Genomic DNA, 57,671 nt, shown 5'->3' with positions numbered 1-57,671 from the left:
TCTTCACGCCGGGCCGCTTTTCGATGGCGGCCGCATCAAAGCTCTTCACCTTGCCGCCGAATACCGGGCAGTCCTTGATGGCGGCGTTGAGCATGCCGGGCAGCTTCAGGTCCATGCCGTAGATCTGCGCGCCGGTGGTCTTGTCCACCGTGTCCAGCCGCGCCAGGCGCTTGCCGGCCAGCTTCCAGTCCTTGGGGTCTTTCAGTTTCACCTCGGCGGGGATGGCCAGCTTGCCCGCCGCTTCAGCCACCTTGCCGTAGCTGGTCTTGCGGCCACTGGCGGCGTGCGTGATCACGCTGTTCGCAGCGACGCATTCGGCCACAGGCACGCCCCACTCAGCAGCCGCTGCCTGCACCAGCATCATGCGCGCGGCGGCGCCGCCCTTGCGCACGTACTCGTGCGACTCGCGCACGCCCCGGCTGCCGCCGGTGGAGAAGCTGCCCCACACGCGCTTGCGCGCCAGGTTCTGGCCCGGCGTGGGGTATTCGGTGCTGACCTTGCTCCAGTCGGCGTCCAGTTCTTCGGCCACCAGCTGGGCCAGGCCGGTCAGCGTGCCCTGCCCCATTTCCGAACGGGCGATGCGGATGACGATGGTGTCGTCCGGCTTGACCACCACCCAGGCGTTGACCTCGGGCGGGATGCCGGCTTCCTGCGCGGCGGCGTCGAAAGGAATGGCGAAGGGCACCATCAGCCCGCCCAGGGCCAGCGAAGCGCCCTTCAGGAAGCTGCGGCGCGAGACCGACGCATTACGCATTTCGGCGCGGCTCATGCTTTGCTCCCGGCGTGGTCGCCCACATGCGTAATGGCCAGGCCTGCCGATTTGGGGTCCGCTCCCTTGGCCACCACCTTGATCGCCGCGCGCACGCGGTTGTAGGTGCCGCAGCGGCAGATATTGGTCATGGCCGCGTCGATGTCGGCGTCGGTGGCTTTCGGCTTTTGCTTGAGCAGCGCGGCTGCGGCCATGATCATGCCGGACTGGCAGAAGCCGCATTGCGGCACGTCCAGCGCGGCCCAGGCTTTCTGCACCGGATGCGAGCCGTCCTTGGACAGGCCTTCGATGGTGACGATTTTCTGTTTCGCGTTCAGCGCGGACACCGGCAGCACGCAGCTGCGCGTCGCTTCGCCGTCGATATGCACGGTGCAGGCGCCGCATTGCGCCACGCCGCAGCCGTATTTGGTGCCGGTCATGCCGAGCTGCTCGCGCAGCACCCACAGCAGCGGCGTATCGTCCTCCGCCTCGAAATCACGCGTGGTTCCATTGACGTTGAGCTGCGCCATGCTATCTCCCTGAGGGTGTGTTGACCGGAATCAAAGAGGGACATCTTACACCCGGAATTTCCGCCCTGCAGAGCACTGTTTTGTATCGCAAAGTAGCCCGGTAACCACAGCCATTTTTGACTTACATCAAGGTACTCATTGACGCGCGTCAATACACTGCGCTCATTACTTAACGATGAAGCAGAGAGGAAGTGTATGAAGCACGCAAGAGTAACGGCAGCAGCAATGATCATGAGTATCGCCACCCTGGCCATGGGCCATGCGGCGGCAGCGGAAGCCAGTCCCTGGCTGGTGCGCTTGCGCGCCGTGCACCTGGACCCGGCCGACAAATCCGACCCCGTGGGCGGCACCGGCGCGGCCAACCGTCTCACCATAGACAGCAAGACCATCCCCGAAGTCGACGTTTCCTACTTCTTCACGCCGCAGTTCGCGGCCGAGCTGGTGCTGACCTATCCGCAAAAACACGACGTGCTGCTGGACGGGAAAAGCATCGGCACCATGAAGCACCTGCCGCCCACGCTGCTGGCGCAGTACCACTTCCTGCCGGACGCGCAGTTCCGGCCGTATGTGGGCGCGGGCCTGAACTACACCACCATGTCCAAGGTGCATATCCTGAACGGCGCCGCCGGCCTGGAACACAAGAGCTTCGGCCTGGCGCTGCAGGCAGGCGCGGACTTCACGCTGGATAAAAACTGGTCGCTCAACGTGGACGTGAAGAAGGTGCAGATCCGCAGCGACGTCAATAGCGCCGGCGCCATCATCAGCAAAGTGAAAGTGGACCCTGTGCTGCTGGCGGTGGGCGTGGGCTACCGCTTCTGATTTAAAACCGTCCCGCCAGCAGCTCCATGCGCAGCTCGCTGGCAAAGGCCGTGCGCTGCGGGGCCAGCGCGTAGCGCCCCACCTCCAGCGTTACGCCGCCCGATTCCAGTGTAATGAGTTCCCCTGCGTGCTCCGGCATGCCGATGCGCGTGCGGCTGGGTACGAAGCGGGTCTGCGCTATTTTCCCGGCGTTGGCCCGCTCCACCACCAGGCAGCCGCTGGTGAGCACCACCTGTTCATAGTCTGACGCATGGCGCGCGTAGCACAGGAAGGCGGCCGTCACCGCAGCCAGTTCCACGCCGGTGAAGCACAGCACCTGCCATACGCCATGCAGCAGGAACACCGCCGCCACGGCCAGGGAAAGCACGCACAGCATGGCCCACGCCGCCACCGTCTGGCGCGGCGTCAGCGAACAATTGCGCCGCCATAGCCACTCGCGTCTATCAAGGTCACGCCGCATGCCGCCGCCTCCTTTTCTTGCTATTTTACGACTGCTCCGTTCGAGGTGAAACCTGGTCCTCGTTGTTTCCTAACGACAACAAATTACATAAGCGCCGGTCCGCGCATAATAATGCTCCGCCCTCCGCTTTTTTTGAGGAACAATAGCAGGCTATAACAATCAGCTCATTGGGGATGACATGCTACTTTCAAACATGAAGATAGGAGCCCGCCTGGGCGTGGGATTCGCGATTGTGCTGGCGCTGCTGACGGCGATGCTGGTGCTGGGCCTGAGCTCCTTGTCGCGCATCGGCAGCCGCACCAACGACATCGTGCACGACAAGAACGTGAAGATGGCCGCCGCCAACACCATGGTGGACAACGTGCGCAACATCTCCCTGGCGCTGACCACCATGATCGTGGTGCCGGGCACGCCGGAAATGAACGCCGAGCTGGAAAAGATCGCCGAGGCGCGCAAGAAGTACGGTGCCGCCAAGGAGACCATGCTCAAGCTGCTGGCCGACGACAAGGAGAAGCAGCTCATGGCAGCGGTTGACGATGCGCTGAAAGCCGGCGCCGCCAAGAACAACGAGCTGGTGAAGCTGCGCAAGGAAGGCGAGATCCAGGACGCGACCGCCTTCCTGATCAAGGAAACCGGCCCGTCGCTGAACGCGGTGCTGAAGGCGCTGGACGCTTTCGTGGCCTACGAGGCCAAGCTGGCCGCCGACGCCAGCACCGACGTGGAGCAGGTCTACGCCAGCTCGAAGACGCTGATGCTGGTGCTGGGCATCGCCGCCATCGTCATCGGTGCGGGCGTGGCGTGGTTCATCACCGGCTCCATCACCGGCCCGCTGAACAAGGCGGTGGACGTGGCCGAGACGGTGGCCTCGGGCGACCTGTCCTCGCATATCGAAAGCGGCGGCGGCGACGAGACCGGGCGCCTGCTGAACGCGCTCAAGGCCATGAACGACAGCCTGCTCAACGTGGTGAGCCAGGTGCGCACCGGCACCGACGCGATCAGCACCGCATCGAGCGAAATCGCGGCGGGCAATCTGGACCTGTCCTCGCGCACCGAGCAGCAGGCCAGCTCGCTGGAGGAAACCGCGTCGTCGATGGAGGAGCTGACTTCCACCGTGAAGCAGAATGCGGACAATGCGCGCCAGGCCAATACGCTGGCCAAGTCCGCGTCCGAAGTGGCGGTCAAGGGCGGCGACATCGTGGCGCAGGTGGTGGACACCATGGGCACCATCAATGATTCCTCGCGCAAGATCGTGGACATTATCGCTGTCATCGACGGCATCGCTTTCCAGACCAATATCCTGGCGCTGAACGCGGCGGTGGAAGCGGCGCGCGCGGGCGAGCAGGGACGCGGCTTCGCGGTGGTGGCGTCCGAGGTGCGCAACCTGGCGCAGCGTTCGGCGGCGGCGGCCAAGGAGATCAAGGAGCTGATCAACGCCTCCGTGGCCAATGTGGACACCGGCTCGCGCCTGGTGAACGACGCGGGCAGCACCATGGGCGACATCGTCAACAGCATCCAGCGCGTGACGGACATCATGGGCGAGATCACCTCCGCCAGCCAGGAGCAGACGCTGGGCATCGAACAGATCAACGCGGCCATCTCGCAGATGGACGAAGTGACGCAGCAGAACGCGGCGCTGGTGGAGCAGGCTGCGGCCGCGTCGCAGAGCATGCAGGAGCAGGCGGGCAATCTGGCCACCGTGGTGGGGTTCTTCAAGACGGGAACGCATACCGCAGCGGCGGCGCCGGCGCCACGGCGCAGCGCGCCTGCACCGGCCAAGGCTGCGGCGCAGGCGCGCGCCGTTGCCGTGCGCGCGCCTGCCAAACCTGCGCAGCGGCTGGCGCCGGGCAAGCCTGCCGAGAGCGATTGGGAAGAGTTCTAACCCGCCGTGCGCGGCAAGGTTAGCGTGAATGTGGAGCCGTCGCCGGGGGCGCTGCTGACGCTGAGCGTGCCCTGGTGGGCTTCCGCGAGCTGCTTCGATATGTAGAGGCCCAGCCCCAGGCCGGCGCTCACGCCCGTGTCCAGCCCGCGCTCGAAGGGCTCGAAGATGCGGGCCTGGGTTTCCTCGGCAATGCCTTTGCCGCCGTCCCGCACGGTGATGCGCGCGGCGCGCCAGTCCGCTTCCAGCTTCACTTCCACCGGTGTGCCGCAGCCGTAGCGCAGCGCGTTCGTCAGCAGGTTGACGATCACCTGCTCGATGCGGAATTCGTCCCAGTGGCCGCGCACTTCCTGCTCCGCTTTCAGGCTGATTTCGCAGCCGGTTTCGCGGGCCTGCCTCGACAGATCCGCCACCACCCTTTGCAAGAGCCCGGACAGCTCCGTCTCGGCGGGCCGTATCGACAGCTTGCCGCTGCGGATGCGCGACACGTCCAGCATGTCGTCGATCAGCCGTATCATGCTCTGGATCTGGCGGTCGTCGCGCGCCACCATCTTTTTCCACACCTCGGGATTGAAGCCCTCCTGCACCCCGCGTTCGATCTGCAGCTTGCGCAGCTGCGTTTCCAGCGACAGGGTGTTGAGCGGCGTGCGCAGCTCGTGCGCCACCAGCGACATGAACTCGTCGCGCGTGCGCAAGGCGCGCTGCAGTTCTTCCTGCGCCAGGTGCAGTGCTTGCAGCGTGGCCTCCTGCTCGGCGCGCGCCTTTTCCAGCGCCACCACCTGGCGCTGCGTTTCCTGCCGCTGCCGGTGCAGCGCCACGAACACATTCACCTTGCTCTTGACCATGTCGCCGTCCAGCGGCTTGTACAGGAAGTCGACCGCGCCCGCCTCGTAGCCTTTGAAAGCGTAATTCAGCTCCTTGCCGGCCGCGCTGACGAACACGATGGGGATGTGGCGCGTTTTCTCGGTGCCGCGCATCAGCTCCGCCAGTTCAAAGCCGTCCATGCCGGGCATCTGCACGTCCAGGATGGCCAGCGCGAAGTCGTGTTCGAGCAGCAGCGCCAGCGCCTCGTCGCCGGACGTGGCCTGGTACACGGTGCGTTCCTCGTCGCGCAGCAAGGCCTGGAGCGCGCGCAGGTTCTCCGGCAGGTCATCCACGATCAGCAGCTTGGTCCGTTCCAGCATCAGCGTTTCTCCAACGTTGTCTCCAGCGCCGCCAGCAGGTGGCGGATGTCCCGCAAGGGCAATATCAAATCCGGCGCGCGTTGCCGGATGGCTTCGCGCGGCATCACGCCCACTTGGGCCTCGCCGGGGTCCTGCACCACCGTCAGGCCGCCCGCCTCGCCTATCGCGGCCAGTCCCGCCGCGCCGTCGTGGTTGGCGCCGGTGAGCAGCACGCCAACCAGCGCGGGGCCGTACACGTCCGCCGCCGAGGCCATGACAAAGTCGATGGCGGGGCGCGAAAACAGGTGCGGCGGCTCGCAGCTCAGCGAGAAGCAGCGTTCCGATTCTACCGACAAGTGATAGCCGGACGGCGCAAAGTATACCGTGCCCGCTTCCAGCGGCTGCTTGTCTTGCGCTTCCACCACCGCCATCGCCATGCGCTGGGCGAAAACCTCGGCCAGGTGGCTGGGGCGGTTCGGCATCATGTGCACCACCACCACGATGGGCAGCGGCGCGTCCGCCGGCAAGCCGGGCAGGATCTCCAGCAGCGCCGCCACGCCGCCGGCCGACGCGCCTATCACCACCGCCTCGAAGGCGCGGCCTTCCAGCGCGGCCTGCTCGGGGCTGTAGGACGGCGCGTTCACGACAGCTTCCTGAACAGGCGCTCGCGCTTCACCACCGCCTCGAAGCGCGGGCCGTAGGCGGAAAAGTCGATGCTCTCCTTGCTGCCCAGGCCAAGGAAGCCGCGATGGCACAGCGACTCGTGGAACAGCCCAAACGCGCGCTCCTGCAGCTTCTTCTTGAAATAGATCATCACGTTGCGGCAGCTGATCAGATGCGTCTCGGCGAACACGCTGTCGGTGGCCAGGCTGTGGTCGGCGAAGGTCACGTTCTCCATCAGCGAGCGGTCGAACAAGGCCGCGTTGTAGGCCGCCGTGTAGTAGTCCGAGAACGCGCGCTTGCCGCCGGCGGCCTGGTAGCTGGCGGTGTAGTCGCGCATGCTCTCCAGCGGGAACACGCCCTTCTTGGCCTTTTCCAGCGACTGCGGGTTGATGTCCGTGGCGTAGATGATGCTGCGCTCCAGCAGGCCTTCCTCCTTGAGCAGGATGGCCAGCGAATAGACCTCTTCGCCGGTGCTGCAGCCGGCCACCCAGATCTTCAGCGACGGATAGGTGGACAGCACCGGCACCACGTGTTCGCGCAGCGCGGCGAAATAGGCCGGGTCGCGGAACATCTCCGTCACGGGGATGGTGAGGTATTGCAGCAGCTGCGTGAAGGCGGCGGGGTCGTGCAGCACGCGCGACTGCAGCTCGGAGATGGTGGTGCACTTCATCTCGCCCATGGCGTGCAGCACGCGGCGCTTTTGCGAGGCGCCGGTGTAGTCGCGGAAGTCGTAGCTGTACTTCAGGTAGATGGCCTCCATCAGCATGGCCAGTTCGATATCCGCGCTGCTGCGCTGTACTTGCTGAGTCATGGCGGCATCCTCAAGGCTGCATCCACACCCGCAGCAGTGAATACAGGCGCGACAGGTCGATGGGCTTGGCCAGGTAGTCGTTGGCGCCGGCGGCCAGGCATTGCTCCTGGTCGTCCTTCATGGCCTTGGCGGTGATGGCGATAATGGGCAGGCGCGCAAAGCGGCCCTGGGCGTCGGCGCGGATGCGGCGCGTGGCTTCCAGGCCGTCCATCACCGGCATCATCACATCCATCAGCACCAGGTCTATCTCCGGCAGGGCGTTCAGCTTGTCGATGGCTTCCACGCCGTTGCGGGCGATTTCCACTGCGGCGCCCTTCTGCTCCAGCGCGCTGGTGAGGGCGAAGATGTTGCGCACGTCGTCGTCCACCAGCAGGATGCGGCGGCCCTCGAACACGCGGTCGCGGCTGCGCACCGTTTTCAGCATGGTCTGGCGCTCGCTGGAAAGCTGCGATTCCACCTTGTGCAGGAATAGCGTCACCTCATCCAGCAGGCGCTCGGGCGAGCGCGCGCCCTTGATGATGATGGAGCGCGAATACTTGTGCAGGTCCGCTTCCTCGGCGCGCGTGAGGTTGCGGCCGGTGTACACGATCACCGGCGGGAAGGACGCGATCTCCTCCTGCGCCATGCGCTGCAGCAGTTCGTTGCCCTGCATGTCCGGCAGCTTCAGGTCGATGATCATGCAGTCGAAAATGGTGGTGCGCAGCAGCGCCAGCGCCGCCTCGCCGGATTCGACGGCGGTGATGTCGATGTCGTCGTCCGAAATCAGCGCCACCACGCTGTCGCGCTGGCGGGCGTCGTCCTCCACCAGCAGCAGGCGCTTGATCTTCTGCGTGAATTTGTTTTCCAGTTTTTGGAACACGTCCACCAGCTGCTGGCGCGTGGTGGGCTTGAGCGCGCAGCCGATGGCGCCCATGTGCAGCGCCGCCTCGCCGTTTTCGGACGCGGACACCACGTGCACGGGAATGTGGCGGGTGGCCGGATTGTCCTTGAGCAGCTGCAGCACGGACAGGCCGGAACGGTCCGGCAGGCGGATGTCGAGCAGGATGGCGTCCGGACGGTATTGTTCGGCCAGCTGCAGGCCCTCGTCGGCGGCGAAGGCCACCAGGCAGCGGTAGCCCATCTCGCGCGCCAGGTCGTACAGGATGCGGGCGAAGGCCGGTTCGTCCTCCACCACCAGCACCAGGCGGTCGGGCGGGGGCGGCAGGTTGCGGTCGTCGTCGAAGGCTCGCGGCGCGGCTGGCGGCGCCGGGGTGGCGGCGCTTGCGATGGCTGCGGCGGCGGGCACGGCAGGCACAAAGGCGGACGGCGCTTGCGTGGCAGGCGCCGGGGCAGGCGCAGCCCATTGCGCCGGCAGCGTGAGCGTGAAGGTGCTGCCCTTGCCCAGCTGGCTGCTCAGCGCGATGGCGCCGCCCAGCAGCCGCGCCAGGTCGCGCGAGATGGACAGCCCCAGGCCGGTGCCGCCGTAGCGGCGGCTGGTGGTGCCGTCGGCCTGCTGGAAGGCGGCGAAAATGGCTTCGTGCTGCTCGGGGCGGATGCCGATGCCGGAATCGCTGACGGCAAAGCTGAGCTGCCCCGCCGCGTCGGCCGACACGCGCAGCGCGATGCGGCCCGTTTCGGTAAACTTGATGGCGTTCGACAGCAGGTTTTTCAGTATCTGCTCCAGGCGCTGGCGGTCGGTGTAGACCGTCTCCGGCACGCCCGGCGCCAGCTCCACCACGAACTCCAGGCGCTTTTGCTGCGCCAGCGGCTGGAACACATGCTCAAGTCCACGCATGACCTGGCGCAGATTCAGCTCCTCCGGCGCCAGCTCCAGCTTGCCCGCCTCCACCTTGGCGATGTCGAGAATGTCGTTGATCAGGTTGAGCAGGTCGTTTCCGGCGCCGTAGATGGTCTGCGCGAAACGCACCTGCTCCTCGTTCAGGTTGCCCTGCGCGTTCTCGGACAGCAGCTTGGCCAGGATCAGCGAACTATTGAGCGGCGTGCGCAGCTCGTGCGACATATTGGCCAGGAACTGCGACTTGTACTGGCTGGCGCGCTCCAGGTCCAGCGCGCGTTCCTCCAGCTGCCGCCCGGCCTCGCCCAGCGCCTCGTTCTTCTGGTCCAGCGCCACAGCCTGCTCGGCCAGCTGCTCGTTGGTCTGCTCCAGCTCCGCCTTCTGGTTCTCCAGGCTGGCCTGCGACTCCTCCAGCACGCGCGACTGCTCTTCCAGTTCCTCGTTGGCGGTGCGCAGCTCCTCCTGCTGCACCTGCAGTTCCTCGTTCAGCTGCTGGGTCTCGGCCAGCACTTCGGCAATGCGCTGGCGCGCCAGCGTCGCTTCGATGGCGGTGCCGATATTGCCGCTCACCAGCTTGATGAAATCGAGCTGGCGTTCCGTCACCGGCTGCAAAAAGCCCAGCTCCAGCACACCGTTCACTTCGCCGTCGCTATCCACCGGCGCCAGCAGCAGGTGGCGCGGCGCGGCGGCGCCCATGCCGCTGCTGATCTTCACGTAGTTTTCCGGCACGTCGCCCAGCTGGATCACGCGGCGCTGCTGGAGGGCCTGCCACGGCAGCCCGTCGCCCGGCGCCAGTACTATGCCGTACTCCTCGTCCTCGCGGCTGTAGCCGTAGCAGGCCACGCGGCGCAGGCTGCCGTCCTGCTCGCGCACATACAGCGCGCCCACGGTTACGTCCATGTAGCGCGACAGGAATTGCAGCAGCGCTGCCGCCAACTGCGGCAGCGCCATCTGGCCTATGCCCTGCTGGGCGAGCTGGGTCTGGCCGGTGCGCAGCCAGGCCTGCTGCTGCAAACGCTCGGCATGCTCGGTCTGTTCCTGCAGGGCCCTGCCATAAGTATCGGACAGTTTGCGCATGTCGCGCCGGCCGAACAGGGCCAGCAGCCCGCTGACGATCAGGCTGATCAACAGGAAGGCCGTGACCGCGAATGCGGTGACGGCCTTGGCGTCGGAGCGCCGCTCGGCCAGCAGGCGCTGCTCGCTGGTGATAAAGGACTGGAACAGGCTGCGCACTTCGTCGAATTCCAGCTTGCCCCGGCCAGCCTTGATGGGCTCCAGGTAGTCGCCCTTGCTGCGCCGCAGGCTGATGACTTCCTGCGCGAAGACATCCCATTGCTTCTGCTGGGCGGCGATATTGTTCACCCGGCTCACCTGCACCGGATTGTCGGACACCAGTTCGCGCAGCGTGGTCAGCGCCGTGGCCATCTTGGGCTTGGACAGCTTGTAGGAGGCGAGAAAGGCTTCGTCCCCGGTGAGCGCAAAACCGCGCATGCCGGATTCCTGGTCCACCATGAGCCGGCCGATTTCGTTGGCGTTGCCGATGACGCGTTCGGTGTGCTCCACCCAGTTCAGTACATTCAGCAGATAGGCCAGGATGCCGATGAACACGCCCACATTGACCACGCCAGCGACCAGCGGCATGGTGATGTTGCGCGCAAGGATGCGGCGAAAACTGTTATCGTCGTGCGCAGAAGATCCCATCATGACTACACTACCCCGGTTGCATATGAATCACGAGTGTAGCCCATCGACACGGAAGTATGTTAGTTAAATACCAATAGTGCGGGGACGCATGCGCGCCGCTATAATGGTTTCACCCTATTCGAAAGAGACGCCATGCGCAAGATCCTCACCGTCCTGCCTCCCTTGCTGCTTCCCTTGCTGCTGACCGGCTGCGCGCGGGACAGCGCCACTTATTATGTGGAAGGTGCCAACAACAGCCATACGCTGTCGCTGCGGCGCGAGCAGGACTACTTCTGGAACGACAATGTGCGCCTGACCCTGGTTGCGACGCGCATGCCGGATTGCCAGCGCCAGATTCCCATGGGCGAAATGCTGCTGGACGAGGTGGACGTGGAGGTATTTTCCTCGCCCGACAATTTCTGGAGCCTGCGCTCCGGCGACCAGGTGTGGCAGGTGGAGACCCAGAATTGCGCCCTGGTGAGCGAGAATGGCCCGGCCACCGGCACCAAGGTGGGCGAATTCAAGGTGGTGGACAATAAACTGGTGTTCGAGCCGGCTGTCGCCGCACCGGCCCCGGCGCCGGCAGCGCCTGCGGCGCCGCAAGCTCCCGCTCCGGCGCCCGCCCCCGCCAACTAGACCACGTCGATCACCACTTTGCCGCGCGCCGTGCCGCCGGACAGCGCGGCATGGGCGGCATTGACTTCCGCCAGCGCGTAGCGCGCAGGATCGAGCTGCACACGCACCTTCCCTTCATCCACCAGCCGCGCGGCCTCGCGCAGGATCGCGCCATGCTGCGCCCGGCCCTTGCCGGACAACAGCGGCAGCAGGGTGAACACGCCCGAGTACGTGGCCGCCCTGAAGGACAGCGGCGCCAGCGCATGCGTGCCCCAGCCCAGGCAGCTCACCACATGGCCGCCGTACAGGCGCGCCGCAGCGAAGGACGCGTCCAGCGTGGCGCCGCCCACCGTGTCGTACACGATGTCGAAGCCCTCCCCGCCAGTGTACTGCTGCACGTAGTCCGCCACCGATTCGGTGCGGTAGTCGATAAAGGTGGCGCCGTAGCCTTCTATCACCGAGCGCTGGCCTGCACTGCCGGTGGCATACACCTCGGCGCCGAAAGCGCGCGCGATCTGCACCGCCACGTGGCCCACGCCGCCTGCGCCGCCATGCACCAGCACTTTCTGGCCAGCGCGTAGCCGCGCCCGGTCCACCAGCCCCTCCCAGGCGGTGATGAACACCAGCGGCAGCGCAGCCGCCTCGCGCAGCGTGGCCTGGCGCGGCTTGAGCGCCAGCAGGTCCGCATCCACCGCCGCGAATTGCGCCAGCGAGCCCTGCACGCCACCCACGCCGCCGGTCATGCCGAACACCTGGTCGCCCGGACGGAAAGCGGCGACGCCCTCGCCCACAGCCTGCACCACGCCCGCCATGTCGATGCCCAGCACCGCCGGCAAAGGCATGTGCGCATGCGCGGCCTGGCCGGCGGCGATCTTCAGGTCCAGCGGATTGACGCCGCTGGCGGCGATGCGTACCAGCACCTGGCCGGCGCCCGGCACCGGCATGGCGATGTCTTCCAGCGCCAGCGGCGCGCCTGCCTGTTTCGATATCATTGCTTGCATGGTGTTCTCCTGTGGTTGATGAAAGCAGTGTAGGGAAAGACGGGCGCGGGAAAAACCGGGCGGCGCTCCATGCAGTATTTCGAAATCGTGGACAATCGGGATAAACAGAGACCAAACGACAGGAGGGGACATGGACCGGCTGGATGCAATGAAGGTGTTTTGCACCGTGGTGGAAACCGGCGGTTTCAGCCGCGCGGCGGACAAGCTGGGCATCTCCACCTCCTCCGTCACCAACCAGGTGGCGGCGCTGGAGGCGCACTTCGGCGTGAAGCTGCTGAACCGCACCACGCGCAGCATGTCGCTCACCGGCGAGGGCCGGCAGTGCCACGCCTACGCGCTGCGCCTGCTGGCGGACATGGGCGAGCTGGAAGACAGCCTGCAGGAGTCCGCGCAGCAGCCGCGCGGCGTGCTGCGGGTGGACATGCCGGGCATCCTGGCACGGCGGTTCGTGGCGCCCGCGCTGCCCCGTTTCATGGCGCGCTACCCGGACATCACCCTGAAGATGACTGCCGGAGACCGCATGATAGACATGGTCGAGGAAGGCGTGGACGTGCTGCTGCGCATAGGCGAGCTGCCGGACTCGCAGCTGGTGGCGCGCACGCTATGCGGCACGCAGTACATCACCTGCGCTTCGCCGGGCTTTATCGAGCGGCACGGCATGCCGCAGGCGCCGGAGCAGCTGGGGGATTTCGCCTGCCTGAATTTCCTGTATCCGAAGTCGCGCCAGGTGCGCGCCTGGCGCTTCCAGCATGAGGGCGAGGCTTTCAGTTTCACGCCGCAGGGCAAGGTGGCGATGGACCATGTGGAGGCGCTGATCGCGGCCGCCGAAGCCGGCGCGGGCATCGTCCAGCATATGTCGGTGTCGCTGCGGGAGCCGCTGCGCAGCGGCGCGCTGGTGCCGCTGCTGCAGGACTGGCAGGCGGCGGGGCCGGACGTGTCGGTGCTGTACCAGCACAAGCACCAGCGCGCCGCCAAGGTGAAGGCGTTTGTGGACTTCGTGGCGGAGCTGTTTGCGGAGCATGGCGGGTTACGCGCGGCGCGCTAACCCGCCCTACGCGGCCACGAGACATTCTGTTATTTCGTAGGGCGGGTTAGCGCGTGAGCGCGTAACCCGCCATCTTTGGCACACCCGTTTCCTGCGCCGTGAGCCGGAAGCGGCACACCAGCGCCGCCAGGTTGGCCGCCTGCTCCTGCATGGCCCCCGCCGCCGCCGCTGCCTGCTCCACCAGCGCCGCGTTCTGCTGGGTCACCGAATCCATCTCGGTAATGGCCTGGTTCACATGGCCGATGCCGGTGCTCTGCTCGCCCGTGGCGGCCGTGATCGCGCCCATGATGTGGGTCACTTTGGCTACGCTGCCCACCACGTCGTCCATGGTGGCGCCGGCCTTGGCCACCAGCGCGCTGCCGGCCTCGATGCTGCCCACCGAATCGTTGATCAACTCCTTGATCTCCTTGGCGGCCGAGGCGGAGCGCTGCGCCAGGTTGCGCACCTCGCTCGCCACCACCGCGAACCCGCGTCCCTGCTCCCCGGCGCGCGCCGCTTCCACCGCCGCGTTCAGGGCCAGGATATTGGTCTGGAAGGCGATGCCGTCGATCACGCTGATGATGTCCACAATCCGCGTGGCCGAGCTGTTGATGGTGTCCATGGTCTGCACCACCTGCGACACCACGGCGCCGCCCTGCTGCGCCACCTGCGATGCGGCCTTGGCCAGCTTGTTCGCTTCGGCCGCGTTGTCGGCGTTGTGGCTGACGGTGGTGGTGAGCTGCTCCATGGAGGCGGCGGTTTCCTCCAGCGAACTGGCCTGCGACTCGGTGCGCGCCGACAAATCCATATTGCCGCTGGCGATTTCCGACGAGGCGGTGGCGATGGTGTCCGCGCTGCGGCGGATCTCGCCTATGGTGGAGGCCAGGCTGGCCTGCATCGCCTTCATGCCATGCAACACGCTGCTGCTGTCGTTCGGGCTGGTGTCGACGGTGACGCTCAGGTCGCCGTTGGCGATGCGCGCCGCCACTTCGGCCGCGTATTCCGGCTCGCCGCCTATGGTGTGGCGCAGGCTGCGGTTGATATAGCTGACGATGCCGGCCAGTATCAGGCACACCGCCAGCAGCACGCCGCCGGATTTGAGCAGATTGGCCTGGAAAGCATCGTCGATATCGTCCATGTAGACGCCGGTGATGAGGTTCCATTCCCACGGCTTGTAGCTGATGACGTGGCTCAGCTTGGGCACGGCTTCCTTGGCGCCGGGGCGCGGCCACCAGTATTTGACGAAGCCGGTGCCGGCCGGGCTGTTGGCCACGGCCACGATGTCGCGGTAGAGGTAGGTACCCTTGGGATCCTTGAAGTCCATCATGTTCTTGCCGTCGTTCTCAGGCTTGATGGGGTGCATGATGGTGACGCCGGCATTGCTGGTCAGGGACAGGTAGCCATCCTTGCCGTAGCGCAGGGTCTTGATGATGGCCATCGCCTGCTTCTGGGCGTCTTCCTTGCTCATGGCGCCGGACTGCGCCTTCTCGCCGTACAGCTTGAGCACGCTCATGCCCATGTCATCCAGATTGGCCAGGTCGGCCATGCGCTCCTCGATGCGGGTGTTGCGCAGCTGGACCGCGTCATGCAGGAATATGGCGGTGATACAGACGAGGCTGCAGATCAGGGGCACCCACAGCTTCTGGCGGAAAGAAAGATTCATCACTGCCGTCTCCACGAAATGTTCTTGTAAAACAAGAATACTCCGAATGCCGGCAGGAAAACTACTTAATTGATAGCGCGGCCCCGGCCTCGCAGGCCGGGGTGTTGCGCAAATCTGACCCGGCTGGATTATTGGGCGGCGGCGCTGCGTTTTGCCGAAGCAGTCAGGGTCTGGGCAGGGCGCTGCACGCGGCCGTCGAAGAACGATGGGTAGTTCACTTCGTTCAGGTCCAGCTCGCCGTTTGCGCGGGCGGCCAGCACGTCGGCCTTCACTTGTTCACGGGTCAGCGTGGAGCTGGTGTTGACCAGCGGCGGGTAGGTCACTTCGGTCAGCTCCAGTTCGCCGGCGTTGCGGGCGCGGATGACTTCAGCCTTGACCGCTTCGCGGCTGAGTTCGGTTTTCTGGGCGGCGTTCAGTTTTGGGAAGTTCAGTTCGGCTGGTTCGGCAAAGGCGGCGCCGGCGGCCAGCAGCAGGGAAACGGAAGCGATAAGTTGTTTGGCGTTCATGATGTTTCTCCTAGAGAGTTGCGTTTCGATGGAGTCATCTTATGATTTAATTTGACGATAAAAAAGCGCAATTATCTGTTCAAACCTATCCGCTTTTCCGATTTATGATAGTGCCGCCTCTGGAAAGTGATGCAATCGGACTTGTTATGACACAATGTCGGGATTAAGTTTTCCGCAACTGTCCTCATGAAAAAAATGTCCAGCCTGGCGTTCGCGCTGCTCTCCGGAACGGCCGCCGCCGCCCCGCAGCCAGCGCCGCAAGCACAGCCGCAACGCAAGATCGACGGCGCCAGCATGCTGCGCCACATCAAGGCGCTGGCGTCGGACGAGTTCGAAGGCCGCGCACCAGCCAGCAAGGGCGAAACCGCCACCCTTGCCTACCTGCAGGACGAGTTCAAGAAAATCGGCGTGGCGCCGGGCAACCCGGACGGCAGCTATCTGCAGAAAGTGCCGCTGGTGTATGTGCAGCCCTCGCCCACCCTGGTCTACACCGCCGCCGGCAAGCCGGCGCCGCTGAACTTCCCGGGCGACTACGTGGCCTGGACCGCGCGCACCGAGCGCAAGGTGAGCCTGGCCAATTCCGAGCTGGTGTTCGTCGGCTACGGCGTGCAGGCGCCGGAATACAAATGGGACGACTACAAGGGCATGGACCTGCACGGGAAAACGCTGGTCATGCTGATCAACGACCCGCCGCTGCCGGACCCGAAACGCCCGTCGCGGCTGGACCCGGCGCAGTTCGCCGGCGCCGTCACCAGCTACTACGGCCGCTGGAGCTACAAGTTTGAAACCGCCGAGCGCCTGGGCGCTGCCGGCGCGCTCATCGTGCACGAGACGCGCCAGGCCGGCTATCCCTACGACGTGGTACGCAACAGCTGGGGCCGGGGCAGCTACGGCCTCAAGCAAGCCAAGAACGGCCCGGCGGGCTACCCCGGCGTGGCCGGCTGGCTGCACCTGGACCGCGCCAAGGAGCTGTTCCAGGCCGCCGGGCAGGACTTCGACGCGCTGAAAAAAGCCGCGCTCTCGCGCGACTTCAAGCCGGTGCCGCTGGGCGCCACCATCAGCGCCACCGTACTCAACGCGTGGAACGAGATGCCGTCGAATAATGTGGTGGCGAAGATCGAAGGCTCGGACCCCAAGCTCAAGGACGAAGTGGTGGTCTACAGCGCGCACTGGGACCATTTCGGCGTCGACGAATCGCTGCCCGGGCCGCGCAGCAAGCAGATTTTCCACGGCGCGCAGGACAACGCATCCGGCGTGGCGGCGCTGCTGGAACTGGCGCGCGCCTTCAAGGCGCTGCCGCAGCCGCCCCGGCGCAGCATACTGTTCCTGCTGACCACGGGCGAGGAGCGCGGCCTGCTGGGCGCGCAGTACTACGCGCGCCATCCGCTGTATCCGGCCGCCAAGACTGTGCTGGACATCAATCTGGACGGCTTGAACCTGTGGGGCAAAACGCGCGACATCGAGCTGACCGGGCACGGCAAATCCACCGCGGACGACCTGGTGGCGGCCGTGGCCAAGTCGCAGGGGCGCGTGGTGCGGCCGGAGGGCAATCCTGAAATGGGGGCGTTCTACCGCAGCGACCAGCTGGAGTTTGCCAAGCTGGGCGTGCCGGTGGTCTACACGCACGGCGGGCGCGACTTCATCGGCAAGCCGCCCGGCTACGCCGCCGCCACGCTGGACGCCTACACGGCGCACGACTACCACAAGGTGACGGACGTGGTGCAGCCGGGCTGGGACATGAGCGGCGCGGTGCAGGACGCCGAGCTGCTGTTCGAGGTGGGCCTGCGCGCCGCGCAGGACCCGGCGCCGCCGCAATGGAAGCCGGGCGCGGAGTTCAAATCCGCGCGGGAGGCCGTGGCCAAATAATGCGTTCGCGGCGGCGCCGGCGGGTTACGCGGCGATGCCGCTAACCCGCCCTACGCAATACCAGCAATTCCAGCAATTCCAGCAATGCCGCAGGGCGGGTTAGCGCCCTGGCGCGTAACCCGCCGGAGCCGCCATCACAGATTGGCGGTGAGCAAACGCTGCAAGGCGCCCGCGTGCGGGCCGGGCACCGTCAGCATGGCCAGCTTGCCGGCCAGGCGCTGCAGCTGCGTGCGGTTGCGCTGCTGGTAGGCGTCGCTGGCAGCCGAGATGTCGCGCGCGATTCCTTGCGCGGCCGCTTCAATGCGCGGCTGGTCTTCCGGCGTCATGTCGATCACGCTCACCAGGTAGGTGGCGCCCCATTGCAGCCGGGTGGCGCTGCCCACGGCGGCATGCCACGCCTGCTCGTACCAGCCCAGCGTGCCGGGGATGTCATTGCGGCGGCGCGCCGCCGCAGCCAGGCTCAGCATGAAGTAGTAGGGCGAATGCGAACCGGCCAGCGTGGCCTGCAGCAGCGCTTCGGCCTCGGCGGCAAAACCGGCGTCGTTCAGCGCGCTCACGGCCGTGTTGACCAGGCTGTGGCGGGCATACGGCTCCGTCACTTCGGCCAGCGAGGCGGCCACCGTGCTGCGCACCAGCTCGGCCACGCCTTCGGACGGGCCGCCCAGGCGCACCAGGCGCATGCGCAGGCGCACGGCCACCAGGCGGTCGCCCAGCGGCAGCCAGTCGTCGGCGGCGAATTCGCGTGCGGCCTTGTCCAGCGCCTGCACCAGCTCGCCCTGCCTTGCGCCCGACCATTTCACCAGGTTCACGCCGTGGTTGACGATCAAATCCATATTGGCGCGCGCCAGGCGCGTGTCGCCCAGCACGCGCAGCAGGCGGTCGGCGGCGGCGGCGATCACCGCTGCGGCCTGCGCCGCGCTGGCGGCGGCGTTGCCGGCCTGCGTCTGGCCGGGAATGCGGCCGGCGGCGGCCACTTGCGCATGCAGGTGCAGGCGCGCGGCAGCGTCGCCCGCCGGGCAGGCTTCGGCCAGGCGCGCCAGCGCGGCAGGCTGCTCGGCGGCGGGCAGCAGCTGGCCTTCATCGGTGTCCCAGGAATACAGGCTGAGCAGCGCCCACTCCTGTTCCGCCAGCGGCCGCGTGCCGCCCAGGGCGGCCTGCAGCGATTCGGCGGCGGTGTGGCCGGCGTCCAGCGCCAGGTCCAGCGCGGAGATAAAGGTTTCGCCGTCCAGCTCGCACGGCAAACGGGTGATCTCGCGTCCGTCCGGCGCGTATAGCACCAGCGTGGGGTAGCTGCGCAGCTTGTATTGCGCGGCCAGCGCTTGCGCGCCGGGCGCGTCGCCGTCCAGCCAGAACGGCAGCAGGTTGCGCATGCGCTGCGCGAACTCGGGCAAGCTGAAAATGTCAGCCTTGACCCGGTTGCACGGCGGGCACCAGCCGGCACCCCAGTACAGGAACACAGGACGGCCCACCGAGGCCGCCAGCCCGAACGCAGCGCCCAGGTCGCCGCTTTGCCATTCGATCGCCGTCGCCATGATGGTCAGGGCTCGCGGGCCAGGGCCAGGAATTCGGTGCGCAGCGCCAGGTTGGGCTGCAGCTCGCCCAGCATGGACGAGGTGATGGTTTCCTCGCCCGGCGTGCGGATGCCGCGGCTTTCCATGCACAGGTGGCGGCAGCGCACCACCACGCCCACGGCCTTCGGCTCCAGCGCATCCATCAGCGCATTGGCGATCTGCTGCGTCAGGCGCTCCTGCACCTGCAGGCGCTTGGCGAAGCAGTCGACCAGGCGGGTCAGCTTGGACAGGCCGACGATCTTGCCGTTAGGCACGTAACCGATGGTGGCCTTGCCGAAGAACGGCGCCAGGTGGTGTTCGCAGTGGCTGTAGACCGGGATGCCGCGCACCACGATCAGCTCGTTGTACTGCTCGGCGCCGTCCTCGAACACCTTGAGCAGCTCGACCGGGTCCTGGGCGTAGCCGGAGGTCCAGTGTTTCCACGCCTTGGCGACGCGGTGCGGGGTTTCGTGCAGGCCGGGACGGTCGGGATCTTCGCCCAGGCTTTCCAGCAGGCGGCGCCAGTCGTTTTCGGAAAATGCTGCTTCTTTGGTCATGATGTAGCCATAAAAAATGCGATTGGCGTCAGTATATAGAAAACCCCGGCGGCCCACCTGACGCGGCCCGGCTTTTGCCCCCGCCGGCGGCTATTTTCCCGGCGGCCGGTGGGCGGCCAGCAACTCGGCCGCGATCGACACCGTGATGGGCCGCTCCGGCCAGTCGTCGTCCGGCCCGAACCAGCGCGCCTCGGCGATTTCCTCCGTGTCCACGCGGATCTCGCCGTCCAGGTAGTCCGCCGTGTAGGCCAGCATCAGCGAGTGCGGGAAGGGCCAGGACTGGCTGCCGAAGTAGCGCAGATTGTGCACCCGCAGGCCGACCTCCTCGTACACCTCGCGGTGGATGGCGTCCTCGACCGATTCGCCGGCCTCCAGGAAGCCGGCCAGCGCCGTGTAGCGCTTGTACGGCGACTGCACGTGCATGGCCAGCAGCACGCTGGCGCCCTTGCGTATCAGCACCATCATGGCGGGGGAAATGCGGGGGTAGGCTGTCATATTGCAAGCCGGGCAGCGGAAGCTGCGGTCATTGCTGGCCAGCTTCATCGGCGTTGCGCAGGCGCCGCAGTAGCGGTGGGTGCGCGCCCATTCGGCCAGCTGGCAGGCGCGCCCGGCCAGGCCCATGAATTCGTCGTCCAGCGTCCCAAACAGGCTGCGCAAGCCATGCCAGGTATAATTTTGTTGCGCTACAGCATCACTTTCAACCCAAGCTAGCTGATAATAGCGGTCATTCCACATGCCGAGCGGATGGATGCGCTCGGGCGGCAGGTGCAGGCCGGATTCAGCCAGCGCGGCGGCGTCCGGCAGGGCCAGGCTGCCGTCGGCCAGCAGGAGCGAGCCGCCCTGGAACACGAAGGTGAGCGGATCGGGATGGGTTTGCGGAATAATCGCGGGGGAAAATGCGGCGGGCGTTTTTATCATTATGGCTACGTTCCTGGGCTTTATTAAAAAATCATAATCCGGTGTCTATGAATTTTGTTAATAGATGCACGCTAAGTCATTGTTTCCAGACCAAGATTTAAACTACTTTTACCTACCAGTTCTCAAATACGGCGCAATTGCGGTTAAGATATATTGCTGCCAGGAGAGATTTTAAAATGCCCTCAATATTACTCGGTTTAAGCACCACCCAAGTTGCCTCGCTGTCGACGGCCCAGATCGCCTTGCTGGCGACGTCGGATATGCTCGTCCTCACCACGGAGCAACTGCAGGCGCTCAGCACCACGCAATTGAGGGCATTGACCGCCATCCAGCTGCGCGTCCTGCCCAACGCCACCATCAGCGCCATCAACACCGGGCAGCTGGGCGGCATCTCCACCCTGCAGATCCAGGCCTTCTCCAGCAGCCAGCTGGCCGGCCTGAGCACCACCCAGCTGGTGGACGGCCTGAACACGGCCCAGCTGGCCGCGCTGACCACGCAGCAGGTGGGCGCGCTCAGCGCAGCCCAGTTCTCCAGCCTGGAAACCGGCGACATCGCCGCGCTCAAAGGCCTGCAGATCGCGGTGCTGAACACGGCCCAGCTGGCCGCGCTCGACAGCAGCCAGTTCGCCGCCCTCACCACTGCCCAGGCCGCCGCCTTCACCACGCGCCAGCTGAACGCCTTCACCAGCACCCAGCTCAACGCGCTGGAAACGAACGACTTCGCGGCGCTGACCTCGCAGCAGCTCAATGCGCTCAACGCGCAGCAAGCCAATGCGCTGGACGACGCCCACCTGGCCGCGCTCTCCACCGCCCAGACCGCGGCGCTGTCGACCGCGCTGCTGTCGGCGCTGTCGACCAGCCGCATCGCCGCCCTGCAGACCACCGACGTGGCCGCACTCACCAGCGCGCAGCTGAACGCCTTCAGCAGCGCCCAGCTGGGCGCATTCAGCAGCACCCAGCTGGCCGCGCTGACCACCCTGCAGACCGGCTCCCTGTCCACCCAGCAAGTTGCCATACTCAATTCCGACCAGTTGGCCGCGCTCAGCACGGCCGGCTTCGGCGCGCTGAAAACCGCCCAGGTGGCGGTGCTGAACACGGCCGCCATCGACGCGCTCGACACGCGCCAGCTGGCGCAGCTGAACAGCCTGCAACTGGCGGCGCTGACCACCACCCAGGTGCGCGCGCTCAATAGCATGCAACTGGCCGCGCTGAGCACGGCGCAAGCGTCCTCGCTGGCCACGCGCCAGATCGCCGCGCTGCTGAGCACGCAATTGGCGGCATTCGAGACGGCGGACTTCGCCGCCCTGAAATCGACCCAGCTGGCAGCCCTGAGCACAGCCCAGGTGGCATCGCTGGACACCCAGCTGCTGGCCGCGCTGAAGACCGTGCAGCTGGGCGGGCTGGATACGCGCCAGTTGCTGGCCCTGAACAGCTGGCAGGCCGCCGCGCTGTCCACTTCCACCCTGGCCGCGCTGAAGACGCAGCAGCTGGCCGCCTTCAACACCGCCGCCATCGCCGCGCTGAGCGACGCCCAGCTGGCGGCGCTGGCCAGCGTGCAGGTGGCGGCGCTGAGCAGCACGCAGGTGCAGGCGCTGGGCACCGACCAGATCGTGGCGCTCAGCAGCATGCAGGCGCGCGGCCTGACCACGCGCCAGCTGGGCGCGCTCAGCACCGTGCAGCTGAACGCCCTGGAAACGCGCGACTGGACCCAGATGCACTCGCTGCAGATCGCCGCGTTCAATACCGTGCAGATTGCCGCCCTGTCGACCGACCTCATCATTGCGCTGAACAGCGCCCAGGCCGGCGCGCTGACCACCCAGCAGCTGCTGGCGCTGTCCTCGGACCAGCTGAATGCGCTGGAAACGTCGGACTGGCGCAGCCTGAAAACCAGCCAGATCGCGGCCCTGAACACGGCCCAGATCGCCGCGCTGGGCAGCACGCTGCTGTCCACGCTGACCACCTTGCAGGTCGGCGCGCTGACCTCGCTGCAGCTGGGCGCGCTCGACAGCGCCCAGCTGAGCGCCTTCAACAGCGCCGAGCTGGCCGCGCTGAAAACGCAGCAGATCGCCGCCCTGTCCACCGACAATATCGCCGCCATGGGCACGTCCCAGCTGGTGCTGATCAACTCCCTGCAGATAGGCGCGCTGACCAGCGCCCAGCTGAACGCGCTCGACAGCGTGCAGGTGGCCGCGCTGACCACCTTGCAGGCCGGCGCGCTGAGCACGCGCCAGCTGGCCGCGCTCGACACCGGCCACGTCAACGCGCTGGAAACGCGCGACTGGGCCGCCCTGAAAACCGCGCAGATCGCCGCCTTCACCACGGCCCAGATGGCCGCGCTGTCGACCGAGCTGATCGCCGCGCTGACCACCGCCCAGGCCGCCGCGCTGACCACGGCGCAGCTGCGCGCGCTCAGCACCACGCAGCTGGCCGCCATGGAAAGCGCCGACTTCGCCGCGCTGAAAACCCACCAGCTGGCCGCGCTCAACACCGGCGCCATCGGCAACCTGAACACCTCGCAGCTGGGCGCCATGAGCACCACCCAGATCGTCCAGCTGAGCGTGGCGCAAGTGCAGGCGCTGACCACCGACCAGGTGGCCGGCCTGCGCAGCCACCAGGCCGCCGCGCTGACCACGCAGCAAGTCGCCGCCCTGCTGAGCACGCAACTGGCCGCGCTGTCCAGCGCCACGCTGGCGCTGATGAAAACCAGCCAGCTGGCCGCGCTCACCAGCACGCAAGTGGCCACGCTGGGCACGCACCAGATCGCCGGGCTGACCACGGCCCAGGCCGCCGGACTGGGCACGCAGCAGATCGCCACCCTCTCGACCGACCAGGCCGCAGCGCTGGAGAGCAGCGACCTGGCCGCGCTGAAAACCCAGCAGATCGCCAGCCTGTCCACCGCCGCGCTGGCCGCGCTCAACAATGTGCAATTGCAGGCCCTGGGCTCGCTGCAGCTGGGCGCGCTCACTTCGCAGCAGGTGCAGGCGCTGGGCAGCGACCAGATCGTGGCGCTGACCACCTTGCAGGCCTCCACCCTGGGCACCCGCCAGCTGGCGGCGCTCACCAGCGACCAGCTGAACGCGCTGGAAACGCAGGACCTGGCCAGCCTGAAAACCCAGCAGATCGCCGCCCTGGGCAGCGTCCAGCTGGCCGCGCTGAACACCGTCCTGATCGCCGCGCTGACCACGTTGCAGGCCGGCGCGCTGACCACCCAGCAAGTAGCCGCGCTGAGCACAGTGCAAGCGGCCGCGCTGGAAAGCAATGACCTGGCCGCGCTCAAGACCCATCAGATCGCCGCGCTGGGCAACGACAGCCTGGCCGTGCTGAACACCCAGCAAGTGCGCGCGCTGGGCACCCAGCAGCTGGCCGCCCTGAGCACGGCGCAGCTGGGCGCCTTCGACAGCAGGCAGATCGCCGCGCTGAGCACGCTGCAAGCGTCCAATCTGCGCAGCGCGCAAATCGCCGCCCTCGGCAGCGACCAGCTGGCCGCGCTGGAAACCGAAGATTTCGCCAGCCTGAAAACCGCCCAGCTGCTGGCCCTGACCACGGCCCAGGCCGCCCTGCTGAGCACCGACCAGATCGCCGCGCTGACCACCGTGCAGGCCGCCGCGCTGAGCACCGCGCAACTGGCGGCGCTGTCCACCGACCAGATCCTGGCGCTGGAAACCGGCGACCTGGCCGCGCTGCGCACCGCGCAGCTCGCCGGCCTGTCGACCACCCAGCTGGTGGCGCTGAGCAGCACCCAGCTGGCCGCGCTGACCTCGCTGCAACTGGCCGGCCTGAGCGGCGCCCAATTGGCCGCCCTCGGCTCGTCCCAGCTGGCCGGCCTGAACACCTCGCAGCTGGGCGCCTTCACCACGGCCCAGATCGCGGCGCTGACCACGGCCCAGATCGCCGCGCTGGCGACGGCCGACTTCGCGCGCCTGAAAGTGACCCAGATCGCCGCGCTGACCACCGAACAGATGGCCTCGCTCGACAGCGTCCACCTGGCCGCGCTGACCACCGCGCAAGCGTCCTCGCTGACCACGCGCCAGCTGGCTGCCCTGCTCACCAGCCAGATCGCCGCGCTGGAAAGCGAAGACCTGGGCGCGCTGAAGACCGTGCAGATCGCGGCCCTGTCCAGCGTGCAGATCGCCGCGCTCGACACGGTGCAGGTGCAGGCCCTGAAAGCGCCGCAAGTGGCGGCCCTGGGCAGCGAGCAGCTGGCCGGCCTGAACAGCGCGCACATCGTGGCGCTGACCACCTTGCAGGTCGGCAGCCTGACCACGCGCCAGATCCTGACCCTGAGCAGCACGCAGCTGGCGGCCATGGAACTGGACGACTTCGCCAGCCTGAAAGCCACCCAGGTGGCGGTGCTGAGCAGCACCCAGATCGCCCAGCTCGACACGGCCCATATCCAGGCCCTGACCTCGCTGCAGGCCGGCTCGCTGACCAGCAGCCAGCTGGCGGTGCTGTCGACCGCCCAGATCGCCGCGCTGGACACGGCCGACCTGGCCGCGCTCAAAGTGGGGCCGATGGCTTCGCTGACCACCGAGCATATTGCCGCCCTGAGCACGGCCCAGGTGGCCGCGCTGACCAGCTTGCAGATCGGCATCCTGTCGACGGCGCAGCTGGCCGTCATGAGCACGGACCAGATCCGCGCGCTGGAAACGGTGGACATGCTGCAACTGCGCGCCAACCAGATCGCCAGCCTGAGCAGCACCCAGCTGAACGCGCTGCAGGACAGCCAGCTGCAATCGCTGACCTCGCTGCAACTGGCCGTGCTCAGCACCACGCAAGTGCAGTCCCTGCTGACCAGCCAGATCGCCGCGCTGACCACGCTGCAGGCGCTGTCGCTGAGCGCCGCGCAGATCGCCGCCCTCAGCAGCGACCAGCTGGCCGCCATGGAAACCCAGGACCAGGCCGTGCTGAAAACCAGCCAGATCGCCGCCCTGACCACCGACCAGGTTGCCGCGCTGAACAGCGTGCAGCTGGCCGCGCTGACCCAGGCCCAGGCCGGCGCGCTGAGCAGCGCGCAGCTGCTGGTGCTGAGCAGCGACCAGATCCGCATGCTGGAAACGTCCGACCTGGCCGCGCTGAAAACCAGCCAGATCGCCGTGCTGAGCAGCGCGCAGCTGGCCGCCCTGAGCGACGATCAACTGCAAAGCCTGACCGCGCCGCAAGTGGCCGCGCTGACCACGGCCCAGCTGTCCACGCTGAGCACCAGCCGCATCGAAGCGCTGACCACCGCGCAGATCACCGGCCTGAACTCGGCCCAGCTGCAGGCCCTGGCCAGCGACCAGGTGCAGGCGATAGAAACGGCGGACTTCGCCGCGCTGAAAACCAGCCAGATCGTGGCGCTGGCCAGCGACCAGATTGCCGCCCTGACCACCGACCAGATCGTGGCGCTGACCACGGCGCAAGCCGCCGCGCTGACCACCGAGCAGCTGCAGGCCCTCAGCACCGACCAGCTGAGCGCCATGGAAACGGCCGACCTGGTGGCGCTGCGCAGCAGCCCCAACATGGCGCTGACCAGCAACCTGATCAGCGTGCTGACCACCTACCAGATCCAGAGCCTGAGCACGGCGCAGCTGTCCGGCCTGGCGGCCGACCAGATGGGCGCCTTCAACACGGCCCAGATCGTGGCGCTGACCACGGCGCAAGTGGGCGCGTTCACCACCGACCAGCTGCAGTCGCTGAGCACCACCCAGCTGCTGGCGCTGGAAACGCGCGATTTCGCGGCCCTGTCGAGCAGCCAGCTGAACGGCCTGTCCAGCGAGCAGATCCTGGCGCTGGACGCGGCCCACCTGGCCGCGCTGACCACCGCGCAGGCGGCCGGGCTGGCCACCGACCAGCTGCAACTGCTGAGCACCAGCCAGATCCGCCTGCTGGAAACGGCCGACCTGGCCGCGCTGCGCACCAGCCAGACCAGCAGCCTGAGCAGCGAACAGATCGCCGCGCTGACCACCTGGCAGCTGGCGCGCCTGGGCACGGCCCAGATCGCCACGCTGACCAGCGAACAGCTGCAAGCGCTGACCACCGCGCAAATCGCCGGCCTCACCACGCTGCAAGTGGCCAACCTGGGCCTGGAGCAGCTGACCCTGCTCACCAGCGACCAGGTGGCCGCGCTCGAAACCGTGGACTTCGCGCGCCTGAGCACGGCGCAGGTGCTGGCCCTGGGCAGCGCCCAGCTGGCCTATCTGCTGACCAGCCAGATCGCCGCGCTGACCACGGAGCAGGCGGCCGCGCTGGACACCGACCAGATCGCCGCGCTGTCGAGCGAGCAGGTGGCCGCGCTGGAAAGCGCGGACCTGCGCGCCCTGGGCACGCACCAGATCGCCGCCCTGTCCAGCGACAACATCCTGGCCCTGGCCACGGCCCAGGTGGCGCAGCTGACCACGCTGCAGCTGAACGCCCTGGCCAGCGAGCAGGTGGCGCTGCTGGGCAGCGACCAGATCGCCGCGCTGAGCACGGCCCAGGTCTCCAGCCTGAGCCTGGAGCAGCTCGCGCTGCTCGACGACAGCCAGATGGCCGCGCTGGAAACCTCGGACCTGAACGCCCTGCGCAGCAGCCAGTTCACCGCCCTGGCCAGCAGCCAGATCGCGGCGCTGGCCACGCGCCAGGTGGCGGCGCTGAGCACCGCGCTGATCAGCCAGCTCACCACCAGCCAATTGGCCGACGGCCTGGGCACCGACCAGGTCGCCGCGCTGACCACCGCCCAGGTGCGCGCGCTGGCCGACAGCCAGCTGGCCGCGCTGAGCGCGCTGCAGGTGGCCGCCATTGAAACCTCGGACCTGAACGCGCTGAGCACGCTGCAACTGGGCGCGCTGGGCAGCGATTTCCTGCAGGCCCTGGCCAGCACGCAAGTGGCGGCGCTGTCCACCGCCGCGCTGGCCGCGCTGAGCAGCACGCAATTGCAGAACCTGGACGCCGTGCAGCTGGCGGCGCTGGGCAGCGGCCAGATCGCCAGCCTGGCCACGGCGCAGGTGGCCGGCCTGGCCACGGCGCAGATCGCCGCGCTGAACACGGCGCAGCTGCAGGCCCTGTCCACCCAGGCCATCGCCGCGCTGACGCTGGCGCAGCTGACCGAAGGCCTGGACGCCGCGCAGTTCGCTTCGCTGGGCAGCAGCGCCATCGCCGCGCTGCGCAGCAGCCAGGTGGCCGGCCTGCTCGACAGCCAGCTGGCCGCGCTCAACACCCTGCAGGTCGCCACGCTGGGCAGTGTGCAGCTGAGCGGCCTGAGCACCGCGCAGATCGACCTGTTCGACACCACCCAGGTCAGCGCGCTGAACACCGTGGCGCTGGCCTCGCTGAGCACCATCCAGCTCAGCGAAGGCTTCAGCGCCGCCGACATCGCCGCGCTGACCACCGCGCAGGCCGCCGTGCTGACCAGCGCCCAGCTCAACAGCCTGACGCCGGCCCAGCTGGCGGCGCTGGAGACGGCCGACCTGGCCGCGCTGACCACGCGCCAGGTGGCGCAGCTCGACAGCGACCAGTTCCTGGCGCTCAACAGCGTGCAAGTGGCGGCCCTGGGCACGCAGCAGGTGCGCGCGCTGAGCACGCTGCAAATCGCCTCGCTCGACACCGCCAACCTGGCCGAGCTGACCACCACCCAGCTCGACGCGCTGAGCAGCGCGCAGGTGCGCGCCATCGACCTGGGCACGCTGTCCACGCTGGCCACCGACCAGCTGCAGCGGCTGGGCACGGCGCAGATCGCCGCGCTGAGCACGCTGCAGATCACCAGCCTGGCGCTGACCCAGATTCCGGCGCTGAGCACCACCCAGATCCCGGCCCTGGGCAGCCTGCAGCTGGCCGCCCTCACCGCCGACCAGATGTTCGCGCTGAACACCGTGCAGATCGGCGCGCTGGGCACGCTGCAGATCGGCTACCTCACCACGGCCCAGCTGCCGGCGCTGTCCAACGGCCAGCTGCAGGCGCTGAGCCCGGACCAGATCGCCGCCATCAAGCTGAGCCAGATCACCTCGCTCAGCGTGGACCAGATAGGCGCGCTGCTGGACAGCCAGTTGGTGAGCCTGAATTCGGCCCAGCTGCAGGCGCTGACCAACACCCAGATCGTGGCCTTCAGCGGCGCCCAGGTGGCGGCGCTGGAAACCCAGCAGGTGCTGGCCCTGAAGAACGCGCAGCTGGCGGTGTGGACCATCGACCATATCGGCGCGCTCACCACCGAGCAGCTGTCGGCCATGAGCACTTCGCAGATCAGCAACCTGAGCGTGGCCCAGCTGGGCTACCTGGCCGATACGCAAATGCCGGGCCTGAACACGGCCCAGCTGTCCACGCTGAAGATCAGCCAGGTGACCGCGCTGGGCAACGAGCAGCTGGCCGCCTTGGACGACCTGCAAATGGCCGCCTTCACCGGCGCCCAGGTGGCGGCCTTCACCACCAGCCAGATCTCGGCGCTGCCGCTGGCCCAGCTCGACGCGCTGACGGCGGCCCAGCTGCAGGCGCTGAAAGCGAGCCAGGTTCTGGCGCTGAGCACGGCGCAAGTGGCCGGCATCACCACCATCCAGGCCGCCGCGCTGAGCACGCTGGCGCTGACCACGCTGACCACCACCCAGGTGATGGCGCTGGAAACCAACGACATCGCCGCCATGAGCGCCTTCCAGCTGAACCAGTTCAGCGTGGACCAGATCAACGCCATGTCCACCGACCAGCAGATGGCGGGCGGCTTCATCGCCTCGCCGCTGGTGCTGGACCTGGACGGCGACGGCGTGCAGACGCTGGCCATCACGGCCGGCGTGCAGTTCGACATCCGCGCCGCCGGCACGGCCGTGGCCACCGGCTGGGTCAATGCGCGGGACGGCCTGCTGGCCCTGGACCGCAACCACGACGGCGTGATCAACGACGGCGGCGAGCTGTTCGGCGACGCCACCCGCCTGGCGGGCGGCGGCAAGGCCAGGGACGGCTATGCCGCGCTGGCCGAGCTGGACGACAACGGCGACGGCGCCATCACCCCGGCCGACGCGGCCTACGGCGCGCTGCGCGTGTGGGTGGACGGCAATGCCGACGGCGTGAGCCAGCAGGACGAGCTGAAGACGCTGGACAGCCTGCACATCGCCAGCATCAGCACCACCGGCAAGGCGGGCGCCGCCACGCAGAACGGCAACATCCTCGGCATGGCGTCGAGCTACACCAGCAGCGACGGCAGCGAACACGCCACCGCCGACGTGTGGTTCCGCGCCAAGGGCGGCCTGGCCGGCCAGGTCAGCAGCCTGACGCAGATCATGGCCAGCTACAACGCCGCCGCCGGCGCTGCCGCCGCCGGCCAGCCTGCCCTGCCCGCCATGCCGGGTTCGGGTGCGGCCTCGGCGACGGCGCAGGCCCTGCCGCACAACATCCAGGCCATGGCAGACGCGCTGCGCCAGTACACGGGCCACGGCGCCGCCGGCCAGATGGCGCCGTCCGGTCCGGACGCGCGCTGGAAGGAAAGCCAGCAGCACGGCTGGCTGGCCGCGCCGGGCGGCAAGAGCTGATACGCCAATCCGCCAGCAGCCAGGGCCGGCCCCGCCAGGGACCGGCCCTTTTTTCATGCCCGCCCCCGGGCTAGCAGGCGGGCAACACTATCATCCTTTAAAGCAATTAGCCCCTCCCCACCCCTCATCTTCTGGTTTAGAATACCCTGCGGCTGGCCCATACTATGGCTTCCGGTGGAACGCCGCCTGTATATTGCACAAAATAACGAGGGAGCAACATGAAAGCTGTCATTCTCGCCGGCGGTCTGGGTACGCGGCTCAGTGAAGAGACCACGGTCAAACCCAAGCCCATGGTCGAGATCGGTGGCAAGCCCATCCTCTGGCACATCCTGAAAAGCTACTCGGCGCACGGCATCAACGACTTCGTGATCTGCTGCGGCTACAAGGGCTACATCATCAAGGAATTCTTCGCCAACTACTTCCTGCACACCTCGGACGTCACCTTCGACCTGCAGGCCAATTCGATGGAAGTGCACGAGCGCCACGCCGAGCCGTGGAAAGTCACCCTGGTCGACACCGGCGAAAGCACGCAGACCGGCGGCCGCCTGCGCCGCGTGAAGAAGTATGTGGAAAACGAGGAAGCGTTCTGCTTCACCTATGGCGACGGCGTGTCCGACGTGGACATCGGCGCCAGCATCCGCTTCCACCAGGCGCACGGCAAGCTGGGCACCATGACGGCGGTGCAGCCGCCGGGCCGCTTCGGCGCCATCGACATCGACGGCCAGCGCATCGAGCGCTTCAAGGAAAAACCGCAGGGCGACGGCAACTGGATCAACGGCGGCTATTTCGTGCTGTCGCCCAAGGTGATCGACCGCATCGCCGAGGACGGCACCTACTGGGAGCGCGAGCCGATGGAAGGCCTGGCCCGCGACGGCCAGATCGACGCCTATCTGCACCACGGCTTCTGGCAGCCCATGGACACGCTGCGCGACAAGGTGCACCTGGAAGAACTGTGGCAAAGCGGCCAGGCGCCGTGGAAACGCTGGCCATGAATGCTGCATTCTGGCAAGGCAAGCGCGTCTTCCTGACCGGGCACACCGGCTTCAAGGGCAGCTGGCTCAGCCTGTGGCTGCAGCAATTGGGCGCGGAAGTCACCGGGTTCTCCCTGCCGCCGCCCAGCGAACCCAGCTTGTTCAACGTGGCTTGCGTCCAGCAAGGCATGTGCTCCTTCACCGGCGACATCCGCGACGCCGACGCGCTGCGCACCGCCATGCAGGCGGCCAAGCCGGACATCGCCATCCACATGGCGGCCCAGGCGCTTGTGCGCTATTCCTACGCCCATCCGGTGGAAACCTACTCCACCAATGTGATGGGCCTGGTGCATTTCTACGAGGCGGTGCGCGCCACCCCGTCCATCCGCGCGGTGGTCAACGTCACCAGCGACAAGTGCTACGAGAACCAGGAATGGCCGTGGGGCTACCGCGAGAACGAGCCCATGGGCGGCTACGATCCCTACAGCAACAGCAAAGGCTGCGCGGAACTGGTCACCAGCGCCTACCGCAGCTCCTATTTCAATCCCGAAAAACATGCCGAGCACGGCGTGGCGCTGGGCTCCGGCCGCGCCGGCAACGTGATCGGCGGCGGCGACTGGGCCGAGGACAGGCTGATCCCGGACATGGTGCGCGCCATCGCGGCCGGCCGGCCGGTGCAGATCCGCAGCCCGCACGCCATCCGCCCCTGGCAGCACGTGCTGGAACCGCTGTCGGGCTACCTGACCCTGGCCGAGCATTTGTACCAGCATGGCGCGGCCTACGCCGAAGGCTTCAACTTCGGCCCGCACGACACCGACGCGCGCCCGGTGGAATGGATTATCAGCCGCCTGTGCGCCAGCTGGGGCGACGGCGCCTCCTGGCAGCTGGACGGCGCGCCGCAGCCGCACGAGGCGACCTACCTCAAGCTGGACTGCTCCAAGGCGCGCAGCCGCCTGAACTGGCAGCCGCGCTGGAACCTGGCCCACACGATAGACCAGATCGTGGCCTGGCACCAGGCATACGCGGCCAACCCGGCCGGCAGCGACATGCGCGCGCTGACGCTGGCGCAGATCGCCGCTTACCAAAACACCGACATTTAAAGACGAATACCATGAGCGACACCCCAAACAAAGAACAGCTGCGCGAGCAGATCATCCAGCTGGTGGCCCAGTACGGCGCCCTGGCCAGCGAACCCAAGCCCTTCGAGCCGGGCGTGACCGTCATTCCGCCGGCCGGCAAGGTGGTGGGCGCGCCGGAAATGGAACTGATGGTGCACGCCTCGCTGGACGCCTGGCTGACCACCGGCCGCTTCAACGACCAGTTCGAAGCCAAGCTGGCCAAGCTGATCGGCGTGCAGCACCTGATCACCGTCAACTCCGGCTCCTCGGCCAACCTGGTGGCGTTCAACACGCTGACCTCGCCCAAGCTCGGCCCGCGCGCCATCCAGCCGGGCGACGAGGTGATCGGCGTGGCGGCGGGCTTCCCCACCACCGTCAACCCCATCCTGCAATTCGGCGCGGTGCCGGTGTTCGTGGACGTGGAGCTGGGCACCTACAATATCGACGTGACGCAGCTGGAAGCGGCCATCGGCCCGAAAACCAAGGCCATCATGCTGGCCCACACGCTGGGCAACCCGTACAACCTGGACGTCATCGTCAAGCTGTGCAAAAAGTACAATCTGTGGCTGATCGAGGACTGCTGCGACGCGCTCGGCTCGACCTATGACGGCAAGATGGTCGGCACCTTCGGCGACATCGGCACCATGTCCTTCTACCCGGCCCACCACATCACCATGGGCGAGGGCGGCGCGGTGTTCACCAACAACGCCGAGCTGAAGATGATCGCCGAGTCCTTCCGCGACTGGGGCCGCGACTGCTACTGCGCGCCGGGCAAGGACAACACCTGCAACAAGCGCTTCTGCTGGAAGCTGGGCACGCTGCCGGAAGGCTACGACCACAAGTACACCTACAGCCACCTGGGCTACAACCTGAAGATCACCGACATGCAGGCGGCCTGCGGCCTGGCCCAGATCGACCGCGCGCACGGCTTCATCCAGGCCCGCAAGGACAACTTCGCTTTCCTGAAGGAACGCCTGCAGACCTGCACCGAGTTCCTGATCCTGCCGGAAGCGACCGAGAATTCGGACCCGTCGTGGTTCGGCTTCCCGATGACGCTGAAACCGGAAGCGAACGTCTCGCGCGTGGACCTGCTGACCTATCTGGACCAGCACAAGATCGGCACCCGTTTGCTGTTCGCCGGCAACCTGACGCGCCAGCCTTACATGATCGGCCGCAACTACCGTGTGTCCGGAGAACTGGTCAACACCGACCGCGTGATGAACGACACCTTCTGGATCGGCGTCTATCCCGGCCTGTCGCGCGAGATGCTGGAATACGCGGCCACCAAGCTGGAAGAGTTCTTCGGCGTTGGTTTCTGACCAAAGCCTGAAATGAAGGGCCATGCGGGCGCAGCTTCCCTTATGCGGCCCGCTGCCTGCGAGCTACAATAGCAGTCAAACAGGGCATTTAATGACTACGGTCAATGACGGCAAGGGCAGCGCGCAGTCAGACTGATCAGAGACATACTCGGCAATCTTGCCTAAATCTGGAGGAGTGAACAAATGAATAAACGCGAACGTCAGATGCTGGACATCCTGAAACGCGGCCGTGACGAATTCGGCTACAAGGCCGTCAAGGCCGAGTTTGAAGCCGAGGGCACCCGTATCGACGAACTGCTGCGCCTGATGGACATCGCGCGCAAGGCCGAACTGAAGATCGGCCTGAAGATCGGCGGCTGCGAAGCCGTGCGCGACCTGCTGGAAAGCCGCCAGCTGGGCGTGGACTACATCATCGCGCCTATGGTGGAAACCCCGTACGCGCTGTCCAAGTTCATTGAAGCGAAGAACAAGGTCTACACCGAAGAAGAGCAGGAAGACACCGATTTCCTGTTCAACCTGGAAACCCTGTCGACCTTCGGCCACCTCGACGAGATCGCCCGCGTGGCGTCCGCACCGGGCGGCGTGGAAGGCATCGTGTTCGGCCGCGTGGACTTCTCCGGTTCGGCCGGCCTGAGCCGCGACAACATCAACGACGACCAGATCACCGACTACATCCTGAAAACCGCCGAAGTGTGCAAGCAGAAGAACCTGCACCTGGTGGTGGGCGGCGGCGTGTCGATGGACTCGCTGCCGGCGCTGCGCCGCATGGCCGCCGTGCACCTGACCCGCTTCGAAACCCGCAAGGTGATCTTCGAAGGCGCGGCCGCCAACAATCCGAACATGGACAAGGGCCTGCTGCAGGCCGTGCATTTCGAACTGCTGTGGCTGCAGAACAAGCGTGACTACTACGGCTTCATCGAGCGCGAAGATGCGAAACGCATCGACATGCTGGAAGCGCGCTGGAAAGTGCTGAACACCTGAGCATGACGGCCGCCACCCACGCTACGGGCGCGCCGCCGCGCGCGCTGGTCTTTGGCGCCACCGGCGCCATAGGTTCGGCCATCGCGGCGCGCTGCGCCGGCGCGGGCTGGCAGGTCACCGCAGTGTCGCGCAGCGGCGGCGGCGACGATTTCGATCCGGCCTGGGACGCCATCCGCACCCTGGCCTACGATCCCTTCGCCGCCACCGCAACGGCCGAGGCCGCGCTGCGCGAAGACGGCCCCTACACCGCCGTGGTGTGGGCGCAAGGCGCCAACAGCACCGACAACGTCTACAACGTGGACCTGGACGCCCACCTGGCCCTGTACCAGGCCAACTGCCTGTACATCCTGGCCACCATGAAATGGCTGCTGGAACACAAGCTGCTCGCGCCGCGCGCGCGCCTGTGCGTGATCAGCTCCATCTGGCAGAACCTGGCGCGCCAGGACAAGCTGTCCTACTGCATGAGCAAGGCAGCGCTGCAAGGCCTGGTGCTGTCGGCCAGCGCCGACCTGGCCAAGGAAGGCATGCTGATCAACGCCATCCTGCCCGGCGCGCTGGACACCCCCATGACGCGCAAGAACGTGGCCCCGGCCCAGCTGGAAAAGCTCAGCGGCGCCACGTATTTCAACCAACTCCCGGCACTGGAGGACGTGAGCCAGCTGGCCCTCTTCCTGTGCTCGCCGCAAAACACCGGCATCACCGGCCAGTTCATTGCGGCCGACCTAGGTTTCAGCCATGTCCGACTACTTTAAGATCGCTTCCAGCGCCGGCGACTACGCGGTGCGCATCGGCGGCGGCCTGTCCGCCGACGAGCAGGGCGATCCGTCCCAGCAGATCGTACTGTGCGACCAGTTCTTCGCCGACGCCTACCGCGCCCAGGGCCTGAAGGTGATCGCCATCGAGGCCACCGAAACGGCGAAAAGCCTGGACCGCATGGGCGACATCATCGTGGCCATGCGCGAATTCGGCGCCAACCGCAAGACCCGGCTGCTGGCCGTGGGCGGCGGCGTGATCCAGGACATCGCCACCTTCGTGGCCTCGGTGTATATGCGCGGCCTGCAATGGAACTACCTGCCCACCACCCTGCTGGGCATGGTGGACTCCTGCATAGGCGGCAAGTCCTCCATCAATGTGGGCAGCTATAAAAACCTGATCGGCAATTTCTACCCGCCGCAGAACGTCGTCATCGACATGGCTTTTGCCGCCACGCTCAACACCGAGCAGCGCGTGGCCGGCCTGTGCGAGGCGGTGAAGATCTGCTTTGCCCACACCGGCAGCGCCTTCGGCGACTACCTGGCCCTGAACGCCAGCGCCGCCAGCAGCGCCGACACGCTGCAGGACGTGATACGCCTGTCGCTGCAGACCAAGCGCTGGTTTATCGAGATCGACGAGCACGACCACAAGGAACGCCTGCTGCTCAACTACGGCCACACCTTTGGCCACGCCATCGAAAGCGCCTGCGACTTCGCCATCCCGCACGGCATCGCGGTGGGCATAGGCGTGCTGGCCTCGCTGCATTTCGCCCGCCTGAACAATCACTATGCCGCCGTGCCCGAACGCGTGGCGCAGCTGGAGCGCTATATGACCGGCCTGCTGGGCGCGCTGCCGCAGCTGCCGGCCCAGATCGCCCAGGTGGCCGTGGACGACCTGCTGCGCCGCTTCGAAGCGGACAAGAAGCACAGCCAGAGCCATTACGCCGTCATCGTGCCGGACACGCAAGGCTACCTGGTGCGCATGGAGCTGCCGAAGACGGACCCCAGCCGCGCCATGCTGCTGCAAGCCTTCCGCGCCGCGCTGGCGCAGGCCTCCGGCTCGGCCTGACCATGGCCGGCAACACCGCCCCGCCCGCCGCCGCACCGGCGGCCGCTTTGGCCCCGTCCCTGGCGCCGTCATTGGCCCCATCGCTGGCGCTCAGTGCGCCGCTGGCGGCCGCCCTGCGCGCCGCGCCGTGGCACTTTGTCGTCACCGGCGCCAACGGCTGGCTGGGCCGCGCCACGCTGGCCGTGCTGCGCCATGCGCTGGGCGAGGATTTCGCTAGCCGCGTGACCGCGCTCGGCTCGCGCGCCGCCAGCCTGGAGCTGGACGGCCACGCCGTGCCGGTGTCCCCGCTGCTGGACTGGACGCCTCCCGCCGATACCCCGCTGCTGGTCTGCCACTACGCCTTCCTGACCATGGACAAGGTGCAGGGCATGAGCGCGGACGACTACGTGGCGCGCAACGAAGCCATCCGCAACGCCGTGCTGGGCTGGATCGCGCAAGGCGCGGTGCAGGCCGCGCTGGTGCCCTCCTCCGGCGCCGTGTACGACTACCTGCGCGGCCTGGAAGACCCGGAACTGGCGGCGGCGCGCAATCCCAACGCGGTGCTGTACGGCCGCCTGAAGCACGAGGACGAACTGGCCTTCGCGGCCGCCTGCAAGCAGCACGGCGCGCGCCTGGTGCTGCCGCGCGTGTTCAACCTGGCCGGCCCCTGCATCAATAAATTCGACGCCTACGCGCTGGCCTCCTTCATTGCCCAGCTGCTCAAGGAAGATGGCGGCATCACCATCAACGCGCGCCGCCCGGTGCTGCGCTCCTACTACTACATCGGCGACCTGCTGGAGCTGTGCTTCGGCCTGCTGCTGCGTGCGGACGCCGCCCCCGTGCTGCGCTTCGACACGGCGGCCGACGAGGTGGTGGAGCTGGAGCCGCTGGCGCGCCGCGTGGCCTCGGTATTGGGCAAGCAGGCCGCGCCCGCGCGCGCCGCGCTGGACCCGGCGCTGCCGGCCGACCGCTACGTGGGCGAACGCGCCGGCATCGCCGCGCTGGAAGCCATGCTGGGCCTGCGCCCCATGGCGCTGGACGAACAAATTTCCCGCACGGCTGACTACATCGCCGGCGTACTCACCAAATAAACAAGGACCGACATGAAATACAGCGACTTAATGGCCGAATGGCTCAAGAGCATGGGCTACACCCACTGCTTCTACGTGGCGGGCGGCAATATCATGCACCTGCTGGCCAGCAGCGCCAAGCATTTCAAGATGGTGTCGGTGATCCATGAAGTGGCGGCCGGCGTGGCCGCCGAGTACTTTAACGAAGCCAGCACGGACGGCTCGAAAGCCTTCGCCCTGGTGACCGCCGGCCCCGGCATGACCAACCTGGTGACGGCCCTGGCCGGCGCCTTCCTGGAAAGCCGCGAGCTGCTGGTGATCGGCGGCCAGGTCAAGACCGCCGACCTGTCGCGCGGCACGCTGCGCCAGCGCGGCATCCAGGAAATCGACGGCGTGGCCATCGCCCGCCCGGTGTGCAGCGTGGCCGAACTGCTGGACGAGCCGGTCTCGCGCGCGCGCATGGAACAGCTGGTGCTGGACGCCAACCACGGCCGCAAAGGCCCGGTCTTCCTGGAGCTGCCGCTCGACATCCAGGGCCGCAGCGTGGACCGCGCCGAACTCGAACAGCTGGCCCCGCCCGTGCCGCCGGCGCTGCCGCAGGCCAGCGACGCCGTGATCGCCGAGCTGGCCGCGAAAATCCGCGCCGCGCAGCGCCCGCTGCTGCTGCTGGGCGGCGGCGTGTCGCGCGCCACCGCGCAAGCGCTGCAGGACCGCTTCGCCGCCATGGGCCTGCCGGTGACCACCACCTGGAACGCGGCCGACCGCATCGCCGCCGATCATCCGAACTATTTCGGCCGTCCCAACACCTGGGGCCAGCGCTACGCCAACCTGCTGCTGCAGCAAAGCGATTTGCTGCTGGCCATGGGCACCCGCCTGGGCATGCAGCAGACCGGCTTCAACTGGCAGCAGTTCGTGCCCAAGGGCCAGGTGGTGCATGTCGATTGCGACCTGGCCGAGCTGGAGAAGGGCCATCCGCGCGTCGAGCACCCCATCCACGCGGACGCCAACAGCCTGCTGCTGGCGCTGGCGCAGCAGGACCTGGGCGAGCACGGCGACTGGCTGGCCTACTGCCGCGAAGTGAAGGCGGCGCTGCCGCTGATTGAACAGAACAGCACCGGCGAGGCTTATATTTCGCCGTACCGCTTCGTGGAGCAGCTGTCGCGCCGCTGCCATGCGGACGACGTGGTGATCCCGTGCAGCAGCGGCGGCGCCTTCACCGTCATGATGCAGACCTTCGCCCAGCAGCGCGGCCAGACCATCGTCACCAACAAGGGCCTGGCCTCGATGGGCTACGGCCTGTCCGGCGCCATCGGCGCGGCGCTGGCGCATCCGGATCGCCGCACGCTGCTGGTGGAAGGCGACGGCGGCTTCGCGCAGAACCTGCAGGAAATCGGCACCGCCGCCGTCAACAAGCTGAACCTGAAAATGTTCATCTTCGACGACAACGGCTACGCCTCGATCCGCATGACGCAGAAGAACTACTTCGGCGGCAGCTACATCGGCTGCGACATCAATTCCGGCCTCGGCCTGCCGGACTGGGAGCAGCTGTTCAAGGCCTGGAACGTGCCGGCCTTGCGCATCGGCAAGGACTTCGACGGCAGCGCCGACTTCGCCGCGCTGTTCGACGCGCCCGGCCCGGCCGCCTTCATCGTGTCGATCGACCCCGAGCAAAGCTACTTCCCGAAAATCATGAGCCGGGTCACCGAGAGCGGCGCCATGGAATCGAACCCGCTGCACCAGATGTCGCCGGCGCTGGACGACGCGCTGCAGCGCGCCACCATGCGCTACCTGGACTGATACCTTACTTAAGCAACGAGACTTTATGGCCAGCACACCGCACACCGCCGCCCCCGCCAACCTGGCCGACGCCGCCCAGCAGGCGTTCACCGAGGCCGGACAAGGCAGCCTTTCCATCACCGGCCTGTTCGACATGGCGGGCCGCATCTCCGAAGCCGGCCAGCCCGCGCTGGCCATCCAGCTGTACCGCCTGTGGCTGGACAACACGCCCTCGCCGCTGGCCTACGCCGCCAATTTCAACCTGGCGGTGCTGCTGGTGAACGTGGACGAGGCGGCGGCCGAAGCCGCCTACCGCCTGTCCATCACGCAGAACCCGCAGTTCGTCGAGGGCTACCTGAACCTGGGCACGCTGCTCGAGCGCATGAAGCGCCCCGAGGAGTCGCTGGAGCTGTGGCGCAAGGCGGTGGACCTGTCGCCGGCCAACACCCCGCCCACGCGCGCGCTGCGGGTGCAGGCGCTGAACAATCTCGGCCGCCTGCAGGAAATCCTCAAGCGCCTGCCGGAGGCGGAGAAGGCGCTGGCCGAAAGCCTGCGCCTGGATCCCAACCAGCGCAACGTCATCACGCACTGGGTGCACCTGCGCCAGAAGCAGTGCAACTGGCCGGTGTACGACACCTCCATCGGCATCAAGAAGAAGGTGCTGATGGACGGCACCTCGGCGCTGGCCATGCTGAGCGGCTCGCCCGACCCGGCCATGCAGCTGCACGCCTCGAGCCGCTATGTCGAGGAAAAAGTGCTCAAGGGCGTGGACCCGCTGGCCACCGGCGGCTATGTGCACGAGCGCCTGCGCATCGGCTACCTGTCGTCGGACTTCTGCTCGCACGCGGTGTCCATCCTGACGGCCGAGCTGTACGGCCTGCACGACCGCAGCCAGTTCGAGGTGTTCGCCTTCGACTGGAGCCACGAGGACGGCTCGCCGCTGCGCGCCCGCGTGATCGCCGGCATGGACCACCATATCCGCATCGGCGGCCTGTCCGACGAGGAGGCCGCGCGCCTGATACGCTCCTGCGAGATCGACATCCTGGTGGACCTGCACGGCCTGACCCTGAACGCGCGCCACAACATCCTGTCCTACCGCCCGGCCCCGGTGCAGGTCACCTGGCTGGGCCTGCCCGGCCCGACCGGCCTGCCGGAAATCGACTACGTGATCTCGGATCCCTTCGTGCTGCCGCCCGAGCTCGAGCCTTTCTTCACCGAAAAGCCGCTGCACATGCCGCACACCTTCCAGATCAACGACCGCCAGCGCCAGATCGGCCCCACGCCCACGCGCGCGTCCTGCAATCTGCCGGAAGACGCGTACGTGTTCTGCGCCTTCAACAACACCTTCAAGATCACGCCGGACGTGTTCGAGAGCTGGATGCGCATCATGAAGGCGGTGCCGGGCAGCGTGCTGTGGCTGGTGGCGGAAAGCCCGGTGGTGCGCACCAACCTGCGCCGCCACGCCGAGCAGCTGGGCGTCGCCACCGAGCGCCTGCTGTTCGCCGAGCGCGTGGTGCCGGCCGAATACCTGGCGCGCTACCAGGTGGCCGACCTGTTCCTCGACACCGCCCCCTTCGGCGGCGGCACCACCGCCAGCGACGCGCTGTGGGCCGGCCTGCCGGTGCTCACCTGCGCCGGCCGCACCTTCTCCTCGCGCATGGCGGGCAGCCTGCTGCACGCCATCGGCCTGCCGGAGCTGGTCACGCACAAGATGGAGGACTACGAGGCGCTGGCCATCCGCCTGGGCAACGACCGCGCCTACAGCGCCGAGCTGCGCCAGCGCCTGGCCGACAACCGCATGACCACGCCGCTGTTCGACAGCGAGCGCTTTGTGCGCGACCTGGAGCAGCGCTTCAAGGACATCGCCGTCAAGACCGCGCCGCCGCCGGTGATCAACGGCCTGCCGCTGGTGTCCATCCTGCTGCCCACGCACAACCGGCCGGACTACGCCGAACTGGCGCTGCAAAGCGCGCTGGCGCAGACCTATCCGCATATCGAGATCATCGTCAGCGACAACAGCGACGACGAGCTGACGCGCGCCCGCTTCGCGCCCTACCTGGCCAAGCACCCGAATATCCGCTACTACCGGGTGCCGGGCTACAACGCGATGGAGAACGGCCGCAACTGCTTCCGCCATTCGCGCGGCGACTACGTCAACTACCTGATGGATGACGACCTGTTCCACCCGGCCAAGATCCTGCGCATGATGTCCTTCATGCTGACCGATCCCACGCTGGGCCTGGTGACCTCCTTCCGCCAGCTGATCGACGCGGCCGGCAACGACATTCCGCCGATACCCGGCACCGAGCGCCTGTTCGAGACCGAGGCGCGCGTGACCGGCGCCTCGCTGGGCCGCATGCTGCTCACCGACGGCAACAACATCATCGGCGAGCCGACCACGGTGCTGGTGCGCCGCAGCGCGCTGGAACGCGAGTTCGGCGTCTACGCGGGCCGCCAGTACACCGCGCTGTCCGACGTGGCCACCTGGCTGACCGTGCTGCGCAACCACGACGCGGTCTACCTGCCGGAAACGCTGAGCTACTTCCGCCTGCACGGCGGCCAGGACCAGCGCGCCGAAAGCACCCGCATCCGCTGCAACCTGGACTGGCTGCAGCTGTACACCGACGCGCTCGAGCGCGGCGAGTACCTGCCCGACCGCGCCGCCGCCGAGGAGCAGCTGGCCAGCAAGCTGACCACCATGGTCTGGTTCCTGGGCAGCGTGCGCAAGCATATCCAGGAGAGCAAGTTCGACCTGGAAGCGATCCAGTCCGTGGTGTCGCAAGCCACCGGCGTACTGCTGCGCAGCAACAACAAGGAGGACGAGGCGGCATGAGAACCCGGCCCTACGTCATCCTCACGCCGAGCTATTGCGTGAGCGCCGGCGTGCGCGTGATGCACCACCTGTGCCACGAACTCAACGGACTGGGCTTCGACGCCAAGCTCATGCTCACGTCCAACCTCAGTCCGCCGGGCGAGCCGCTGGTCAACCCGGCGCTCAACACGCCCGTGATCAACGGCCTGTTCCCCGAGCACTGGGACCGCATCAACGAGGAATCCATCGTCATCAGCTCGGACGGCGTGATCGGCAACCCCTTCAACGCCAAGCGCCTGGTGCGCTACGTGCTGGGGCGCGAAAACCAGCCCACCGCGGCCGACGAGTTCCCGCTCTACTACTCGCGCACCTTCCCGATGGACAAGAGCAAGGCGGTGCATACGCTGTACTACCTGCCGATCGACCTGAGCGTGTTCAATCCGAACTACGCGCCGGCGCGCGACCAGGACATGCTGTGGCTGGGCAAGGGCGCCAAGTTCTGCCTGGAGCGCCCGCCCGGCGCGGTCGACATCACCTATACCTGGCCGCCCACGCGCGAGGAGCTGGCCGCCAACCTGCGCCGCACCCGCTATATGTATTCCTATGACGCGGTGAGCGCCACCAACGGCGAGGCCGTGCTGTGCGGCGCCGTGGTCATCCTCAAGCACCTGAGCTACCACGACTGGGAGTGGACCCGCGCCGACGTCGAGGCGACCGAACTGGGCGCCGGCGGCTTCGCCTTCGACGAAAGCGAGGCCGAGATCGAACGCGCCTTCAATTCGCGCGGCGAGCAGATGGAGCGCGCGCGCCACATCATGGCCGCTTACCGGCCCAGCCTGCTCGCCTTTGTCGAAGCCAGCCAACACCGGTTCCGCCTATGAAACTGTGCGCCCACCGCGGCCACTGGCTGCAGCCGGCCGAGAAAAACAGCCTGGAAGCCTTCGAGCGCGCGCTGGCCGGCGGCCACGGCATTGAAACCGATGTGCGCGACGCCGGCGGCGCCGCCGTCATCGCGCACGACCTGCCCAGCGGCGGCGAAATGAGCCTGGACGCCTTCCTGGCGCTGTGCGCGCGCCACCCGCGGGCGCGCCCGCTGGCCCTGAACATCAAGGCCGACGGCCTGCAGCAGCTGGTGCGCGCCGCGCTGGAGCGGCACGCCATCGAGGGCGCTTTCGTGTTCGACATGGCCGTGCCGGACGCGCTCGGCTACCTGCGCGCCGGCCTGCCGGCCTACACCCGCTGCAGCGAATACGAGAACCCGCCGCCCTACCAGGAACAGGCCGCCGGCCTGTGGCTGGACTGCTTCCACGGCGAATGGTACGGGCGCGAGCTGATCGCCGCCTGGCTGGAGCGCGGCAAGCCGGTCTGCCTGGTCTCGCCCGAGCTGCACGGCCGCCCGCACCTGGCCTGCTGGCAGCAGCTGCGCGACTGGCGGCTGCACCGCCATCCGCTGCTCAGCCTGTGCACCGATTTCCCCCTGGAGGCCGCGGCATTTTTCGCATGACCGGTAGCGAGCATAACAACATGACCAACAACAACAAAATCCAGGCCATCATCTTCGACATGGACGGCGTGCTGGTGGAGGCCAAGGACTGGCACTACGACGCGCTCAACCGCGCGCTGGGCCTGTTCGGCATGGAGATCAGCCGCCACGACCACCTGGTCACCTACGACGGCCTGCCGACCAAGACCAAGCTGCGCATGCTGTCGCTGGAACGCGGCCTGCCGGAAGGCCTGCACGGCTTCATCAACGACATGAAGCAGATCTACACCACCGAGCTGATACACGCGCGCTGCAAGCCCACCTTCCACCACCAGTACGCGCTGAGCCGCCTGCAAAGCGAAGGCTACCGCCTGGCGGTGTGCTCGAACTCGGTGCGCAGCACGGTGGGGCTGATGATGGAGCGCACCGCGCTGCTGCCGCTGCTGCAGTTCTACCTGTCCAACGAGGACGCGGTCCAGCCCAAGCCCGCGCCGGACATGTACAACAGCGCCATCGCCCGCCTCGGCCTGACGCCGCAGCAGTGCCTGATCGTGGAGGACAACCCCAACGGCATCCGCGCCGCGCGCGCCTCGGGCGCCCATGTGATGTGCGTCAGCGACGTGCACGACGTTAATTACAGCAATATCCGCAAGACCCTGGCGGAACTGGAGGCCGGCCATGCTTAACATCCTGATTCCCATGGGCGCGCAGTCGGTGTTCTTCGAGCAGGATCCGTCGCCCTATCCCAAGCCGCTGGCCGAGATCAACGGCAAGCCCATGGTGCAGCACGTGATCGAGAACCTGCAGACGCTGGACCGCGAAAAGCGCTTCATCTTCATCCTGCGCGACGAGGACTGCTCGCGCTACCACCTGGACAGCTCGGTGCGCCTGCTGTGCGACGGCCACAGCCACGGCTGCCAGATCATCCGCACCATGCGCCCGACCCAGGGCGCGGCCTGCAGCGCGCTGCTGGCCATCGACCTGATCGGCAACGACGAGCCGCTGCTGATCGCCAACGGCGACCAGCTGTTCGACGCCGACCTGAACGCGCTGCTGCGCGACATCGAGGCGCAGCAGGCCGACGCGGCCTGCCTGACCTTCGACTCGCTGCATCCGCGCTGGTCCTATGTGCGGCTGGAGAACGGCAACGACATCGTGGAGACGGCGGAGAAGCACCCCATCAGCCGCCACGCCATCGCCGGCTTCTACTACTTCGCGCGCGGCAGCGACTTCGTGCAGGCGGCCCAGCGCTCCATCGCCAAGGACGCCAGCGTGGACGGCGTGTTCTACATCGCGCCGGTGATGAACGAACTGATACTGCAAAACAAGCGCCTGAAAGCGCTGCCGCTGCCGCCCGGCAGCTACCACACCTTCTACACGCCGAAGAAGATAGAAGAATACGAAAACTCGCTGCGGCCCTAAGGAGCATCCCATGCAAATATTCAAACAGGCCGATATGGTCAAAGGCTGGTTCGTGGGGGATTTCACGCCCACCGTGCTGGCCACCCGCGCCGCCGAAGTGGCCATCAAGACCTACGCCGCCGGCGCCCGCGAGGAGCGCCACTACCACAAGATTGCGCAGGAAATCACCGTGATCCAGAGCGGCCGCGTGCAGATGAACGGCCGGGAATTCTCGGCCGGCGACATCATCCTGATCCAGCCGCTGGAATCGACCGATTTCGTGGTGCTGGAGGACACGGTGACGGTGGTGGTGAAAGTGCCGGGCGCGGTGGACGACAAATACCTGGGCGAGCCGGAGGCGGCATGCTGAACATCGTCCTGCCCATGGCAGGCCACGGCAGCCGCTTCGCCAACGCCGGCTACAGCGTGCCCAAGCCTTTGATCCCGGTCGGCAAGCAGACCATGACCGAGCTGGTGGTGCACAATCTGCGCCCCGGCCAGCCGCACCGCTTTATCTTCGTCTGCCAGCAGGCCCACCTGGACCGCTACGGCCTGGCGGCCCACCTGGAAGCCATAGCGCCCGGCTGCGCCATCGTGCCGGTGGACCAGGTGACGCAGGGCGCGGCCTGCACCGTGCTGCTGGCGCGCGCCTTTATCGACAACGACGCGCCGCTGATGATCGCCAATTGCGACCAGTATGTGGACATCGCCATCGACGACTACCTGGCGCGCATGGAAAGCGAGCAACTGGACGGCCTGATCATGACCATGACGGCGGACGACCCGAAATGGTCCTTCGTGCGCCTGGACGCGCAGCGCCGCATTACCGAGGTGGTGGAAAAAGTGGTGGTCTCGGACGAGGCCACGGTGGGCATCTACAACTTCCGCCGCGGCGCCGATTTCGTGGCGGCCGCCGACAGCATGATCGCGCAGGACAAGCGCGTGAACGGCGAATTCTACGTGGCGCCGGCCTACAACGAGATGCTGGCCCAGGGCAGCCGCCTGGGCTTTTACAACATCGGCAGCGACCGCGCCGGCATGTACGGCCTCGGCATTCCCGAGGACCTGGACTACTTCCTGCGCGAGCGCTGGCGCGAGGGCTGAGCCCGGCCGGCTCCCGCTTTACACCGGGTCGCGTCCCGACAATTGCGGCGGGATGCGGGCCACGATGTCGGCCACCGACACGGCCGGGTTGCGCTCCACGCGGCCGCCGAAGAACATGTCCTCGGCGTGCTCGTGGAACACCGATTCCATATAGCGCGGCACGCCGCGCCACACCACGGCGTCGAACATCGCGCGTTCCATGCAGATCAGGTCCGAGATCACGCCCAGCTCCTGCAGTCGCATATAGGCCAGGCTGTGGTCCACGTGCGAGGACACATGGTAGCTCTGGCCCGCGGCCGACAGTTCGAACAAATGCTGGTACACCGCCAGCAGGCTGGCGCTGTGGCCGATATTCATAAAGTCCGGCATGCTGTACGGCTTATCCATGTGCATATACTCGATCAGCACCGATTTCGGATAGCTCAGCAGCTTGCGGAACTCGGCCAGCACATGGGTGAAATTGACCGACACGTCGCTGCGCAGGCGCAGCGTGAGCGCCTCCTTGCCATACAGCTCGCAGGCCGCCTGCAGGCCGCGCATGGCGCCGTAGTACAGCTTCTGCTTGCTGTTCGGCAGCACCATGCCTTCGCGCACATCCTGCGTTTTCAGATTGCTCTGGTCGGACAGCACCAGGTGGTCGAACAGCGAGCGGTTGGCGTTGAGCCACTCGGCGTCGTCGTTCCAACCGCTGTAGATAACCTTGAAGCCCTGCACCCGGAACACATAGCACAGCGCATGGATGGTATGGCTGGCGTCGAAAGGCACGTTGAGCAGCTGGCGCGCTTCGGTGTCCTTGGTGAGGTTCTGCGTAACAGGGTTGATGCCGCTGGCGCGCAGCGGTCCCTGCAAAACAAGTACTTTCGTAATTGCCATGGTCTCTTACGTATAAGAATTATGGTTCGCGTATCGATTCGTCCAGCGCCTTGGTCAGCGGCCACAGCAGGTAGGACATCACCGAGCGCTTGCCGACGACGATCTCGGCGGTCAGCGTCATGCCCGGCAGCAGGCGCTGCTGGGGTTCCAGCTTGCGCAGCTTGATGCTGCCCATGTTCAGCGTGCCCAGGTAGTAGGCGTCCGTGCCCTGGCCCGGCAGCACCTGTTCGCGCTTGAACGAGTCCTCGCTGATGGTGCGCAGCTTGCCGTCCAGCATGCCGTGGCGCTGGAAGGGGAAGGCGTCGATCTTGATGTGGGCCGGATCGCCCGGCTTGATATGGCCGATGTCCAGCGAATCGATCTCGACCTGGGCTTCCAGATCGGCGCCCAGCGGCACCAGGGTGAACATGGTTTCCGCTTCGCGCAGCACCGAGCCGGGCGACAGCTTGGCGATCTCCAGCACCACGGCGTCGGCCGGGGCGGTCAGCTGCACCAGCTTGTGGCGGCGGTCGGCCTTGGTCAGCTGCTCGTTGATGCCGTCGCGGTCGCGGGTGGCGGTCAGCAGGTCTTCCATCATGCGCTGGCGCCAGTTCTTGCTGAAGGCGGCCTGCTCGGCCTGGGCCGCGTTCAGCTCGCGCTGCATCTCGACGTCCTTGTTGCGGCCCATGACCATGGTGCGCTCGACTTCCAGGCGGCGGTCGCGCGCTTCCAGCAGCTGCATCTTGGCGCCGAAGTTCTCGGCCACCAGTTTTTCCTGCATGGCTTCAATCTCGGACAGCGACTTGAGGCGCTGCGCCAGCACCTGCTGGTCGCGCTGGTTGGTCTCGATGCCGGCTTTCAGGCGCGCGATATTCTGCTCCAGGCGCATTTTCTGCGCCTCGTAGTTGGCCTGGCGTTCGGTCGACAGCTGCGCCTGCAGCAGCTGGTCGGCGTCGCGGCCGCCGGCGGCGGCGGCGCCCGGCTTGCCGGACAGTTCGGCGCGCAGGCCCTCGGCCTGGGTGTCCAGGCTGCGCAGGCGGTTGCGCAGCTGGGCCTCGTCGGCCTGGGTGAAGGTCGGGTCCAGCGTGGCCAGCAGCTGGCCCTTCTTGACCACTTGCCCGGCGCGCACTTCGATGGTCTGGATAATCGCCGTCTCGAGCGGCTGCACCACGATGTTGGGACGCGGATTGACCAGGCGGCCGTGCGCCATCACCACCGTCTCCACCTGCGACAGGCTGGCCCACAGGATGAAGGTGACGAACAGGCCCAGCAGCACGTGCAAGGTCATGCGCAGCCAGCGCGGCAGCGGATTGCGCTCGATGGCGTCGGCGTCGGGCAGGAACTCGATTTCGGTCCGGCCGCGGCGTTTCGGGCTTACAGGTGGCTTGTTTGCTGGTTCCATAAATGCTGATAAGTGTCGCTACGGGTAAGCAGTTCCTGGTGGGTGCCGGCGTCGACCAGCTGGCCCCGCTGCATGACCAGGATGGAGTTGGCGTTGACCAGGGTGGACAGGCGGTGCGAAATCATCACCACGGTGCGGCCCACCGCGATCTTGGACAGATTGCGGATGAAGATGGCTTCGCTTTCCGGATCCAGCGCCGAGGCGGCCTCGTCCAGGATGAGGATGCGCGGCTTGGCCAGCAGCGAGCGCGCGATCGACAGGCGCTGCTTCTGGCCGCCCGACAGATTGCTGGCGCTTTCCTCGAGCAGGGTGTCGTAGCCCATGGGCAGGCGTTCGATGAACTCGTCCGCGCCGGCCGCGGCCGCCGCTTCGGCGATTTCCTCGAAGGTGGCGTCCGGCTTGGTGACGGTGAGGTTCTCGCGCACGGTGCCGCGGAACAGGAAGTTCTCCTGCAGCACCACGCCGATCTGGCGGCGCAGATGGGACAGCTCGATCTCGCGCGCATCCACGCCGTCGAAGCGCACGATGCCTTCCTGCACCGAGTACAGGCCCTGGATCACCTTGGTCAGCGTGGTCTTGCCGGAGCCGGAACGGCCCACCACGCCCACCACGGTGCCGGGCTGGATGGTGAAGCTGGTGCGGTCCAGCGCGGCGGTCTGCGAGCCCGGATAGCGGAAGGTGACGTCGTCGAACTTGATCTCGCCGTTCAGCACGGGGCGCAGGCCGCCGGCGCCGGCGCGGCCTTCCGGCGCGCGGTTCATCACTTCGCCCAGCATTTTCACCGACAGCGCGGTTTCCTGGTACTCATTGACCAGGCCGACCATGGAGATCAGCGGGCCGGTGACGCGCTGCGACAGCATCTGGAAGGCGATCAGCGCACCGACCGACAGGGTCTGGTTGAACACGTCCTGCGCGCCCAGCACGATCAGCACCACCGGCATCAGCTTGCCCAGGAAGTCGGTGATGGCGTTGCCGGTGATGGAAATCTGGCCGACCCGGAAGTGCATGGTGATGGCTTCGGCCGAACGCTGGTCCCAGGTGCGGCGCTGGGCCGGCTCGATGGCCAGCGCCTTGACCGTGCGCATGCCGTGGATGGTTTCCACCAGCATGCCCTGGCGGTGGCCCTCGGCCGCGTACAGCGCGTTCAGGCGGCGCTGGTAGGCCGGCACCATGGCCATGACGATGACCGCGATCATGGCCGTGAAGGCCAGCACCACCATGGCCAGCTTGACCGAGTAGCTGAACAGGATGGGCAGGAAGATCAGCAGCGAAATCAGGTCCAGGCCGGTGAAGAACAAGCGTCCGGTGAGGAAGTTGCGGATCTTTTCCAGCTGCTGCATGTGGCGCGTGACCACGCCGGCGGTGTGCGTCTCGAAATAGTCGATGGGCAGCGACAGCAGGTGGCTGAAGGTGCGGCGCGTGAGCCGCATGTCGATCTTGTTGGAGGCGGCCAGGGTCAGCATCTGGCGCAGGTAGCCGAAGGTGGCGTCGAACACCAGCGCGATGACGATGCCGGCGGCCAGCACCCACAAGGTGGTGACGGCCTGGTGCGTGAGCACCTTGTCGATCACCAGCTGGAAGAAGATGGGCGAAGCCATGGCCAGCAGGTGCATGGCGATGGCGGCGATGAAGATGTCGCGGTAGGCCGCCTTCTGCTTCAGGATTTCGGGAATGAACCAGCGCAGGCTGAAGGGCTGGTTGGGGTCGCTCAGCTTGTGCTGGCGTTTCAGGAACACCACCTCGCCGTCCCAGCGCGCGCAGAAGTCGGCCTGGCTGACCATGACCACGCCGGCCGCGCCGGCCGCCGGGTTGAGCACCGCCACCATGCTGCCGCCGTCGCCGGCCACGTCGCTGTTCTGCTTGGCCCCCACGGCGATCACCATATTGCCGTCGCGCAGGCGCGCCATCAGCGGGAACACGCCCTCCTGCGCCATCAGACCGTTCCAGTCCAGGCGGCCGGCCTTGGCCTTCAGGCCGATGTCGCCGGCGATGCGCAGCAGCAGGCTGTCGCCCGGCTCCTCGGCGCCCAGCGCGTAATCGTCGATCAGGCGTTCGGGATTGATCTGCAGGCCATGGTGCTGCGCAATCGCGGTCAGGCACTGGATGGCTGTGTGGGGAAATTTATCGTGCATCGTCTCGGTTGGGCTAGTAAGTGCGAGTTGCATCCGTGCAAGATACACCCGGTCTGGGGATTCTACCGCAGACCAGCGGCAAGATGGGCTATCTTGCCGCTTTTCCGGGGCGCTTGGAAGGCTGCGCTACGCTTATTTCCGCTTCTGTTCGTTTCTGTCCATTTATTTCGCCGCAGCCAGCCAGCCCTGCTGCGCGGCGCCGTGCCAGAACGGCAAGCGCGGCGCGTCGGCCGGGCCGGCCTGCGCCGCCGCGCTGCCCGCCGCGGCCAGGCCGAAGCGCTGCAGGCTGTCGGCCATTTGCGCCACGCAGGCACCCAGGTCGATGCCGCCGGCGCCGCCGTTGCCCAGGCCCAGGCTGCCGCCCCCGGCGGGCGGCGCGGCATGGGCGTAGGACGACAGCGCCTGCACCAGGCCGCTGACGCTGCTGCGCAGATCGGCCGCGCCCGGCTTGGCGGCGCTGCCGGCAAACCACACGTCGGCCGCCGCGTGGCTGGCGCCGTCGGCGCTCTGGTAGCTCGACGTCAGCCCGACGATATTGCCGTTGTTGAGCGACACGTCCTGCTTGCCCTGCAGGCCGATGCGGGTGATGTGCAGCTCGTCCAGCGTGTGCAGCTCGGCGGCGGCGCTGACGCCGTCGCTGTTGCTATCAACCCACACGCGCAGGCGGCTGAAGGCGGCGTCGTCCGCGCTGATGGCGCCGTCGCCGTTGCTGTCGAGTTCGGCCAGCGCCTGGTAGCCGTTGCCGGCCTTGGCGCCGCTGGCCAGCGTGGTGCCGGAACCGAACAGTTCGCCGCCGTCGCCGATGCGGCCGTCGCCGTTGCGGTCCAGGGCCAGCAGGCCGTCGGCCGGACCGGCCCAGCCGGTGGCCACCGGCGCGCCGGCCGCCAGCATGTCGAAGCGCACGCCGGCCGACAGGCCCAGGGTGCTGACGCCGTTGCCGTCCAGGTCCAGCACCAGCGGGGTGTACAAGCTGGACAGGGCAGCGACCTGTTCCACGCTCAGCGCCTGCACCTGGGTGGACGTCAGCGCGCAGATCTGGGCGCTGTTCAGGCTGGCGATTTGCAGCGTGCTCAGCGCGCGGATCTGCGCCGTGCCCAGCGCGCGCACGGCGGCGGTGGCCAGCACCGCCACGTCCTGCCCTTCCAGCCCGGCGATGGCGCCGGTGCCGAGCGCGGCCAGCTGCGCGCCGTTCAGCAGCGCGGCCTGGGCGGTGGTCAGCGCCGCCACCTGGGCCGTGCCCAGCGCGGCGATCTGCGCGGTTTTCAGCAGCGCCACGGCGGCGGTTTTCAGCGCGGCCACGTCCTCGGCGTCCAGCGCGCCAAAGGCGGCGCCGGACAGCGCGGCCACTTGCGCCGTGCTCAGCGCGGCGGCGTGGGCGCTCGTGAGCGCGGCGACCTGGACCGTACTCAAAGAAGCGATGGTGTCGCTGCTCAGCGCGCCCAGCTGGGACAGGCTGAAGGCGCCGACCTGGCCGCCGCTCAGCATGGCGATCTGGGCGCTGCTGAAGGCGGCCAGCACGGACGCCTTCAGGCCGCCGATGTCGCGGCTTTCAATCGCGGCGATGGCCTCGCTGGACCACAGCGACAGCTGCGCATTGGTCAGCCCGCCCACCTGCAGCGAACTGAGGGCGGCGATCTGGCTGCTGCCCCAGCCTTGCGCCAACTGGCGCGAATTGATCTGGCCGATATGGCCGGCGCTCAGCGCGGCCACCTGGGCGCTGCCCAGCGCCGCCAGCTGGTTGCTGGCCAGGCCGGCGGCCGCGTAGACCGACAGCGCGGCCACGTCGGCCGTCTGCAGGGCCTGGATGGCGGCGGTGCCGAAAGCCGCCAGCTGCGCGGCGCTCAGCGCGCCGGCCTGCTGGGTGTTCAGCGCCACCACCTGGGCCGTGTCCAGCGCGGCGATCTGCGCCGTCCGCAGTGCCGCAACGGCGCTGGCGCGCAGCGCGCCCAAGCCGTCCGTGCCCAGCGCGGCCAGGGCCGCCGTGGACAGCGAGGCCACCTGCACATTGGTCAGGTAAGCCATTTGCAGCGTGCTCAGCGCGGCAAGCTGGCCGTCGCTCAGCGCGTTCAGCGCAGCGGTGTTGAGGGCAGTGATCTGGGAGCCGGTCAGGCTGGCGATCTGGGCCGTGGAAAGCGCGGCGAGCTGGTTGGTCTTCAAGGCGGCGAAGATGGCCAGGCGCAGGCCGGCCAGGTCCGACGTTTCCAGCGCCGCCAGCGCTTCGCCGGACAGCGCGCCGAACTGGACGGCGCTGAGCGCGCCCAGCTGGGCCGAGGTCAGCGCGGCGATCTGGGCCGTGCTGATGGCGCCGGCCAGCTGCGCGGTGGTCAGCGCGGCGATCTGCTGCGTGCCCAGGGCGCGCATGCGGGCGGCGTCGAAGGCGGCCAGCTGGGCCGCCGACAGGCCGGCGATGGCGCTGCTGCGCAGCGCCGCCAGGTCCGCCGTTTCCAGGCCGGCCAGCGCGGAAGCCGTCAGGCTCAGCACCTGGGCGTTGCTCAGCGCGGCGGCCTGCTGGGTGGTCAGGGCGGCCAGCTGCGGCGCGCTCAGCGCGGCCAGCTGCGCGGTCTGCAGGCCCGCCAGGGCAAAGGCCTTGAGGGCGGCGATATCCTCCGTGCCGAGGGCGGCGATGGCGGCCTCGGACAGCGCGCCCAGCTGGGCGGAAGTGAGCGCGCCCACCTGCTGGCTGCGCAGCGCGCCAGCCTGGCCGGCGCTGAACGCGGCCAGCTGGGCCGGGGTGAGCGCCAGGGTCTGGGCCAGGGTCAGGGCGCGCACGCCGTCGCTGCCGAGGGCGGCGATCTGCGCGGCGCTGAAGCGGGCAAGCAGCGTGGTTTTCAGCGCGGCCAGGTCGGCCGTTTCCAGGGCGGCGATGGCGGCGGCGGACAGCGCGGCCAGCTGCGCCGTGCCCAGTGCGGCGGCCTGGGCCGTGGTCAGCGCGGCCAGCTGCGCCGTGCTGAAGGCGGCCAGCTGCTCGTTCTTCAGGGCGGCGATGACGCGGGTCGACAGGGCCGCGATGTCGGCCGCGTCGATGGCGGCCACGGCGGCCAGCGACAGCGCGCCGAACTGCTGGCTCGACAGCGCGCCGATCTGGCGCGAAGTGAAGGCGGCCAGCTGGGCCGCGTCCAGGCCGCCGGCCAGTTGCACGGTGGTCAAGGCGGCGATCTGGGCGGTGGTGAGCGCCTGCGCGCCGCGCGTGCCCAGCGCGGCCAGATGGGCGCCGTCCAGGCCGCGCACGGCGAACGCCTTGAGCGCGGCCAGGTCGGCCGTGTCGAGCGCGGCAAGCGCGTCCAGGCCGAAGGCGTTGAGCTGGCGGCTGTTGAGGGCGGCGGCCTGCGCGGTGCTGAGCGCGGCCACATGCGCCAGGCCCAGCGCGGCGATCTGGCGCGTGCCCAGGCCGCTGATGGCGTTGCTGCGCAGCGCGGCGAAGTCGGCCGTCTCCAGCGCGGCCAGCGCCTCGGCCGACAGCGCATTGAGCTGGCTGGAACTGAGCGCGCGCGCCTGCAGCGTGCTCAGCGCGGCGACCTGGCCGCCGTTCAGGGCAGCGGCCTGGCTGGTTTTCAGGGCGGCGATGGCGGCGGTGCGCAGCGCGGCGATGTCCACCGCGTCCAGCGCGGCCACGGCCTCGGCGCGCAGGCTGGCCAGCTGCATCGCGCTCAGCACGGCCATCTGGGCGCTGGTGAGCGCGGCGGCCTGGCCGGCGCCCAAAGCGGCCAGCTGCGCCGGCTTGACGCCGGCGAAGGCGGCCACGCTGAGCGCGGCGATGTCTTCCGGCGCCAGCGCACCAAAGGCGCTGGCCGTCAGCGCGCCGGCCTGGGCCGAGGACAGCACCGCGACCTGCTGCGCACTCAGGGATGCAGCCTGGCTGGAGTTGAGCGCCGCGAACACGCTGACCGCCAGGGCGGTGATTTGCTGCGTCGTCAGATCCGCGATCTGCAAAGTGGTAGTGGCCAAAGGTCCGCCTCAATAGTCAGTTTAAAAAGTTATCCCGATTCTAAGAGGTAAGAGCGGAGGGCAAAGCCAAGAAAAAAGCGGCAAGACTGGTCGTCTTGCCGCTTTTGATTTTGAGGAAAGGGAAGAACTCACCTTTCCGTACTGCGTTTTGCTTACTTCGGCGCTGCCAGGATGCCGCCGTTGCTGCCTGCGCCGTGCAGCGCTTTGAGGCGCAGCTCGTCGGCAGGCGCCGCCTGGGCGGCAGTGGCGTTCAGCTTGCTGGCGTCGAACTGGTTCAGCGCATCGGCCAGCTGGGCCGCACCGGCCGCCACGCCCTGGCCGGCGTCGTCCAGCTTGAGCGCGCCGCCGGTGGCCGGAGCCGCCTCGCCGCCGTAGCCGGCCATCGCCTGCACCAAGCCATTGACGCTGCCGCGCAGGTTCGCCGCCGGCGCCGCCAGGAACCAGACGTCGGCCGCCTGGTGCTGCTGGCCGTCGCTGGTCTCAAACGTCGAGGTCAGGCCGGAGATGTTGCCGTGCTCAATGGCGCTGCCTTTGGCCACGTCCAGGTTCAGCTTGGTGATCTGCAGCTGCGCCAGCGTCTTCAGCTCGTCGGCCTGGCTGACGCCGTCGGCATTGCCGTCGACCCAGACGCGCAGCTTGTCGAAGCTGCTGTCCGCGCCGCTGATCACGCCGTCGCCGTTGCTATCCAGCTCGGCCATGGCAGCGTAGCCGTTGGCGGCGGTGCTGCCGTCAGCCAGCTTGGTCGAGGAGCCGAACAGTTCGCTGCCGTCGTTGATGACGCCGTCGTTGTTGCGGTCCAGGGCCAGCAGGCCGTCGCCCTCGCCCACCCAGCCCGTGTTGACCTTGCTGCCATCCGCGCGCATGTCGAACTGCACGCCTTCGGTGATGCTGCGGGTCTTGATGCCGTTGCCGTCCAGGTCGAGCACGACAGGGGTCAGGCTGATCAGCGAGGCGATCTGCGTTGCGCTCATCGCGCCGACATGGTCGCTGGTCAGCGCATGGATCTGCAGCGTGGTCAGGGCGTGGATCTGGGTCGTGCCCATCGCCTTGATCTGGTCGGTCGTCAGTGCGCGGATCTGCGCGGTGCGCAGGCCGGCAACCTGGGACGTCAGCAGCGCGTTCAGGTCCGACGTCTCCATGGCCGCGATGTTGGTCGTGGTCAGCGCTTGCAGCTGGCTGGTGCGCAGCGCCTGCACTTCGGTGGTCGACAGCGCGCGCACCTGGTCGGTGCCGAAGCCTTGCGCCAGCGCAGCGGTGCTCAGCGCCGCCACTTGCATGGTCGTCAGGCTGGCGACCTGGTCGGTCGTCAGGGCCGCCACTTGCGCGGTCTTCAGGCCGGCGATGCCGGCCGTGGCGATGGCGCGCAGATCGGACGTTTCCAGCGCCGCGATGTTGGCGGTGTTCAGCGCGGCCACTTGCACCGAGTTCAGCACGGCGATCTGGTGGGTACCCAGCGCCACGATCTGGTGGGTACGCAGACCGGCCGAGATATTGGCGGTGCTCAGCGCGGAGATGGCGGAGGTGTTCAGCGACACGATCTGGTCGGTGGTGAGCGCGCCAACCTGCGCCGAACCCAGCGCGGCGATGCCCAGGCTGGCCAGTACCGTCAGATCCGCCGTTTGCATGGCGCGGATGCCGTCGGTGGTCAGGGCCGCGACCTGGTGACTGCCCAGGGTTGCAGCTTGCGACGTGGTCAGGGCCACCACCTGATCCGTGGTCAGCGCGGCGATCTGGCTGCTGCTGAGGCCGCGTACGGCCGTGGTCTGCAGCGCGGCGAGGTCGGAGGTTTCCAGCGCGGCCACGTTGGCGGTGCTCAACGAGGCAAGCTGTGCCGAGCTCAGCACGCCTGCTTCGGCGACCGTCAGTGCTGCGATCTGGCTGGTTTTCAAGCCTTGGGCGATCGCAGCCGTCGTCAGCGCGGCAACTTGCGCGGTCGACAGGTTGGCTACCTGGTCGGTGGTCAGCGCGGCCACTTGCGCGGTCCGCAGGCCGGCGATGGCGGCCGTGGTCAGGCCGCGCAGGTCGTTGGTTTCGATGGCGGCGATGCCCTCGGTGCTCAGCGCAGCCACTTGCAGCGCGCTCAGCGCGGCGAACTGGTGCGAGCCCAGCGCCACGACTTGGTCGGTCTTCAGGCCATTGGCGATGCTGGACGTGCTCAGGGCGCCGACAGCCGCCGAGCTCAGGGACGAAACCTGGTCGGTGGTCAGCGCGCCAACCTGGGTCGATTTCAGGGTCGAGATGATGCTGGTGCCGATCACCGCCAGATCACGCGTTTCAATGGCGCGGATGGCGTCGGTGCCGAAGCCGGCGGCCTGGCTGCTGACCAGGGCGGCCACTTGCGTGGTGCTCAGGGCGACAACCTGGTCGGTGGTCAGCGCGCCTACCTGGCTGCTGCTCAGCGCACGAACTGCTGCGGTGCTCAGTGCGGCCAGATCGGACGTTTCCAGCGCAGCGACGTTGGCGGTGCTCAGCGCGGTAGCCTGGACCGAGCTCAGTGCGCCGGCGCCGGCAACCGTCAGTGCGGCGATCTGATGGGTTTTCAGACCCTGTGCAATCGCTGCCGTGCTCAGCGCGGCGACTTGCACGGACGACAGGTTGGCTACCTGGTCGGTGCTCAGCGCGGCCACTTGCGCGGTGCGCAGGCCGGCGATGGCGGCGGTCGTGAGGCCGCGCAGGTCGTTGGTTTCAATGGCGGCAATGCCGTCGGTGCTCAGCGCCGCCACCTGCAGCGCATTCATCGCGGCGAACTGATGCGACGCCAGCGCGGCGACCTGGTTGGTCTTCAGGCCGTTGGCGATGCCGGTGGTGCTCAGCGCGCCGATGGCGGCCGAGTTCAAGGACGCAACCTGATCGGTCGACAGCGCGGTGATCTGCGTCGAGCTCAGGGTCGAGATGATGCTGGTGCCAATCGCCGCCAGATCACGCGTTTCAATGGCGCGGATGGCGTCGGTGCCCAGGCCGGCAGCCTGGCTGCTCACCAGCGCGGCCACTTGCGTGGTGCTCAGGGCAACAACCTGGTCGGTGGTCAGCGCGCCAACCTGGCTGCTGCTCAGGGCGCGGATGGCGGCGGTTTTCAGCGCAGCCAGATCAGCCGTTTCCAGCGCGGCCACGTTGGCGGTGCTCAGGGCGGCGGCTTGCGCGCTGCTCAGGGCGGCGGCGGCGTCGGTGGTCAGCGCTACGACCTGGTGGGTTTTCAGACCTTGTGCAACGGCAGCCGTAGTCAACGCGGCAACTTGCGTGGCCGACAGGTTGGCCACCTGGTCGGTGGTCAGCACGGCGACTTGCGCGGTGCGCAGGCCGGCGATGGCGGCGGTCGTGAGGCCGCGCAGGTCATTGGTCTCGATGGCGGCGATGCCTTCGGTGCTCAGGGCAGCCACTTGCAGCGCGTTCATCGCGGCGAACTGGTGCGATCCCAGCGCGACAACCTGATTGCTCTTCAGGCCGTTGGCGATACCTTGGGTGCTCAGCGCCCCGATGGCGGCCGAGTTCAAGGACGCAACCTGGTCGGTCGACAGCGCGGTGATCTGCGTCGAGCTCAGCGTGGAGATGATGCCGGTGCCAATCGCTGCCAGGTCACGCGTTTCGATAGCGCGGATGGCGTCGGTACCCAGGCCGGCAGCCTGGCTGCTGACCAGGGCAGCCACTTGCGTGGTGCTCAGGGCGACAACCTGGTCGGTGGTCAGTGCGCCAACCTGGCTGCTGCTCAGGGCGCGGATGGCGGCGGTTTTCAGCGCAGCCAGATCAGCCGTTTCCAGCGCGGCCACGTTGGCGGTGCTCAGGGCGGCGGCTTGCGCGCTGCTCAGGGCGGCGG

Annotated in this window: 39 protein-coding genes (1 of these 39 running past the window's edge); 21 read left to right on the top strand and 18 right to left on the bottom strand. The window is 67.4% G+C overall.

Going from position 1 to position 57,671, the window contains the following annotated elements; translation table 11 throughout:
• Nucleotides 1-769: the 5' end (the start) of a xanthine dehydrogenase family protein molybdopterin-binding subunit gene (locus GTP77_RS22310; protein ID WP_187358805.1), read on the bottom strand. 1,418 nt of this gene lie to the left of the window's left edge; the window shows 769 of its 2,187 coding nt (coding positions 1-769); the start codon lies at nucleotides 767-769; its stop codon lies off the left edge, out of view.
• A complete protein-coding gene (locus GTP77_RS22305; protein WP_161074354.1) occupies nucleotides 766-1,278 on the bottom strand; it encodes a (2Fe-2S)-binding protein in 513 nt (170 codons plus the stop codon). The genes GTP77_RS22310 and GTP77_RS22305 overlap by 4 nt, the downstream gene beginning before the upstream one ends.
• A gap of 231 nt (nucleotides 1,279-1,509) precedes the next feature.
• On the opposite strand from GTP77_RS22305, the gene GTP77_RS22300 reads away from it, so the two are divergent.
• Nucleotides 1,510-2,097 (top strand): OmpW/AlkL family protein, encoded by a 588-nt coding sequence (locus GTP77_RS22300; protein WP_228894081.1) that lies wholly within the window; start codon nucleotides 1,510-1,512, stop codon nucleotides 2,095-2,097.
• 1 nt (nucleotide 2,098) lies between these two features.
• Here GTP77_RS22300 and GTP77_RS22295 read toward each other — a convergent pair whose 3' ends face one another.
• Nucleotides 2,099-2,557: a DUF2244 domain-containing protein gene (locus GTP77_RS22295; RefSeq protein ID WP_161074352.1), complete on the bottom strand. Its 459-nt coding sequence runs from the start codon at nucleotides 2,555-2,557 to the stop codon at nucleotides 2,099-2,101.
• 178 nt (nucleotides 2,558-2,735) lie between these two features.
• Between GTP77_RS22295 and GTP77_RS22290 the strand changes: the two genes are divergently transcribed.
• The gene (locus GTP77_RS22290) at nucleotides 2,736-4,436 is read left to right on the top strand and encodes a methyl-accepting chemotaxis protein (protein ID WP_161074351.1); all 1,701 of its coding nucleotides are present in this window, start codon (nucleotides 2,736-2,738) and stop codon (nucleotides 4,434-4,436) included.
• Here GTP77_RS22290 and GTP77_RS22285 read toward each other — a convergent pair.
• Genes GTP77_RS22285 through GTP77_RS22270 form a run of 4 tightly spaced genes read right to left on the bottom strand, consistent with a single transcriptional unit; the run spans nucleotide 4,433 to nucleotide 10,548 of the window.
• Nucleotides 4,433-5,617: a hybrid sensor histidine kinase/response regulator gene (locus tag GTP77_RS22285; RefSeq protein ID WP_161074350.1), complete on the bottom strand. Its 1,185-nt coding sequence runs from the start codon at nucleotides 5,615-5,617 to the stop codon at nucleotides 4,433-4,435. The genes GTP77_RS22290 and GTP77_RS22285 overlap by 4 nt on opposite strands.
• On the bottom strand, nucleotides 5,617-6,240 hold the full coding sequence (locus GTP77_RS22280; RefSeq protein WP_161074349.1) for a chemotaxis protein CheB: 624 nt from the start codon (nucleotides 6,238-6,240) through the stop codon (nucleotides 5,617-5,619). Before GTP77_RS22280 ends, GTP77_RS22285 begins: the two co-directional genes overlap by 1 nt.
• Nucleotides 6,237-7,070 carry a CheR family methyltransferase gene (locus GTP77_RS22275; RefSeq protein ID WP_161074348.1) on the bottom strand — a complete coding sequence of 278 codons (834 nt, stop codon included), beginning with the start codon at nucleotides 7,068-7,070 and terminating at the stop codon, nucleotides 6,237-6,239. Before GTP77_RS22275 ends, GTP77_RS22280 begins: the two co-directional genes overlap by 4 nt.
• A gap of 10 nt (nucleotides 7,071-7,080) precedes the next feature.
• On the bottom strand, nucleotides 7,081-10,548 hold the full coding sequence (locus tag GTP77_RS22270) for a response regulator (RefSeq protein WP_161074347.1): 3,468 nt from the start codon (nucleotides 10,546-10,548) through the stop codon (nucleotides 7,081-7,083).
• A 132-nt stretch (nucleotides 10,549-10,680) separates the two neighbouring features.
• On the opposite strand from GTP77_RS22270, the gene GTP77_RS30370 reads away from it, so the two are divergent.
• Nucleotides 10,681-11,163 (top strand): hypothetical protein, encoded by a 483-nt coding sequence (locus GTP77_RS30370; protein WP_223149383.1) that lies wholly within the window; start codon nucleotides 10,681-10,683, stop codon nucleotides 11,161-11,163.
• On the opposite strand, the gene GTP77_RS22260 is transcribed toward GTP77_RS30370, so the two are convergent.
• A complete protein-coding gene (locus GTP77_RS22260) occupies nucleotides 11,160-12,143 on the bottom strand; it encodes a zinc-dependent alcohol dehydrogenase family protein (RefSeq protein WP_161074346.1) in 984 nt (327 codons plus the stop codon). The two genes, GTP77_RS30370 and GTP77_RS22260, sit on opposite strands and share 4 nt — an antisense overlap.
• Nucleotides 12,144-12,273: 130 nt before the next feature.
• On the opposite strand from GTP77_RS22260, the gene GTP77_RS22255 reads away from it, so the two are divergent.
• Nucleotides 12,274-13,188 carry a LysR family transcriptional regulator gene (locus GTP77_RS22255; RefSeq protein ID WP_161074345.1) on the top strand — a complete coding sequence of 305 codons (915 nt, stop codon included), beginning with the start codon at nucleotides 12,274-12,276 and terminating at the stop codon, nucleotides 13,186-13,188.
• Between the two features lie 46 nt (nucleotides 13,189-13,234).
• Here GTP77_RS22255 and GTP77_RS22250 read toward each other — a convergent pair whose 3' ends face one another.
• Together GTP77_RS22250 and GTP77_RS22245 are read right to left on the bottom strand one after the other, a co-directional pair.
• Entirely contained in the window at nucleotides 13,235-14,830 is a 1,596-nt protein-coding gene (locus tag GTP77_RS22250; RefSeq protein WP_161074344.1) for a methyl-accepting chemotaxis protein, read from the bottom strand.
• Between the two features lie 128 nt (nucleotides 14,831-14,958).
• Nucleotides 14,959-15,336, bottom strand: coding sequence for a DUF4148 domain-containing protein (locus GTP77_RS22245; RefSeq protein WP_161074343.1), 378 nt, complete (start codon nucleotides 15,334-15,336; stop codon nucleotides 14,959-14,961).
• 186 nt (nucleotides 15,337-15,522) lie between these two features.
• Here GTP77_RS22245 and GTP77_RS22240 point away from each other — a divergent pair, with 186 nt between their 5' ends.
• Nucleotides 15,523-17,202, top strand: coding sequence for a M20/M25/M40 family metallo-hydrolase (locus tag GTP77_RS22240; protein WP_161074342.1), 1,680 nt, complete (start codon nucleotides 15,523-15,525; stop codon nucleotides 17,200-17,202).
• 134 nt (nucleotides 17,203-17,336) lie between these two features.
• Here GTP77_RS22240 and GTP77_RS22235 read toward each other — a convergent pair whose 3' ends face one another.
• From GTP77_RS22235 to nudC, 3 genes are all read right to left on the bottom strand, one after another.
• Nucleotides 17,337-18,734, bottom strand: coding sequence for a thioredoxin family protein (locus tag GTP77_RS22235; protein ID WP_161074341.1), 1,398 nt, complete (start codon nucleotides 18,732-18,734; stop codon nucleotides 17,337-17,339).
• A 5-nt stretch (nucleotides 18,735-18,739) separates the two neighbouring features.
• Nucleotides 18,740-19,309 carry a GTP cyclohydrolase I FolE gene (gene folE, locus GTP77_RS22230; protein WP_161074340.1) on the bottom strand — a complete coding sequence of 190 codons (570 nt, stop codon included), beginning with the start codon at nucleotides 19,307-19,309 and terminating at the stop codon, nucleotides 18,740-18,742.
• A gap of 90 nt (nucleotides 19,310-19,399) precedes the next feature.
• Entirely contained in the window at nucleotides 19,400-20,227 is an 828-nt protein-coding gene (gene nudC, locus GTP77_RS22225; RefSeq protein ID WP_161074339.1) for an NAD(+) diphosphatase, read from the bottom strand.
• 176 nt (nucleotides 20,228-20,403) lie between these two features.
• Between nudC and GTP77_RS22220 the strand changes: the two genes are divergently transcribed.
• The 16 genes from GTP77_RS22220 to GTP77_RS22145 all read left to right on the top strand — a co-directional run bounded on the left by GTP77_RS22220 (nucleotide 20,404) and on the right by GTP77_RS22145 (nucleotide 45,529).
• On the top strand, nucleotides 20,404-29,694 hold the full coding sequence (locus GTP77_RS22220) for an SPM autocatalytic domain-containing protein (protein ID WP_161074338.1): 9,291 nt from the start codon (nucleotides 20,404-20,406) through the stop codon (nucleotides 29,692-29,694).
• A 218-nt stretch (nucleotides 29,695-29,912) separates the two neighbouring features.
• Nucleotides 29,913-30,686 (top strand): glucose-1-phosphate cytidylyltransferase, encoded by a 774-nt coding sequence (gene rfbF / locus GTP77_RS22215; RefSeq protein ID WP_161074337.1) that lies wholly within the window; start codon nucleotides 29,913-29,915, stop codon nucleotides 30,684-30,686.
• Nucleotides 30,683-31,765, top strand: coding sequence for a CDP-glucose 4,6-dehydratase (gene rfbG, locus GTP77_RS22210; protein ID WP_187358806.1), 1,083 nt, complete (start codon nucleotides 30,683-30,685; stop codon nucleotides 31,763-31,765). Before rfbF ends, rfbG begins: the two co-directional genes overlap by 4 nt.
• Before the next feature lie 11 nt (nucleotides 31,766-31,776).
• The gene (gene rfbH, locus GTP77_RS22205; protein WP_161074336.1) at nucleotides 31,777-33,102 is read left to right on the top strand and encodes a lipopolysaccharide biosynthesis protein RfbH; all 1,326 of its coding nucleotides are present in this window, start codon (nucleotides 31,777-31,779) and stop codon (nucleotides 33,100-33,102) included.
• Nucleotides 33,103-33,285: 183 nt separating this feature from the next.
• Nucleotides 33,286-34,083 carry an aldolase/citrate lyase family protein gene (locus tag GTP77_RS22200; RefSeq protein ID WP_161074335.1) on the top strand — a complete coding sequence of 266 codons (798 nt, stop codon included), beginning with the start codon at nucleotides 33,286-33,288 and terminating at the stop codon, nucleotides 34,081-34,083.
• 2 nt (nucleotides 34,084-34,085) lie between these two features.
• Nucleotides 34,086-34,835: an SDR family NAD(P)-dependent oxidoreductase gene (locus GTP77_RS22195; RefSeq protein WP_161074334.1), complete on the top strand. Its 750-nt coding sequence runs from the start codon at nucleotides 34,086-34,088 to the stop codon at nucleotides 34,833-34,835.
• The gene (locus GTP77_RS22190) at nucleotides 34,819-35,904 is read left to right on the top strand and encodes a 3-dehydroquinate synthase (RefSeq protein ID WP_161074333.1); all 1,086 of its coding nucleotides are present in this window, start codon (nucleotides 34,819-34,821) and stop codon (nucleotides 35,902-35,904) included. The genes GTP77_RS22195 and GTP77_RS22190 overlap by 17 nt, the downstream gene beginning before the upstream one ends.
• 2 nt (nucleotides 35,905-35,906) lie before the next feature.
• On the top strand, nucleotides 35,907-36,974 hold the full coding sequence (locus tag GTP77_RS22185) for an NAD-dependent epimerase/dehydratase family protein (protein WP_161074332.1): 1,068 nt from the start codon (nucleotides 35,907-35,909) through the stop codon (nucleotides 36,972-36,974).
• Nucleotides 36,975-36,986: 12 nt separating this feature from the next.
• On the top strand, nucleotides 36,987-38,750 hold the full coding sequence (locus GTP77_RS22180; RefSeq protein ID WP_161074331.1) for a thiamine pyrophosphate-binding protein: 1,764 nt from the start codon (nucleotides 36,987-36,989) through the stop codon (nucleotides 38,748-38,750).
• 25 nt (nucleotides 38,751-38,775) lie between these two features.
• Nucleotides 38,776-41,562 (top strand): O-linked N-acetylglucosamine transferase family protein, encoded by a 2,787-nt coding sequence (locus GTP77_RS22175; protein WP_161074330.1) that lies wholly within the window; start codon nucleotides 38,776-38,778, stop codon nucleotides 41,560-41,562.
• The gene (locus tag GTP77_RS22170) at nucleotides 41,559-42,422 is read left to right on the top strand and encodes a hypothetical protein (protein ID WP_161074329.1); all 864 of its coding nucleotides are present in this window, start codon (nucleotides 41,559-41,561) and stop codon (nucleotides 42,420-42,422) included. The genes GTP77_RS22175 and GTP77_RS22170 overlap by 4 nt, the downstream gene beginning before the upstream one ends.
• Nucleotides 42,419-43,045 carry a PI-PLC domain-containing protein gene (locus GTP77_RS22165; protein ID WP_161074328.1) on the top strand — a complete coding sequence of 209 codons (627 nt, stop codon included), beginning with the start codon at nucleotides 42,419-42,421 and terminating at the stop codon, nucleotides 43,043-43,045. The genes GTP77_RS22170 and GTP77_RS22165 overlap by 4 nt, the downstream gene beginning before the upstream one ends.
• Nucleotides 43,046-43,065: 20 nt before the next feature.
• A complete protein-coding gene (locus GTP77_RS22160) occupies nucleotides 43,066-43,710 on the top strand; it encodes an HAD family hydrolase (RefSeq protein ID WP_161074327.1) in 645 nt (214 codons plus the stop codon).
• Entirely contained in the window at nucleotides 43,703-44,446 is a 744-nt protein-coding gene (locus GTP77_RS22155) for a glycosyltransferase family 2 protein (protein ID WP_161074326.1), read from the top strand. Before GTP77_RS22160 ends, GTP77_RS22155 begins: the two co-directional genes overlap by 8 nt.
• Nucleotides 44,447-44,456: 10 nt before the next feature.
• A complete protein-coding gene (locus tag GTP77_RS22150; RefSeq protein ID WP_161074325.1) occupies nucleotides 44,457-44,795 on the top strand; it encodes a cupin domain-containing protein in 339 nt (112 codons plus the stop codon).
• Nucleotides 44,789-45,529 (top strand): glycosyltransferase family 2 protein, encoded by a 741-nt coding sequence (locus GTP77_RS22145; RefSeq protein WP_161074324.1) that lies wholly within the window; start codon nucleotides 44,789-44,791, stop codon nucleotides 45,527-45,529. Before GTP77_RS22150 ends, GTP77_RS22145 begins: the two co-directional genes overlap by 7 nt.
• An 18-nt stretch (nucleotides 45,530-45,547) precedes the next feature.
• Here the strand turns inward: GTP77_RS22145 and GTP77_RS22140 are convergent, their stop codons facing one another.
• The 5 genes from GTP77_RS22140 to GTP77_RS22120 all read right to left on the bottom strand — a co-directional run.
• A complete protein-coding gene (locus GTP77_RS22140; protein ID WP_161074323.1) occupies nucleotides 45,548-46,402 on the bottom strand; it encodes a hypothetical protein in 855 nt (284 codons plus the stop codon).
• Between the two features lie 19 nt (nucleotides 46,403-46,421).
• Complete coding sequence (locus tag GTP77_RS22135) at nucleotides 46,422-47,783, bottom strand: HlyD family type I secretion periplasmic adaptor subunit (protein WP_161074322.1); 1,362 nt, start codon at nucleotides 47,781-47,783, stop codon at nucleotides 46,422-46,424.
• Nucleotides 47,756-49,915: a peptidase domain-containing ABC transporter gene (locus tag GTP77_RS22130; protein ID WP_161074321.1), complete on the bottom strand. Its 2,160-nt coding sequence runs from the start codon at nucleotides 49,913-49,915 to the stop codon at nucleotides 47,756-47,758. The genes GTP77_RS22135 and GTP77_RS22130 overlap by 28 nt, the downstream gene beginning before the upstream one ends.
• A gap of 162 nt (nucleotides 49,916-50,077) precedes the next feature.
• Nucleotides 50,078-53,860 carry an SPM autocatalytic domain-containing protein gene (locus GTP77_RS22125; RefSeq protein ID WP_161074320.1) on the bottom strand — a complete coding sequence of 1,261 codons (3,783 nt, stop codon included), beginning with the start codon at nucleotides 53,858-53,860 and terminating at the stop codon, nucleotides 50,078-50,080.
• Nucleotides 53,861-54,012: 152 nt separating this feature from the next.
• On the bottom strand, nucleotides 54,013-57,671 hold a 3,659-nt coding region (locus GTP77_RS22120), incomplete at its 5' end, for a beta strand repeat-containing protein (RefSeq protein ID WP_371869383.1).

This window comes from Pseudoduganella aquatica, assembly GCF_009857595.1.
GTDB lineage: Bacteria > Pseudomonadota > Gammaproteobacteria > Burkholderiales > Burkholderiaceae_D > Rugamonas > Rugamonas aquatica_A.
Note: the sequence above shows the minus strand (reverse complement) of the source record. Positions and strands in the feature narration are given on the sequence as shown.

Excerpts from the sequence above, each read along its gene's own strand:
- GTP77_RS22295 (WP_161074352.1), bottom strand. The coding sequence starts at position 2,557 with ATGCGGCGTGACCTTGATAGACGCGAGTGGCTATGGCGGCGCAATTGT.
- GTP77_RS22175 (WP_161074330.1), top strand. The coding sequence starts at position 38,776 with ATGGCCAGCACACCGCACACCGCCGCCCCCGCCAACCTGGCCGACGCC.
- GTP77_RS22130 (WP_161074321.1), bottom strand. The coding sequence starts at position 49,915 with ATGCACGATAAATTTCCCCACACAGCCATCCAGTGCCTGACCGCGATT.
- folE (WP_161074340.1), bottom strand. The coding sequence starts at position 19,309 with ATGACCAAAGAAGCAGCATTTTCCGAAAACGACTGGCGCCGCCTGCTG.
- GTP77_RS22185 (WP_161074332.1), top strand. The coding sequence starts at position 35,907 with ATGGCCGGCAACACCGCCCCGCCCGCCGCCGCACCGGCGGCCGCTTTG.
- GTP77_RS22160 (WP_161074327.1), top strand. The coding sequence starts at position 43,066 with ATGACCAACAACAACAAAATCCAGGCCATCATCTTCGACATGGACGGC.
- GTP77_RS22155 (WP_161074326.1), top strand. The coding sequence starts at position 43,703 with ATGCTTAACATCCTGATTCCCATGGGCGCGCAGTCGGTGTTCTTCGAG.
- GTP77_RS22150 (WP_161074325.1), top strand. The coding sequence starts at position 44,457 with ATGCAAATATTCAAACAGGCCGATATGGTCAAAGGCTGGTTCGTGGGG.
- rfbG (WP_187358806.1), top strand. The coding sequence starts at position 30,683 with ATGAATGCTGCATTCTGGCAAGGCAAGCGCGTCTTCCTGACCGGGCAC.
- GTP77_RS22275 (WP_161074348.1), bottom strand. The coding sequence starts at position 7,070 with ATGACTCAGCAAGTACAGCGCAGCAGCGCGGATATCGAACTGGCCATG.
- GTP77_RS22255 (WP_161074345.1), top strand. The coding sequence starts at position 12,274 with ATGGACCGGCTGGATGCAATGAAGGTGTTTTGCACCGTGGTGGAAACC.
- GTP77_RS22290 (WP_161074351.1), top strand. The coding sequence starts at position 2,736 with ATGCTACTTTCAAACATGAAGATAGGAGCCCGCCTGGGCGTGGGATTC.
- GTP77_RS22240 (WP_161074342.1), top strand. The coding sequence starts at position 15,523 with ATGAAAAAAATGTCCAGCCTGGCGTTCGCGCTGCTCTCCGGAACGGCC.
- GTP77_RS22270 (WP_161074347.1), bottom strand. The coding sequence starts at position 10,548 with ATGATGGGATCTTCTGCGCACGACGATAACAGTTTTCGCCGCATCCTT.
- GTP77_RS22200 (WP_161074335.1), top strand. The coding sequence starts at position 33,286 with ATGAATAAACGCGAACGTCAGATGCTGGACATCCTGAAACGCGGCCGT.
- GTP77_RS22170 (WP_161074329.1), top strand. The coding sequence starts at position 41,559 with ATGAGAACCCGGCCCTACGTCATCCTCACGCCGAGCTATTGCGTGAGC.
- GTP77_RS22285 (WP_161074350.1), bottom strand. The coding sequence starts at position 5,617 with ATGCTGGAACGGACCAAGCTGCTGATCGTGGATGACCTGCCGGAGAAC.
- GTP77_RS30370 (WP_223149383.1), top strand. The coding sequence starts at position 10,681 with ATGCGCAAGATCCTCACCGTCCTGCCTCCCTTGCTGCTTCCCTTGCTG.
- GTP77_RS22305 (WP_161074354.1), bottom strand. The coding sequence starts at position 1,278 with ATGGCGCAGCTCAACGTCAATGGAACCACGCGTGATTTCGAGGCGGAG.
- GTP77_RS22300 (WP_228894081.1), top strand. The coding sequence starts at position 1,510 with ATGAGTATCGCCACCCTGGCCATGGGCCATGCGGCGGCAGCGGAAGCC.
- GTP77_RS22165 (WP_161074328.1), top strand. The coding sequence starts at position 42,419 with ATGAAACTGTGCGCCCACCGCGGCCACTGGCTGCAGCCGGCCGAGAAA.
- nudC (WP_161074339.1), bottom strand. The coding sequence starts at position 20,227 with ATGATAAAAACGCCCGCCGCATTTTCCCCCGCGATTATTCCGCAAACC.
- GTP77_RS22195 (WP_161074334.1), top strand. The coding sequence starts at position 34,086 with ATGACGGCCGCCACCCACGCTACGGGCGCGCCGCCGCGCGCGCTGGTC.
- GTP77_RS22260 (WP_161074346.1), bottom strand. The coding sequence starts at position 12,143 with ATGCAAGCAATGATATCGAAACAGGCAGGCGCGCCGCTGGCGCTGGAA.
- GTP77_RS22145 (WP_161074324.1), top strand. The coding sequence starts at position 44,789 with ATGCTGAACATCGTCCTGCCCATGGCAGGCCACGGCAGCCGCTTCGCC.
- GTP77_RS22245 (WP_161074343.1), bottom strand. The coding sequence starts at position 15,336 with ATGAACGCCAAACAACTTATCGCTTCCGTTTCCCTGCTGCTGGCCGCC.
- rfbH (WP_161074336.1), top strand. The coding sequence starts at position 31,777 with ATGAGCGACACCCCAAACAAAGAACAGCTGCGCGAGCAGATCATCCAG.
- GTP77_RS22250 (WP_161074344.1), bottom strand. The coding sequence starts at position 14,830 with ATGAATCTTTCTTTCCGCCAGAAGCTGTGGGTGCCCCTGATCTGCAGC.
- GTP77_RS22190 (WP_161074333.1), top strand. The coding sequence starts at position 34,819 with ATGTCCGACTACTTTAAGATCGCTTCCAGCGCCGGCGACTACGCGGTG.
- GTP77_RS22180 (WP_161074331.1), top strand. The coding sequence starts at position 36,987 with ATGAAATACAGCGACTTAATGGCCGAATGGCTCAAGAGCATGGGCTAC.
- GTP77_RS22220 (WP_161074338.1), top strand. The coding sequence starts at position 20,404 with ATGCCCTCAATATTACTCGGTTTAAGCACCACCCAAGTTGCCTCGCTG.
- GTP77_RS22135 (WP_161074322.1), bottom strand. The coding sequence starts at position 47,783 with ATGGAACCAGCAAACAAGCCACCTGTAAGCCCGAAACGCCGCGGCCGG.
- GTP77_RS22235 (WP_161074341.1), bottom strand. The coding sequence starts at position 18,734 with ATGGCGACGGCGATCGAATGGCAAAGCGGCGACCTGGGCGCTGCGTTC.
- GTP77_RS22140 (WP_161074323.1), bottom strand. The coding sequence starts at position 46,402 with ATGGCAATTACGAAAGTACTTGTTTTGCAGGGACCGCTGCGCGCCAGC.
- rfbF (WP_161074337.1), top strand. The coding sequence starts at position 29,913 with ATGAAAGCTGTCATTCTCGCCGGCGGTCTGGGTACGCGGCTCAGTGAA.